We start from the raw sequence: 56,123 nt of genomic DNA on the forward strand, positions 1-56,123 counted from the left end.
TAGGTACGCTCCACACCGTTGGAAAAGCGCAATTTCAGTTCTTCCACACAGAACAGGCGGCTGGTAGCGACGATCCGGCGATCGAGTATGGTGGGTTTCTGGCGCATAAACGGCTCCCTGGGCGATAGCAGGCTACTATACCCGGCCTATTCTGATTGTTTGTGTCGGATATCCGATTACCGCTGGAGAAGTTTTATGGCCTTGCTGCCCTGGCATGAGATCGATACGGTTCTGCTGGACATGGACGGCACCCTGCTGGACCTGCATTACGACAACCATTTCTGGCTCGAACACCTGCCCCAGCGCTACGCCGAACTGCATGGCGTGAGCCGGGCGATGGCCGAGATGGAGCTGCAACCCCTGTTCGAGCGCAACGCCGGCCAGTTGCAGTGGTACTGCCTGGATTTCTGGAGCACTGAGCTGAAGTTGCCAGTGCGCGAACTGAAGTTGGAAACCGCCCACTTGATCGCCTTGCGCCCGGACGCCGATACGTTCCTGGCGGCAGTCCAGCGGGCCGGTAAACGCGTGGTGATGATCACCAATGCCCACCGCGATTCGTTGTCCTTGAAGCTGGAACGCATCGAACTGGCCCCCTACTTCGAACGCTTGATCAGTTCCCACGACTACGGCTTCCCCAAGGAAAACCCACAGTTCTGGGACGCACTGCAAGCCGACCTGAATTTCGACCCGGCCCGCAGCCTGTTCATCGACGACACCCTGCCGGTGCTGCGCAGCGCCCGGGATTTCGGCGTGGCGCACCTGTTGGCGGTCAGCGAGCCGGACAGTCGCAAGGGGCCGAAGGATACGGGGGAGTTCGAGGCGCTGGGGGATTATCGGGACTTGATTGCCGGGCTTTGAACCGCGCCGTATTCATCGCGAGCAAGCTCGCTCCCACATTGGTTTCGCGACGAACCAAGCCCCCTGTGGGAGCGAGCTTGCTCGCGATGAAGGCGACACAGGCCTGCAAGTTACTCAGGGATACGCAACACCTGCCCCGGGTAGATCTTGTTCGGGTCTTTGAGCATCGGTTTGTTGGCCTCGAAGATCTTGTTGTACTTGTTCGCATCGCCGTATTCGGCCTTGGAAATGGCGCTGAGGGTGTCGCCTTTCTTCACCGTCACGAAACGCGCCGCCTTGGCCACCGGGCCGGTCACGGTGATCTGGTCGTCGACACTGCCGACGCCTTCGATGTTGCCCACCGCCAACAGGATCTTTTCCTTCTCTTCCTGGCTCGCGACTTCACCGGTGACGATGACTTTGTCGCCCTCGACGGTGGCCTGAACGTTCGGATTGCCCAGGCCGACCTTTTCAATGTGCTCTTTCAGTTGCTCGCTGGCATTGGCATTGCCGGGGGTCAGCAGGTCGATCAGCTTTTCACCGGCTTCCTTCACAAAACTAAAGATACTCATGGCACACGCTCCTTGATTTAAGTGTTCAGACGCAAAGACTAGACCAGGCGGGACGCACCCGGCTCCCAGCCGACCAATGACCCCGCCACGCGCAAGCGCTAGAATCCGGATCTTCCCGCGCCCTGGAGCGAAGATGGACATCAAGCAGCTGAAATTTCTCATCGCGCTGGACGAAACCCGTCACTTCGGCCAGGCCGCCGCACGCTGCCATATCACCCAGCCGACGCTGTCGATGCGCCTGCGTAGCCTGGAAGAAGAACTCGACCTGCCGCTGGTCAACCGCGGCCAGCGCTTTGAAGGCTTCACCGCGCCGGGAGAACGGGTGCTGGCCTGGGCGCGCACGGTGCTGGCGGCCTATGACGGGCTGCAGGCCGAAGCGGCGGCCTGTCGGGGCAACCTGGTGGGCACGCTGCGCCTGGGCGTGGTGCCGTTGTCGGACTTCGACCCGCTGGCGATGATGCAGCGCTTGCACACCGAGCACCCCAGCCTGCGTTTCGAATTGTCGTCCCTGAGCTCCGAACGCATCCTCGAACAGTTGGCGAACAACCGCATCGACCTGGGCGTTTCCTACCTGGAACGCCTGGACAACGAACGTTTCGAGGCCCTGCCCTTCAGCCCCACCCGCATGGGCCTGCTTTACGACCAGCGTTATTTCTTTTTCGGTGAACAACCGCTGAGTTGGGAAGCCCTGATCGAACTGCCCCTGGGCATGCTCACCAGCGGCATGCATTTTCGCCAGTCCATCGACCACAACTTCCACAGTCGGGGCCTGACGCCCCAACCGCTGTTGCAAACCGACGCGGTGCACCAATTGTTACAAGCTGTGCACGGCGGGCTGTGTTGCGCGGTGATGCCCCTGGACAGCGGCCTGGACGTCCTGACCGAGGATTTGCGCATCCAACCCATTGAAAACGCCCAGACGCTAGTCCCGCTGGGCCTGATCATGCGGCGCGGTGCCCCCCGCTCGGCGTTGGCAGAGGCCTGTTTTGCCCTCTACCAGAAATCAGCGACGACTTCTTGATCGACGTCATCTATTGGAAGATCAGTAATAGCGATTAGACGTGGCAGATTGCCGCATTTAGTCTTAACACTATTCCTACTTTCAGTGATGCCCATGAACGACAAGCCTCCGGTCAGTCCAGCGCCAGTGATGGAAACATCCACGCCGGTCGCCAGCCAGAGCTATGGCTACTGCAATCTGGACCACTCCCAATCGGACAGCACCGCGCTGGCCGAGGAAGTGGCGCTGGCGATTGCCTATAACGGCATCAGCCAGGCAGTCATGCTGGTCACTCCCACCGACCTGGAAGACTTCATCGTCGGTTTCAGCCTCGGCAGCGGCATCATCGAAGATTCATCGGACATCTATGACTTGCAACTGAGCGGCACGGGTGCCGCGCACTATGCCCAGGTGACCATCGCCAACCGCGCCTTCTGGAACCTCAAGCAGCAACGCCGGCAGTTGGCGGGCACCAGTGGCTGCGGATTGTGCGGCGTGGAAGCGGTGGAACAGGCTTTGCCAAACCTCAAGGTGCTGCCCGGCGCACCACTGCCCGCGGCGCAATGGCTCGATGGCCTGCGTGACCGTATCAGCCAGTTCCAGCCCCTGGGCCAACATTGCGGCGCGGTCCATGCGGCGTTGTTCATGAACGCCCAGGGTGAATTGCTGCTGGGCCGCGAAGACATTGGCCGGCACAACGCCCTCGACAAGCTGATCGGCGCGTTGATCCGGCAACAGATTCCGGTGGCCGGTGGCGTGGCGATCGTCACCAGCCGTTGCAGCCTCGAACTGATCCAGAAAGTACTGCGCGCCGGCATCCAGACGCTGGTCAGCCTGTCGTCGCCCACGGGCCTCGCCGTGCAGTGGGCCCGCCAACACAACCTCAACCTCATCCACCTGCCGCAAAAAAGTGCGCCGCGGGTCTACAGCCCCGCGATGGAGAAACAAGCGTGAGCAATCATCAACAAGCCGACCAGAAACCCGTACCGCGCTACAAGCCCTACAAGGGTCCGGCCGGTGGCTGGGGTGCGCTGATCAGTGTCGCTCAGGCCTGGTTGACCAGCGACAACGCGCTGAAAAACATCCGCATGATGCTCAAGACCAACCAGAATGGCGGTTTTGACTGCCCTGGCTGTGCCTGGGGCGACTCTCCCGAAAGCGGCATGGTCAAGTTCTGCGAGAACGGCGCCAAGGCCGTGAACTGGGAAGCCACCAAGCGCCGCGTCGACGGTGCTTTTTTCGCCAAGCACAGCGTGACCTCGCTGCTGGAGCAGAGCGACTACTGGCTCGAATACCAGGGCCGCCTGACCGAACCCATGCGCTACGACGCCGAAACCGACCGCTACAAGCCCATCAGTTGGGAAGCGGCGTTCGCCCTGGTCGGCAAGCACCTGCAAGGGCTGTCCAGCCCCAACCAGGCCGAGTTCTATACGTCGGGCCGGGCCAGCAACGAAGCGGCCTACCTGTATCAACTGTTCGTGCGCGCCTACGGCACCAACAACTTCCCCGACTGCTCGAACATGTGCCACGAAGCCAGCGGCGTAGCCCTGGCCCAGAGCGTGGGCGTGGGCAAGGGCACGGTGACGTTCGACGACTTCGAACACGCCGACGCGATTTTCGTCTGGGGCCAGAACCCTGGCACCAATCATCCGCGGATGCTCGAGCCACTGCGCGAGGCCGTGAAGCGCGGCGCCCAGGTGGTGTGCATCAACCCGCTCAAGGAGCGTGGCCTGGAGCGTTTCCAGCATCCGCAACATCCGCTCGAAATGCTCACCAACGGTGACAAGCCAACCAATACCGCGTATTTCCGCCCGGCCCTGGGTGGCGACATGGCGATCTTGCGCGGCATGGCCAAGTTCCTGCTGCAATGGGAGCGTGAGGCGCAGAACAGCGGCGCGGCGTCGGTGTTCGACCACGCGTTCATCAATGAACACAGCACCAACGTGCTGGATTACCTGGCGGCGGTCGACGATACGCCGTGGGAACAGATCGTCGAGCAATCGGGCTTGACCCTGGTCGAAATCGAGCAGGCGGCGCGCATGTACGCCAAAAGCGAGAACGTGATCATGTGCTGGGCGATGGGCATCACCCAGCACCGTCATTCGGTGGCGACCATCCAGGAAATCGCCAACGTGATGATGCTGCGCGGCAACATTGGCCGGCCGGGCGCAGGCCTGTGCCCGGTTCGCGGCCACAGCAACGTGCAGGGCGACCGGACCATGGGCATCAACGAACGCCCACCGGCGGCATTCCTCGACGCGCTGGAGCGGCGCTTCCAGTTCAAGGTACCGCGGGAAAATGGCCACAACGTGGTCGAGGCGATCCACGCCATGGCCGACGGCCAGGCGAAGGTGTTCATCGCCCTGGGCGGCAACTTCGCCCAAGCCACGCCGGATAGCCAGCGGACCTTCCAGGCCTTGGCCAATTGCGACCTGACGGTGCAGATCAGTACCAAGCTCAACCGCAGCCACCTGGCTCACGGCAAGGACGCGTTGATTTTGCCGTGCCTGGGCCGCACCGACATCGACCTGCAAACCGAAGGTGCGCAAGCGGTGACGGTGGAAGACTCCTTCAGCATGGTGCATGCCTCATTCGGCCAGTTGCAGCCGCTGTCGAACCAGATGCGCTCCGAACCGTGGATCATCGCCGGTATTGCCGCCGCCACGCTGGGTAGCCGTCCGGTGGACTGGAACTGGCTGGTGGCCGACTACAGTCGCATCCGCGACCTGATCGCCGATACCATACCCGGCTTCAAGGACTTCAACGAAAAGCTGAAAAACCCTGGTGGATTCTATCTGGGCAACAGCGCTGGTGCGCGTCGCTGGAACACCCCGTCGGGCCGCGCCAACTTCAAGCCCAACCTGTTGCCGAGCGACCTGGTGCATGAACGCACCCGTGCCACCGGCCAGTTGCCCGACCTGATCATGCAGTCCATGCGCTCCCACGATCAGTACAACACCACCATCTATGGCCTCGATGACCGCTATCGCGGCGTCAAGGGCCAGCGTGACGTGTTGTTCGCCAACGAAGCGGACATCATTCGCCTGGGCTTCAAGCCGGGCCAGAAAGCCGACATCGTCTCGCTCTGGGATGACGGTCGCGAACGTCGGGTCAAGGGTTTTACCCTGCTGGCGTTCGACATTCCGGCCGGGCAGGCTGCGGCCTACTACCCTGAAGTGAACCCGCTGGTGCCCCTGGAAAGCACGGGCGACGGCAGCCACACGCCGACGTCGAAATTCGTTGCGATCCGCCTGGAAAAGGCGAGCGAGAGTGGACTGATCCTGGCCAAGTCGGCCTGACACACAGTTCATTGGCGAGGCGATTGGATTGTGTGGGAGCAAGCTTTGCTCCCACACAGCTCGCTCCCATGAGCGTACTTTTCGAGCGCCCACAAAAAAGGCCGTTTTCCCTGGAAAACGGCCTGTCCGAAGTAGCTAAAGACCGGCCAATTTGCGTTAAGTTCCGACCGTAAAACAATAACTTAGAGAATTGTGCACAAGTCGTGTTACTCGTCGGATTTCGATTGTAAGCAAGCGAAGCGAGCCTCAGGATCGCGCCGTCATCCCTTTGAGGCTCCTCTATGAAGTTCTCCTCCATTCTCTTGTTGTCCCTTAGCCTGGCCAGTGGCATCGCTTGCGCCGGTGGTACTGCCGAAGCAGGTGTGGGCGGCGCATTGGGCGGGGTTTTGGGTTCGGTCGTCGGCCAGTCCCTGGGCGGCAACACCGGTTCCACTATCGGCGCGGCGCTGGGCGGTGCGGGCGGTAGTGCGGTCGGCGCAGACAAACACAGCCGCGGCGAAGCGGCGATCGGCGGCGCGCTGGGCGCGGCCGGCGGCAACGTGGTCGGCCGTAGCGTCGGTGGCAGCACCGGCAGCCTGATCGGTGCGGCGGCGGGCGGTGGCGCGGGTGGCGCCCTGGGTAACTACATGGGCAAGGACGATGACGATGACCGCCGTTATGACGATCGCCGTGGTGATCGTCGCTACTACCGTGACGGCCACCCAGGTCGCGGCCATGCCTATGGGCACCGCAAAAAACATCATCGCCACTACCGCGACTAACGGCTGATCGATACCAGCCGTTGAAGATCGCAGCCTCCGACAGCGCCCAGCGCTGACAGGAGGCTGCGATTTTTTGTTTCAGACCACCAACCGCTCCAACGCCCCACGTAGCCGATCCGGAATCGCCACCGGCCGGTTTGACGCCCGATCCACGAATACGTGAACAAAACGCCCCGCCGCACAAGCCTCCTCCTCGCCTGCCTTGAACACCGCCAGCTCGTACTGCACCGAACTGCTGCCCAACTTGCCAACCCGCAGGCCGATTTCAATCCGGTCTGGAAAGGCGATCGAGGCGAAGTAGTCGCAGGCCGAACTCACCACGAACCCCACCACGTCTCCATCATGGATATCCAGGCCGCCGACTTCGATCAGGTAGGTATTCACAGCGGTATCGAAAAAGCTGTAGTAGGTGACGTTGTTGACGTGACCGTACACATCGTTGTCGTGCCAGCGCGTGGTGATGAGCTGCAAGTGTGGGTATTCGTTGCGTTGGGGCATCAGCTGTCCTTTACGGTTGTTCGATGGTCTTGACGTGGCACGGGGCTCAGGCCTGCGCGAAACCCTTGCCCTGCGCCGCCAGCTCGCCGATCAGGCGCGCGGGCTTCCACTGGTCGCCCTGCTTCGTTTCGAGCTCCAGCAGGCGTGCGTGGATGGCTTCCAGCCCCTGCCCGTCAGCCCAGGCCATCGGCCCGCCCTTGTCCGCAGGGAAGCCGTAGCCGTTGAGGTAGACCAGGTCGATCGCGTGGGCCGACTCGGCAATGCCTTCCTGCAGAATCTTCGCCCCCTCGTTGACCAGCGCCAGCAAGCAGCGCTCGAGGATTTCCTCCGGGCCGATCTCGCGACGCTGGAAGCCCAGCGCCTCACTGACCCGCAACACCAGCGCATCGACCTCGACATCATGCTCGGCCTGTCGACTGCCCGGCTCGTAGTGATAATACCCATTGCCGCTTTTCTGGCCGAACCGTCCCAGCTCGCACAGACGATTGTCCACCTGCACTTCGGGCGCATCCTGGCCCTTGCCCGCCAGCTCACGGGCACGCCACTCCAGGTCGATGCCAACGACGTCGTACATGCGAAACGGCCCCATGGCGAAACCGAAGCCTTGCAACGCCGCATCCACCTGATGGGGGAACGCCCCCTCCAGCAACATCTTGCGCGCTTCCAGCACATACGGATGAAGCATCCGGTTGCCAATGAAGCCATGGCAGTTGCCTGATATCACGCTGACCTTGCCCATGCGCTGGCCCAGCACCAGGGCCGCATCCAGCACCGCTTTGGAGGTTTGTGCGCCGCGAACGATCTCCAGCAGCTTCATGATGTGCGCCGGACTGAAGAAATGCAGGCCCAGGACCTGGGCTGGCCTGCGGGTGACGGCGGCGATGGCATCGATGTCCAGCGCCGACGTGTTGCTCGCCAGGATGGCCTCGGGCTTGAGCAGGCCGTCCAGCTCGCGAAAGATGGTCTGTTTGAGTTCCAGGTTTTCGTAGACCGCTTCGATCACCAGGTCCACCTCACGGATCGCCGCGTAATCATCCGCCCGTGTCACCCGGGCGATCCGCGCATCTGCCTCACCCTGGTCGATACGGCCCTGGCGCACACCATGGGCATAGGTCTCGGCCACGGCAACCAGTGCCTGCTCGAGCATCTGCGGATTGTTGTCGACCCACTGCACCGCCACGCCGGCGTTGGCCAGGCACATCACGATGCCCCGCCCCATGGTGCCTGCACCGACCACCGCGGCGCGCTGAATATCGAAAGGTGTCTGGCTCATGTTGGCTCTCTTGTTGGCGATCCGAAGACAGCCTTCACCTTAGTCAGCCGCCGAACGTTTTTGAAATTTATTCGTGTGATGAAGGGCATTCAGCGGATGGATGCAGCTCACAGGTGCGCTTGAGTCCACTGGCGAACTTCCGCGTATGGATACGCTTCCAGCGCGGCATACCCAGGGATCTTCCGCGCCTTCAATCGGGTGAACAGCGGCACACTGATCCCGCACAGGAAGCGGGTGAGGCGCTCGGCAGACGGCACGCTGCCGCTGTGCTGCTCATGCTTGTGGATAAAATCGCCACACAACGCCCCGAAGCTTTTATCCACAAGCGCCGGCAGCGCAGGCGGCTCCGGCAGGCGAGCGACCTGCCCATGGCACACCGAACAATGACCACACAGGTGTGGCGCACTGTCGTCGCCGAAATACTGCGCCAAGCGATGACCCAGGCAACGGTCGGTGGCGAACAATTCGAGCATGGCGTGGATCCGCTCGATTTCACCGTGTTCGTGCCGGGTGAAATAGGCATGCAGCTCGGCACTCAAGGCCTGCACATCCAGATCCGCTTCCAGCACGCTGTACACCTCGGTCATCTGTTTGCTTTCCAGTTCGATCCAGCCCTTCTCCTGGAAATAATCCAGCGCCTTGACCACCCGATTACGCTCAGCGTGGTACTGCCGGTGCATCCCGTCGAAATCCACCGTGGCCCAGCTCCGGGCGCGACTGGAGGTCTGGATGATGGCCGCGACGAAGTCCCTGCGCTCACCTTCGAAGCGCTCCAGCAGCTCCTGGGGCTCGGTCAGGAACTTGAAGCGATACTCCGCGAAATAGGCATAGCGCGGCGCGATCAGCCGGCGCAGCTCCAACTGGACCAGCAACGTCTTGAGCGGCAGTTGCCGGATGTTGCTCTGGTCCGCCAGCGGGCCCAGCAAGAACTCCCATTGCCCATCGGGGGCGGCGGCTTTCAGTTCGTCGAGCACGCAACGAATGCCTGCGAGCTCCGGCGTATCGCCATACACAAAGTTCTCCAGCACGTTGAGGCTGTCGCGATTGGCCAGTACCAGGCAATCCGATGGCTGTCCGTCGCGTCCGGCCCGGCCGATTTCCTGGCTGTAGTTCTCGATGGACTTGGGCAGGTCGAAATGCACGACGTTGCGGATATCGCTCTTGTCGATGCCCATGCCGAAAGCGATGGTGGCGACGATGCAATTGGATTGCCCGCCCATGAATCGCCGCTGGATGGCTTCCCGTTGCTCATGGGGCAAACCGGCGTGATAGGCCTCGGCCTCGATACCGTGCCGGCCCAGGTGCTCGGCGATCTGCTCGGCGGTTCGCTGCAAGGTGACGTAGACGATGCTCGGCTGCCCGGCACGCTCGCTCAACCACTGCACCAGCCGTGCGCGCTTGTCGGCACCCGGCACGGGCTCGACCAACAGATTGAGGTTCGGTCGGTAGAAGCCGGTCGTCACCACATCGGCGGCGGCAATGGCGAATTTCGCCTGCATGTCGGCGATGACCTTGGGCGTGGCGGTGGCCGTCAGCAGCAATACCTGGGGAATATTGAACTGGTGCTGGTAATCGGGAAGCTTGAGGTAGTCAGGTCGGAAGTTATGCCCCCATTCCGAAATACAGTGGGCCTCGTCCACCACCAGCAACGAAATCGGCACCTGCTGCAGGAAATTGCGAAAGCGCTCGTTCTTCAGGCGCTCCACGGAGATCATCAGGATCTTCAACTCGCCCGAACGGGCCCGCGCCATGGCGTCGTTGGCTTCGTCACGGCTCTGTGCCGAATCGATACTGGCCGCCGCGATGCCGTGGCGCTTGAGGAACGTCAACTGGTCTTGCATCAATGCCAGCAGTGGCGAAACCACCAGGGTCAGGTGCGGCAGGAGCAGGGCCGGCAATTGATAACACAGGGACTTGCCCGAGCCGGTGGGGAAGATGGCCGCCGCCGACCGACCGGCCAGTACGGCGCCGATGGCCGCCTCCTGACCGGGACGAAACTGTGGATAACCGAAAACCTGTTCCAGGGTGCTGTGCATGCGCGGTCGCTCCTTTGACTGCTGCGAGCCCCAAAGACTAGCGGGACAACGCAGCGCGTCGAGAAAAGGTCGGGGGTAAAAACGATACTGGATGATACAGCGTCGAGCGCCTTTGCCTTGCCACGAGCAGATACAAATCCGGGCAATTTGATGTCTCGTCCCGACTTCGCCAGCACGGTAAGGTGCGCCGAAAACTCCTGCTGTACGTCAAGGCCAGGAAGCCTGACGCTCGATTTCAATTCTTCAAGGAACGAACCATGCCACACCCATTTTCCGCTCTACGCGCGCTGACGATCACGTCGGCCTCATTGCTCGCCGGTTGCTTGACCGTCCCCGAGCCACCCGGCGTGGATCCTGCCCGGTTCGAAACCCCGGAGTATCACGCTCAACAAGGCTTGGCTGTCGTCAAGGCATCAGCGCTCTACGCTCGTGGCGGGACTGGCCAGGATGTTGTCGTGGCGTTGATCGACTCGGGGCTCAACGCCAGCCTCGAGGAGTTCGAGGGCAGACTGGGTGATCCTGGATTCGACCATGTCGAAGACCGTCCCGGCACCGTTGACCGCATCGGTCATGGCACGCAGATGGCCGGTATTCTTGCCGCCAACAAGGACGACCGGGGCATGCACGGCATCGCGTTCAATGCGCGGTTGATCCCCTTTCGCTTTGGCGACGACAACGAGCCGTTTTTCTTCGACAGCGAAATCGCCCGGTCCTGGCAAAGTGGTTTTGACAAGGGTGCCCGGCTGTTCAACAACTCGTGGGCCAATGCCATTCCCGCCACCGAGATCAATGAGGCACGCTACAACCAGGTGATGCCCGACTCCCTGGCCGTCGCTCGAAAACTGGTCGCGGACGGCGCCGTGTTGGTCTTCCCCACCGGTAACGAACTCAAGCGCGAGCCCCTGGCCGAGCCAGGACTGCCGGTCGCATTGCCAGAACTGGAAAAAGGCTGGATCGCAGTGGTGGCGTTGAAGAACGACGGCAGCGCCATCAATGGCAAATCCAACTATTGCGGCGTCGCAGCCGCCTGGTGCATCGCCGTTCCCGGCGGCGACGCCGGTGCACAGGCCGGCCTGCTCACCGTTGGCAAGGACGGCCGCTACGTGCAGACCGCTGGCACATCTCCCGCCGCCGCGTTGGTCAGTGGCGCACTGGCGGCGCTACAAAGCCTTCACCCGCAACTCAGCCCGCAGCAGATACGCGAACATCTGCTGGCGACAGCCAACCGCACAGGTATCTATGCCAACAGCGACGCCTATGGCAGAGGATTGATGGACCTTGAGGCCGCCGCACTACGCATGCCTGAACAGATGGCTGACTGAACCCAAACCCTTATCGCTCGCGAGCCTGGCAGCAATCGACTTGCGATACCCATGAACATTTTGCACCTGCCCCACCAACGGCAGGACGCCCGCGGTTCGCAGCTTGAAAAAGGAAATGACCATGACGCACAAACTGAATCTACCTACCGTCCTGATGCTGTCCCTACTGCTGGGCGGATGCATGAAATTCCCTGACGACCCGCCAATCCTCGCGATGGTCAAAACCACAACCGCGACGCCTGCGATTTCTTGATTGCAGCGTCCTTCTTTTTCCAACGGGCAACGATTTCCCCCTAAACTTTCCACCGGTACAGACGCACCTCTTCTATTCTGGACATTTCATCATGCACCTTGCGCCAGACTTCCCCGATGACCATGCCATGCGCCAACTCATGGAACTGCTCCACGAAGAAATCGGCCTGCCTGAACGCAAGACGATTCGCCTGGGCACTGCGATCAATCTCGACTTGGGTTGCGATGGCGCGGACGCCCGACACCTGATGGAAGCACTGGAGGAGCGGTTCGCCATCGAGCTCATCGACTACGACGCCTACCGCTATTTTCAGCCGGAAGGGTTCGATGTGTTTCAAAAGCGCAGGGCCAAGGGACGGGGGAACAAGCTGCCACTGACCATCGGCATGCTTTACAAGGCGATCAAGGCACAGCGATGGGATACGCGGGAAGTGGAAGAGGCCTAGCTGATCGGCGCGCCTCAAATAGCCGTCCACAAAAAACCGCCCATGAAGGGCGGTTTTTTTCATTCACCAACCAAGTCTTACAACTGCGGACCTGCAGCCTTGATCGCGTCGCTCACGTCGAACTTCTTGAAGTTCTCGATGAACAGACCGGCCAATGCCTTGGCCGCTTCGTCGTAGGCGGCTTTGTCGGCCCAGGTGTTGCGCGGGTTCAACAGGCCGGTCTCGACGCCTGGCACAGCCAGCGGCACGTCCAGGTTGATGATGTCCAGGTGTTCGGTTTCAGCACCGATCAGCGCGCCGCTCTGGATCGCCGCGATCACCGCACGGGTGGTCGGGATATTGAAGCGCTTGCCGACGCCGTAGCCGCCACCGGTCCAGCCGGTGTTGACCAGGTAGACCTTGGAGCCAAAACCACGGATGCGCTTGATCAGCAGCTCAGCGTACTCACCGGCCGGACGCGGGAAGAACGGGGCGCCGAAGCACGTGGAGAAGGTCGACTTGATGCCACTGCCCGAACCCATTTCGGTCGAGCCCACCAGTGCGGTGTAGCCGGACAGGAAGTGGTAGGCGGCTTGTTCTTCGCTGAGGATCGACACCGGCGGCAGTACGCCGGTCAGGTCGCAGGTCAGGAAGATCACGGCGTTTGGCTCGCCACCAAGGTTTTTCGGTGCGCGTTTTTCGATCAGCTCACGGGGGTACGCAGCGCGGCTGTTCTGGGTCAGGCTGTCGTCGGCGTAGTCGGCTTTCTTGGTGACCGGGTCCAGGACGACGTTTTCCAGTACGGCGCCGTGCTGGATGGCTTTCCAGATCACCGGCTCGTTCTTCTCGGACAGGTCGATGCACTTGGCGTAGCAGCCGCCTTCGATGTTGAAGACCACGCCCACGCCCCAGCCGTGTTCGTCGTCACCGATCAGGTAACGGCTTTCGTCGGCGGACAGGGTGGTCTTGCCGGTGCCCGACAGGCCGAAGAACAGAGTCACATCGCCCTCTTCGCCCATGTTCGCGGCGCAGTGCATCGGCAGCACGTCAACGGCTGGCAGCAGGAAGTTCTGCACGGAGAACAGGGCTTTTTTCATTTCACCGGCGTAGCGCATGCCGGCGATCAGCACTTTCTTGGCCGCGAAATTGATGATCACGGTACCGTCGGAGTTGGTGCCGTCGCGCTCAGGCTCGCAGACGAAGTTCGGCGCGTTGAGGATCTGCCACTCGTCCTTGCCGCCGGCGTTGTATTGCTCGGGGTTGATGAACAGGCAACGGCCGAACAGGTTGTGCCACGCCGTCTCGGTGGTCATCTTGACCGGCAGGTAGTGCGCAGGATCGGAGCCTACATGCACATGGGAGACAAAACGCTCGCGCTCGCCCAGGTAGGCTTCAACGCGGTTCCACAGGGCATCGAACTTGTCGGCCGGGAACTTGCGGTTGATCGGGCCCCAGGCGATGGCGTCCTGGGTGGTTGGCTCTTCCACGATGAAACGGTCGACTGGCGAGCGACCGGTACGATGACCGGTACGGACAACCAGCGCGCCAGTATCGGCAAGCTCGCCTTCACCGCGATTCAGGGCTTCTTTGACCAGATCATCGACACTCAGATCGGTGTACACGGCGTTATTGGCTTGCGTCATGAGATTCCCCGTCGGCCCGTGGCCGAGTGCTCCAAACGTTTTGTAGTAGGAAGTCGCGCACTACTACCCGAAAAAAGTGGGCCGGATTATGCCAGAAAAGCCCAAAAAAAGTAGGGCCCTCCCGTCAGTACGGCGTAAATCCGGCGTTTGCCAGGAGATTTACCTGCGCTGAACCGTTTTAGTGTCGAGTATCTGACGGTGTGTCGACACCCGCACCGGCGAACAATTGAGCGATGTCCGCCGCGTCGAACAGGTAGCGCTCGTTGCAGAACTGGCAGTCGATCTCGATGGCGCCGCCATGCTCGATCACCAGTTGCTGCGCATCTTCCAGACCCAGACTGACCAGCGCATTGCCGGAACGTTCACGAGAGCAACTGCATTGGAAGCGCAACGGCTGGCCGTCGAACAAGCGTACCTGCTCCTCGTGGTAGAGGCGATGCAGCACGGTTTCGTTGTCCAGGCTCAGCAGCTCATCGGCGCTCAGGGTGCTGGCCAGAGCGGTGATGTGCTGCCAACTGGCGTCGCGCTCCTCCGGGTCGCGAAGGCGATCGGCAGGCAGTTGTTGCAGCAGCAGACCGCGCGCGCGCCGCCCGTCGGCGTAGAGCCAGAACCGTGTATTGGTCTGCTGGGACATGACGAAGTAGTTGGTGAAGCACTCGGCCAGGGTCGCGCCGTCGAGATCGACGATGCCCTGGTAGCGCTTGCCATGGGTGGGGTCCACCGTCAGGGCCAGCACGCCGTCGGGCATCATGTCGGCCAGGGTCGCGTCGGGCGCGATCTGCTCGGCGTGATAGCGGGCCAGGCCACGGATCTCGCGCTCGCTGGAGCACTCGATCATCAGCAGCGGGACCGGCCCCTCGGAACGCGCCTGGAGAATCAGCAAGCCATCGAACTTCAAGGTGCCCACTAGCAACGCCGCAGCCGCCATCAGCTCGCCGAGCAGTTGTGCGACCGGCTCCGGATAGGGGTGCTTGGCGAGGACTTCGGCGTAGCTACGCTCCAACGCCACCAGCTCGCCACGGGCGTCGCTGTCATCGAAGATGAAACGTTGGGTGTAGTCGGTATCCGGTAAATCAGTCATAGGATCTGGTATCTGCGGTGATGACAAATGATGGCGGGCATTTTATGGGCATTCAGGGTGGGTTCCAAGCAAGGCTTGGGTTTGCCTGACGGGAAGATCCGCATGACTTAACCCCATGGACAGATCCCACTGGAACCTGTGGCGAGGGGATTTATCCCCGCTGGCTGTGCAGCAGCCCTTTTAACGTGCACCCTCGCACCTGTGCGCCATATGTTTGGTTGGGGCTGCTACGCAGCCCAGCGGGGATAAATCCCCTCGCCACAATCGCCTGACTGACAGGCAGCCAGGCCTGCGCGCCTACTCGCTGTTGCTGCCGTGAAACTTGAACAGGTCCCGGCGCTGCTTCTTGCTCGGCTTGCCATCGGTGCTGACCCCCAGGGCACCGGCCTTGCGTTGCGCGGCGGCGGCTTCGCGCCTGGCGATGCTGGCTTCGGTTTCGCGGTACAACGCCTGCGCTTCAGGTGCGCCGCGACGCACGATCGACAGGGCCTCGACCACCACGGTCTTTTCATCGAACCCGGTGCGGATGACAAACTCATCGCCGATGCGGGGCTCCTTGCCCGGCTTGCAGCGCTCTCCCCGGTGATGGACCTTGCCGCTTTCGATGGCGGTCTTGGCCAGGGCCCGCGTCTTGTAGAAGCGCGCCGCCCACAACCATTTATCGAGACGGACCTTGTCGTCTTCTTCCTTTTTTTGTGCCACTGCAATTCCTCTTTCTGCCATTAGCCGGAACTGTACTACCGTTTTTGTCGAGCGCACGAATCAGGCCCGACGGATAGAATGCCCGCCAAACCGACGCCACACCCATCGCTTCGGCCGGAATCGGTTACAAGCACACACAAGTGCGTAGATAACTGTCGCCATTTTGTGATTATTCTGCGTGAATACCGCGATTCGCGGAGTCCACGATCCGATGTACTGATCGCAGGTTTTTTTTATTGAAGACTTTTGACCATTTGACCGTTGTCGGTCTGCGCGAGTGGGTGGCGCTCCCGGATCTGGGAGTCGTGGGCCTGCGGGCAAAAATCGACACCGGGGCCAGCACCTCCAGCCTGCATGCCACCGACATCGAGCCATTCGAGCGCGATGGCGAAAAGTGGGTGCGCTTCACGGCGCACCTTGGCACGGTGGTGCAGTTGCGCCATCGCCGCTGCGAAGCCCCGCTGGTGGCACGCAAGACCATAAAGAGTTCCAACGGCCACGCTCAGGTCCGCTACGTGATCAGCACCACGTTGGCACTGGGTGACCGGGTCTGGCGGGTCGAGTTCACCCTCGCCTGCCGAAAATCCATGCGATATCGCCTGTTACTGGGTTCCAAAGCCTTGATCGACGGCCAATTGGTAGTCAATCCGGGCACCAAATATGTTCAAGAAAAGCCGGCATTCCCGGTGTCCACTACCTCTGCCACAGGTGTTGCATGAAGATCGCTGTGCTGTCGCGTAATCCGCGTCTGTATTCCACTCGTCGCCTGGTTGAAGCCGGGACCGAACGTGGCCATGAAATGGTGGTGATCGATACCCTGCGCGCCTACATGAACATCGCCAGCCACAAGCCGCAGATCCACTACCGCGGCAAGCCGCTGGAAGGGTTCGACGCGGTGATCCCGCGCATCGGCGCATCGGTGACGTTCTATGGCTGCGCGGTGTTGCGCCAGTTCGAAATGATGGGGGTGTTTCCCCTCAACGAGTCGGTGGCCATCGCCCGTTCCCGGGACAAGCTGCGCTCGCTGCAATTGCTGTCGCGGCGCGGGATCGGCTTGCCGGTCACCGGTTTTGCCCACTCGCCCGACGACATTCCCGACCTGATCGCGATGGTCAACGGCGCACCGCTGGTGATCAAGGTGCTGGAAGGCACCCAGGGCATCGGCGTGGTCCTGTGTGAAACCGCGACGGCGGCGGAGTCGGTGATCGAGGCATTCATGGGCCTGAAGCAGAACATCATGGTCCAGGAATACATCAAGGAAGCCGGTGGCGCCGACATTCGCTGCTTCGTGGTCGGCGACAAAGTGATTGCCTCGATGAAACGCCAGGCCAAGCCCGGTGAGTTCCGCTCCAACCTGCATCGCGGTGGTAGCGCCAGCCTGATCAAAATCACCCCGGAAGAGCGCATGACCGCCCTGCGGGCCGCAAAAGTCATGGGCTTGGCCGTGGCGGGCGTGGACATCCTGCGCTCCAACCACGGGCCACTGGTGATGGAGGTCAACTCCTCGCCGGGCCTGGAAGGCATCGAGACCACCACCAGCAAGAACGTGGCGGGGATCATCATCGAGCATCTGGAAAAGAATGGCGGGCCGAACATGACCCGAACTAAAGGAAAAGGCTAAGTCAACATAAAACCCTGTGGGAGCGAGCTTGCTCGCGAAAGCGGTACATCAGTGCCGAATCGGTTGACTGACACACCGTCATCGCGAGCAAGCTCGCTCCCACAGGTTCCTGCAATCAGATCGATTACACCGCATCCCGGGGCAGCATCAACCCCAACGGCAATCGCACCCGAGCCTCCAGCCCGCCACCGGCGCGGTTGCGCAACTCGACATTGCCGCCGTGCATCGAGGCGATACGCTTGACGATGGCCAGGCCCAGCCCCGTGCCTTTCCCACCCCGGGCGCGATCGCCCCGGGTGAAGGGGTTGAAAATGGCTTCCAGCTCCGAGGGATCGATGCCGGCGCCACGGTCCATGACGCTCAGTACCACGTAAGGCGCGCTGGTGTCGCCGGAAACATAGGCCGCCACTTCGACGCCGGCGCCGGCATGGTTCAGGGCATTGCCGATCAGGTTGTTCAACAAACGCTTCATCGACACCCGGCGCAACGGGAACGGCTGAATCGGCTCCAGGCGCAGGTGCACTTTCTCGTCGTTCTGGTTATAGGGCGCGACCACTTCCCGCACCAACTCGCTGAGGTCCACCTCTTCCACGGACTCATCACGACCGTCGCGTATGAACGCCAGGAACTGGTCGAGAATCGCGTCCATGTCCTCGATGTCGCGGACCATCTCGTCGGTCAGGTCGGTGTGCTCGCCCATCAACTCCAGCGACAACCGCAGCCGGGTCAAGGGCGTGCGCAGGTCGTGGGAGACGCCCGCCAGCATCAGCTCGCGTTCGCGCCCGGCCTGTTCCACATCCTCGGCCATCTGGTTGAAGGCGCGGTAGACCTCGGTCATCTCGCTGGGCGTATCGCTGATGGGCAGCCGCACGCTGCGCCCCTGGCCCAGTTGGCGGGCGGCGTAGACCAGGCGTTTCAACGGTTGGTTGAGCTGGCTGACGAAGATCCACGCCGATGCCGTCGACAGCAGGCCGATGGCCAGGAACCAGCCGAGCACGTTCCAGATTTTCTGGCCGCGCAACGGATGCGGGTACAACGGCACTTTCAGCCAGCCATCCCCCAGGCTTGGAGCCCGTACCCAAAGCGCCGGCGGCGAATGCATGCGCAAGCGCACCTCGGTATCGGCGCCCAGTTCGGCTTGCATCTGGCGCTGATAGATCTCGCTGTAGGGCCAATGCTGCTCGCCCTCCGGCACGCCGGCACCGACGACACGGATCAGCGTCGCCGCCTCGGCAATCTTCGCCCGGTTGGTTTCGTCCGCCGCCCAATAGGCCCGCAGGGTCAAGGCAACGCCGTGGCTGTACTGTCGGTCCACGAGCACGTCTTCGTTCATCAGCAGGTACACCAACGTCAGTGCCTTGGAAAAGAGCACGACGATCAGCACCAGCCAGAGGGTGCGGGAGAAGAAACTCTGGGGGAACCAAACGGGGGTTTTCATGAATAACCGCTACACACTTGCAGGAGCGAGCGATGCTCGCACAATGGCAGACCGCGAGTCGCCTGGAAGAAGACATTTCAACCGGCCAGGCCACCCGCTCCTACAAATCGCCGATCACTTGCTGGCGGCGCCATCCGGCACGAACACGTAACCCACGCCCCAGACGGTCTGGATATACCGCGGCTTGGAAGGATCAGGCTCGATCATCCGGCGCAGGCGGGAAATCTGCACGTCGATGGAGCGCTCCAGCGCATCCCATTCACGACCACGGGCCAGGTTCATCAGCTTGTCGCGGGTCAGCGGCTGGCGGGCGTTCATCACCAGGGCCTTGAGCACGGCGAACTCACCGGTGGTGAGCATGTGGACCTCATCGCCGCGCTTGAGCTCACGGGTGGCCAGGGACAGTTCGTAGTCGCCGAAGGTCACGCTTTCATCTTCGCTGCCCGGCGCACCCGGCACCGGCGCCGACTGGCGGCGCAGCACCGCCTTGACGCGGGCCATCAACTCGTCGGGGTTGAACGGCTTGGCCAGGTAATCGTCGGCGCCCAGTTCCAGGCCCTTGATACGGCTCAACTCGTCACCCTTGGCGGTGAGCATGATGATCGGGATCTGGTTGTTGGCGCCGCGCAGGCGGCGGCAGGCGGTCAGGCCGTCTTCACCGGGCAGCATCAGGTCGAGTACGACCAGGTTGAATACTTCACGGGCCAGCAACCGATCCATTTGCTCGGTGTTCGGGACGGTGCGGGCGCGGTAGCCCTTGCTGACGAAAAAGCGTTCCAGCAGGCTGCTCAGCCCTGGATCGTCGTCAACAATAAGAATTTTTTCGCCTTCAGCAGTTTGTGCAGTGCTGCTCATAGGAAGCTCCTTTGATCTCGGCGCGCATTATGGCCTAGCTGCCGTTATACGCACCGTGTGCATTGTTAGCAGATTTTTCCTCTATCTCCACAAATCCGGGTATCGAGCCTACAGACCATGTCCCCCCCTCAGGACGGAACGCTGGTTATAATGCGCGGCCTTTTGTGCCAGGGAATGTCGGATCGTGATCCCGGCGTGCCATTTTTTTAGCCTTGGCAAGGCAACTTTTTGAATTTCGCGGGTCGACAGGCAGCCTTTTGACCCAGGCAGCGGCGCAGGCCAGGCCGCTCAACCAGTCTCGCCGAGCCCGGTTTCAGTGGTGGCGAGCCTGATTTCACAATTTGTCAGGTGGTTTTATGGACAGCATCAACAGCCGCATCGCCGAGGAACTCGGTGTACGCCCACAGCAGGTCGAGGCGGCCGTCGCGCTACTCGATGAAGGTTCCACGGTACCGTTCATCGCCCGTTACCGGAAAGAAGTGACCGGCAGCCTCGATGACACCCAATTGCGGCATCTGGAAGAGCGCCTGCGCTACCTGCGCGAACTCGACGAACGGCGCATCAGCATCCTGGCCAGTATCCAGGAGCAGGGCAAGCTGACCCCGCAACTCGAGCGCGACATCAAGCTGGCCGACACCAAGACTCGTCTCGAAGACTTGTACCTGCCCTACAAGCAAAAACGCCGCACCAAGGGCCAGATCGCCCTGGAAGCCGGCCTCGGCGAGCTGGCCGACGGCCTGTTCAACGACCCGACCCTGGCCCCGGAAACCGAAGCCGCGCGCTTCGTCGATGCCGAAAAAGGCGTGGCGGACGTGAAAGCGGCGCTGGAGGGTGCCAAGTACATCCTCATGGAGCGTTTCGCCGAAGACGCCAACCTGTTGGAAAAACTGCGCAACTTCCTCAAACAGGAAGCCATCCTCAGCGCCCGGGTGATCGCCGGCAAGGAAGAGGAAGGCGCGAAGTTCCGCGATTACTTCGAACACGACGAACCGCTCAAGAGCATGCCGTCCCACCGCGCGCTGGCGATTTTCCGGGGTCGCAACGAAGGCATCCTCAGCTCCGCCTTGAAGGTCGGTGAAGAGTTGCCGGGCACCATGCACCCGTGCGAAGGCATGATCGGCCAGCAGTTCGGCATCCAGAACCAGAACCGCGCCGCCGACAAATGGCTGGCCGAAGTGGTGCGCTGGACCTGGAAGGTCAAGCTCTACACCCACCTGGAAACCGATCTGCTGGGCGAGTTGCGCGACAACGCCGAGACCGAGGCGATCAACGTGTTCGCCCACAACCTGCACGACCTGCTGCTGGCCGCACCGGCCGGCCCCCGCGCCACCCTGGGCCTGGACCCGGGCCTGCGCACCGGTTGCAAGGTCGCGGTGGTGGACTCCACCGGCAAGCTGCTGGATCACGCCACGGTCTACCCGCACGTGCCGCACAACAAATGGGACCAGACCCTCGCGGTGCTCGCCGCCCTGTGCGCCAAGCATTCGGTGGACCTGATCGCCATCGGCAACGGCACCGCCAGCCGCGAGACCGACAAACTGGCCGCCGAGCTGATCAAGAAATACCCAGCCATGAAAATGACCAAGGTCATGGTCTCCGAGGCCGGCGCTTCGGTTTACTCGGCATCGGAACTGGCTTCCAAGGAATTCCCCGACCTGGATGTGTCGATCCGTGGTGCGGTGTCCATCGCCCGTCGCCTGCAGGATCCACTGGCGGAGCTGGTGAAGATCGACCCCAAATCCATCGGTGTCGGCCAGTACCAGCACGACGTTTCCCAACTGAAACTGGCCCGTGGCCTGGACGCGGTGGTGGAAGATTGCGTGAATGCCGTGGGCGTGGACGTGAACACCGCTTCGGTGGCGCTGCTGGCGCGGATCTCCGGCCTGAACGCCACGCTGGCGCAAAACATCGTCACCCACCGTGACGAACATGGCGCGTTCAAGACCCGCGCCGCGTTGAAGAAAGTCCCACGCCTGGGCGAAAAAACCTTCGAACAGGCCGCCGGCTTCCTGCGGGTCATGAACGGCGACAACCCGCTGGATTCGTCGGCCGTCCACCCCGAAGCCTACCCGCTGGTGCAACGCATTGCCGCCCAGACTGACCGCGACATTCGTTCGCTGATCGGTGATGCCGCGTTCCTCAAGCGCCTGGACCCGAAGAAATTCACCGACGAAACCTTCGGCCTGCCCACCGTCACCGACATCCTCCAGGAACTGGAAAAACCGGGCCGCGACCCGCGTCCCGAGTTCAAGACCGCCGAGTTCCAGGACGGTGTCGAGGACCTCAAGGACCTGCAACCGGGCATGATCCTCGAAGGCGTGGTGACCAACGTCACCAACTTCGGTGCTTTCGTCGACATCGGCGTGCACCAGGACGGCCTGGTGCACATTTCGGCGTTGTCCGAGAAGTTCATCAAGGACCCGCGCGAAGCGGTGAAGGCTGGCGATGTGGTGAAAGTGAAGGTCATGGAAGTCGACATCCCGCGCAAACGTGTCGGCCTGTCGATGCGCATGAGCGACACGCCCGGCGAGAAAGTCGATGGTGCCCGTGGTGCTCGCCCTGGCTCGACGCCGCGTCAGTCGCAGAACACCGCGCCGCGCAAGGAAACCGCCACCGCGGCCCCGGCGAACAACGCCATGGCTTCGCTGTTCGCCAACGCCAAGCAGTTGAAGAAGCGCTGATGGACGTGCCGGCCGGGTTGGTGGAAAGCGCCTTCTTCAAGCTGCTCGGCTGCCGCTTGCAAAGCCTGGGGGACGGGGTGGCGCAAGTCGCCCTGGGCCTTGAGCCGCCGTTGCGCAACCGCGGCGGCAAGCTGCACGGCGGCGCACTGTTCAGCCTGGTGGACATCGCCATGGGCCTGGCCTGCTCCAGTGTCCATGGCTTTGACCAGCAGAGCGCGACCATCGAATGCAAGATCAACTACATTCGCGCCGTGTCCGACGGCGAAGTGCTGTGCACCGCCCGGGTCATCCACCCGGGGCGGCGCACGCTGGTGGTCGAGGCCGAGGTGATGCAAGGCGACAAACTGGTCGCAAAAGCGCAAGGCACGTTCGCTGTCCTATAGCTCCCTGTCATCGATTTGAGTTAATTTCGACGCCATGAATGCAGTGTCGGGCTTTCCTGTGGGAGCGAGCTTGCTCGCGATAACGGAGGGTCAGTCCAGATCAACGTTGCTGATCCACCGCCATCGCGAGCAAGCTCGCTCCCACAGTGGGGTTGCGGTGGCTAGCTTTTGGCACGAAAACCAGGCGAAAACGCCAGTTTTAACTTCACCCTTGTAGACCGTCTTGCCCACCCCCATATTGGGGCGACCGACGCGTGAAGGAATTCAACTTGAGCGACCTTTTAAACCGCCGCCTGGCCCTGCTCGGCGAGCGCGCCAACCTCTCCCTGCTCGAACAGTGCCTGCACGGCATCGAGCGTGAATGCCTGCGTGTCACGGACGATGGGCGCCTGGCGCAGACTCCGCACCCCAAGGCCCTCGGTTCGGCGCTGACCAACGAACAGATCACTACCGACTATTCCGAGTCGCTGCTGGAGTTCATCACGCCGGCCCTGGCCAACCCGGCCGATACCTTGCGCAGCCTCGACAAGATCCACCGGTTTGCCTACAGCAAACTGGATGACGAGTACTTGTGGAGCCCGTCGATGCCGTGCCCACTGCCGGCCGAAGAAGACATTCCGATCGCCTACTACGGCACCTCGAATATCGGCCAGCTCAAGTACGTCTATCGCAAGGGCCTGGCCCTGCGCTACGGCAAGACCATGCAATGCATCGCCGGGATCCACTACAACTTTTCCCTGCCGGAAAAGCTCTGGCCGCTGTTGCGCCAGGACGAAGCCGCCGAGGTGAGCGACCGGGACTTCCAATCGTCGGCCTACATCGCGCTGATCCGTAATTTCCGCCGCTACAGCTGGTTGCTGATGTACCTGTTCGGGGCCTCGCCGGCCCTGGACGTCGGTTTCCTGCGGGGCCGCCCGCACCAGTTGGAACAACTGGATCCGGACACCTTGTACCTGCCCTACGCCACCAGCCTGCGCATGAGCGACCTGGGTTACCAGAGCAACGCCCAGGCCGGCCTCACGCCCTGCTACAACAACCTGGCGAGCTACACCGACAGCCTGCGCAAAGCGGTGGCGACGCCCTACGCGCCGTACGTCGAAGTCGGCACTCACCAGAACGGCGAGTGGGTGCAGCTCAATACCAACATCTTGCAGATCGAAAACGAGTACTACTCCAACATCCGTCCCAAGCGCGTGACCTACACCGGCGAGCGACCGATCCAGGCCTTGATGGCCCGGGGGATCCAGTACGTCGAAGTGCGCTGCCTGGACATCAACCCGTTCCTGCCGATGGGTATCGACCTCACCGAGGCGCGGTTCCTCGATGCGTTCCTGCTGTATTGCGGCCTCAATGACAGCCCGCAGTTGGAGAACAACGAATGCGGCAACGCCACGAGCAACTTCCTGACCGTGGTCAAGGAAGGTCGCAAGCCAGGCCTGCAATTGCAGCGCCAGGGTCAAGCGGTGGACATGCAGGCCTGGGCCGTGGAACTGCTGGAAAAAATCGCCCCGCTGGCCTCGCTGCTCGACCAGAGCCAGGGTGGCGATGCCCATCGCCAGGCACTGGACGCGCAATTGGCGAAAGTCCGCGATCCGTCCCTGACGCCTTCCGCCCAGGTGCTGGCCGCGATGGCCGAACACCAGGAAAGCTTCGCCCAGTTCTCCCTGCGCCAAAGCAAGGCCCACGCCGAATTCTTCCGCGCCGAGCCGTTGCCTGCCCAGGAGCAAGCGACATTCGAAGCGACCGCACGCGAGTCGCTGGTCCAGCAAGCCGAGCTGGAGCAGAACGAGGTGGGGGATTTCGATGTGTTCGTGGGTTCCTACCAGGCGAGCATCCTGGCGATCAGTAACTGACCAGCCCTCTTTGGCGGGGATACTCTTGTGGCGAGGGAGCTTGCTCCCGCTGGACTGCGCTGTAGGAGCTGCCGAAGGCTGCGATCTTTTGATCTTTCGCTTGAGACTCAAGCACCAGCGGAAAGATCGCAGCCTCGCTTCGCTCGACAGCTCCTACAGCCGAGCGGGAGCAAGCTCCCTCGTCACGGAGGCCTTAGTCGTTTCCGGATGTTCTTTCGCAAATAAGCTAATTCTAAAAAGTTATTTATTTTTGAATTCTTAGATCAATTAGTCTCCTCGAACGCCGAACGTCCGGTGGCCTGTTGAGGAGATTGTCCATGTCTTTGCGTTTCCCCCTTCGCCTTCTCGCGGCCGCCTCCCTGGCAGCAACGAGTCTTTTTGCCCAGGCAGCCGACCTGACCGTCGCCTACCAGACCACCGTCGACCCGGCCAAGGTCGCCCAGGCCGACGGCGCCTATGAAAAAGCCACCCAAGCCAAGATCGACTGGCGCAAGTTCGACAACGGTGCCGACGTCATCACCGCCATCGCCTCGGGCGATGTGCAGATCGGCTACCTCGGCTCCAGCCCGCTGACCGCCGCCATCACCCGCAAGGTCCCGGTGGAAACCTTCCTCATCGCCACTCAGATCGGCGCCGCCGAGGCCTTGGTGGTTCGTGACGGCTCCGGCATCAATTCCCCGCAAGACCTGATCGGCAAGAAAATCGCCGTGCCGTTCGTGTCCACCGGTCACTACAGCCTGCTCGCCGCGTTGAAACACTGGAACATCGACCCGTCGAAAGTCACCATCCTCAACCTGGCGCCACCGGCCATCATCGCCGCCTGGAAGCGTGGCGACATCGACGCCACCTACGTCTGGGACCCGGCCCTGGGTGTGGCCAAGGAAAACGGCAAGGTGCTGATCACCTCCGCGGAGCTGGCCAAGTTCGGCGCACCGACGTTCGACGCCTGGATCGTGCGCAAGGACTTCGCCCAGAAGCATCCTGAAATCGTCACCGCCTTCGCCAAAGTGACCCTGGACGCCTACGCCCACTACCGCAAGGACCCACAGGCCTGGCTGGCCGATGCGTCCAACGTCGACAAACTGGTGAAACTCTCCGGTGCCAAGGCCAGTGATATCCCGCTGCTGTTGCAAGGCAACGTCTTCCCCCTGGCGGCCGATCAGGTCGTAAGCCTCGGCGCTCCGACCACCCAAGCCATCACCGACACCGCCGCCTTCCTCAAGGAGCAAGGCAAGGTCGAAGCCGTGCTGCCGGACTACGCGCCTTTTGTCAGCGCCAAATACATCACCCAGTGATCGAATACTAAAAGGAGTCACGGCGATGGCCTTGCTACAGCTGGAGCGCATCAGCGCACAGTACCCCGGCGCGGCGGAACCCGTGCTGGCGGACATTTCACTGACCCTGGGGCCCCAGCAGTTGCTGGTCGCCCTCGGCCCGTCCGGCAGTGGCAAGACATCGCTGTTGAACCTGATCGCCGGGTTCGTCGAGCCCAGCGCCGGGCAGATCACCCTCGACGGCACGCCGGTGAAGGGCCCGAGCGCCGAACGCGGCGTGGTGTTCCAGGACGATGCGCTGCTGCCATGGCAGGACGTACTGGCAAACGTCGGGTTCGGCCTGGAACTGGCCGGCATTCCCAAGGAAAAACGCGAGGCTCGCGCCCGGGAAATGCTTGCCCTGGTGGACCTGGCCGGTTTCGAGCGACGCCGCGTCTGGCAGCTTTCCGGCGGCCAGAAACAACGCGTCGGCCTGGCCCGGGCGTTGGCGGCCGACCCGCGTGTGCTGTTGATGGATGAGCCATTCGGTGCGCTGGACGCCTTCACCCGCGAGCAGATGCAGGAACTGTTGCTGCAGGTCTGGCAGCGCACCGCCAAGCCGGTGTTCCTGATCACCCATGACATTGAAGAGGCCGTCTTCCTCGCCACGGACTTGATTCTGCTGGCACCGAACCCGGGGCAGATCGTCGAGCGCCTGAGCCTGGATTTCGGCCAGCGCTACGGAGCCGGGGAGTTGGCACGCTCGATCAAGTCCGACCCACGCTTCATCGAAACCCGCGAGCATGTGCTCGCCAAAGTGTTTTCCCAACGCAGCGCCACTCGCCCCCAGGAGCGCGCATGAGCAGCTACGAAATTCCAGCCGTGGTCCGTGACGCGACGACCCGGCCTACGGCCAGCGGTTTGAGACCCCACCTGAGTACACGTTGGATCAGTGGCTTGACCCTGATCGCGCTGCTGGCAGCCTGGTGGGCCGTCACCGCCAGCGGCCTGATCGAACCACTGTTCCTGCCGCCGCCGTCGGCCGTGCTGCAAAAAGGCTGGCTGCTGGCGACCCACGGCTACATGGACTCCACCCTCTGGCAACACTTGGCCGCCAGCCTTGAACGCATCGGCCTGGGCCTGTTGTTCGCGGTGCTGACGGCGGTGCCGGTGGGCATCGCCATCGGCGCCAACCGCATCGCGCGCGGCGTGCTCGATCCGTTGATCGAGTTCTACCGGCCGATTCCACCGTTGGCGTACCTGCCATTGATCGTGATCTGGTGCGGCATCGGCGAGTTGTCGAAGGTGCTGCTGATCTACCTGGCGATCTTCGCCCCGATTGCCATTGCCACCGCCACCGGCGTGCGCACCGTCGACCGGGCCAAGCTGCGCGCGGCGCAATCGTTGGGCGCCACGCGGGCACAGTTGATTCGCCATGTGATCGTGCCCAGTGCCCTGCCGGACATTCTCACCGGTATCCGCATCGGCCTGGGCGTGGGCTGGTCGACACTGGTGGCCGCCGAACTGATCGCCGCCACCAGCGGGCTGGGATTCATGGTGCAGTCAGCGGCGCAGTTCCTGGTCACCGATGTGGTGGTGCTGGGAATCCTGGTGATCGCGCTGATTGCCTTCGCCATGGAAATGGGCCTGCGCGCCCTGCAACGCAAACTGGTGCCGTGGCACGGCCAGATCCATTGACACCCAATGACCACGCCGACCATTCGGCGCCCAGACCGAGAACACTGCGATGAACCGCCCGACCATTACGCCCTTGAGCACCGCCCTCGGCGCGCAGATCGAAGGAATCGATATCCGCCAGCCGCTGAGCCAGGCCGACCGCGACACCCTCGAGCAGGCGCTGCTCGAACACCAGGTGCTGTTTTTCCGCGACCAGCCGATCGAACCGCCCCAGCAGGCGCGTTTCGCCGCGTATTTTGGCGACCTGCACATTCATCCGATCTACCCCAACGTACCGGAACAGCCTGAAGTACTGGTGCTCGACACCGCCGTCACCGATGTGCGCGACAACGCCGTGTGGCACACCGACGTGACCTTTCTGCCAACGCCAGCCCTCGGCGCGGTGCTCAGCGCCAAGCTGTTGCCGGCGGTGGGTGGCGACACGTTGTGGGCCAGTGGCATCGCCGCCTACGAAGCCTTGTCGACACCGTTGAAACGCTTGCTGGAAGGCCTGACGGCGACTCACGACTTTACCCGGTCCTTTCCCTTGGAGCGGTTTGGCAACACCGCCGAAGACTTGGCCCGCTGGGAAGAGGCACGGCGGAAAAACCCGCCGCTGTCCCATCCGGTGATCCGCACCCATCCGGTGAGCGGGCGTCGCTCACTGTTCGTCAACGAAGGCTTCACGACACGGATCAACGAGCTGTCGGAAAACGAAAGCGAGGCGATCCTGAAACTGCTGTTCGCCCACGCCACCCGCCCGGAGTTCACCCTGCGCTGGCGCTGGCAGGTCAACGACGTGGCGTTCTGGGATAACCGTGTGACCCAGCATTTCGCCGTGGACGACTACCGCCCGGCCCGGCGGGTGATGCACCGGGCGACGGTGTTGGGGGATGTGCCGTTTTTTCGCTGAACAGCGATGGAATCGCCTTTGTGGCGAGGGGATTTATCCCCGCTGGGTTGCGACGCAGCCCTAAAACCTGCACGCACGATCTGAAAGGCAGGCCGTGCTGAGCTGTTCCTGGGGCTGCTTCGCAGCCAGCGGGGATAAATCCCCTCGCCACAGGGGGTTTGGGTTACTCCGCCGACGAAGGCTTTTCCCAAAGATTGATCCCGCCTTCCTGGGCAAATCGGTCGATCTCGGCCAGTTCTTCAGCGCTGAAGTTCAGGTTCTGCAAGGCTCCGACGTTCTCGATGATCTGCTCCGGCCGGCTGGCGCCGATCAGGGCGGAGGTGACCCGGGGATCGCGCAAGGTCCAGGCCAGGGCCATTTGCGCCAGGCTCTGGCCACGACGTTGGGCGATCTCATTGAGGGCGCGTACGTGGGCGAGGTTCTCCTGCGACAAGTGCGAAGCCTGCAACGAGCCGCCCCCCGGACGATTCACCCGCGCATCGGCCGGAACGCCCTTGAGGTACTTGTCGGTCAGCAGGCCTTGGGCCAACGGGGTGAAGGCAATCACGCCGGTACCCAATTCGTCAGTGGCGTCCAGCAGGTCTTTTTCCACCCAGCGGTTGAGCAGGTTGTAGGCCGGCTGATGGATCAGCAGCGGGACTTTCCACTCTTTGAGCAGCGCCGCCATTTCCCGGGTCTTCACCCCGGAATACGAGGAAATGCCGATGTACAGCGCCTTGCCCTGCTGCACTGCAGTGGCCAGTGCACTGGCGGTTTCTTCCAGGGGCGTATCGGGGTCGAAGCGGTGGGAATAGAAGATATCCACATAGTCCAGCCCCAGGCGTTGCAGGCTCTGGTCGAGGCTGGCCAACACGTATTTGCGCGAGCCACCGCCCTGGCCGTAAGGTCCCGGCCACATGTCCCAACCGGCCTTGCTGGAGATGATCAGCTCATCGCGGTACTGCTGGAAATCTTCGCGCAGCAACCGGCCGAAATTGATCTCGGCGCTGCCATAGGGCGGGCCGTAGTTGTTGGCCAGGTCGAAGTGGTTGATACCCAGGTCGAACGCCGTGCGCAGCAAGGCACGCTGGGTATCGATGGGCGTACTGTCGCCGAAGTTGTGCCACAACCCCAGCGACAGCGCCGGCAGCACCAACCCGCTGCGACCGACGCGGCGGTAAGGAATGGACTCGTAGCGGTTTTGCGCAGCGGTGTAGGTCATCGAAAAGGCTCTCTGTTCGGACGGCGGGTGACAGACGCTAACATTTCACAGACGCCTCGGTCAGGCTGAAAGTTCGCGCAAGGCCGCCGCTGCCAGAAAACCCGAACGCGAGCTATAACGCTGGTCCCGTCGCACGGTTTGGTCGATGCGCTCAAGCAATTGCTCGGGCAACGTGGCGTTGAACCGCACTGACTTTCCGAAATAGGGCGTGACATCAAACTCGACCACCCCCCATATCCCCCCGGCGTATTGTGGATCGTCGAGATGATCGTCGATTTCATGGATCTGCGGCAGCGGTTCGCCGTCGGCTATCAAGCCTTCATAGTGCAACGAGAGCGCCTCTTTCACATTTTCGAATGCCTGGCTCACAGTACTGCCTGCGGAGAAACAACCCGGTACATCCGGGACCGTCACTCCGTAGTCGGAATCGGCATCCTTGTGCAGAACGACCGGAAATTTCATGTGGACGAATCCTTCCTTCAGATCCGGCAACCGCAGCAACCGGTCTGATAACAATGCATCCCCATCGGGGATTTCGTAATCGGTCATGGGCTTCATTTCAGGCCCGCCTGTTTCAATATGCTATTGATCGTGCCTCTGGGCAGATCGGTGTCAGGGTGCTTGATCGTCACCCTCCCAGCCTTGATGGAATGTTTGTACTGATGATGGCTACCCTTGACTGCCACCAGATACCAACCGTCCTCTTCGATCTTCCTGATCATTTCCCGACTTCGCATCACCTTTGCCTTATTCGACAACTCTGCCGGAAAACTCTAGCTGCGAATAAGCCCCCTGATACACACAATACACACCCAGAAAAATATTAGTTCAACTCTCCAACCCATGCACCGCCATCACCACTCGGTCATCGCGCCTGCGCAAACACCTCGGTCACCCAATCCACGAACACGCGAACCCGTGGCGACATGTGTCGGTTGTGGGGATAGAGCACCGACACCGGCATGGAGGGCGGCGGGTAGGCGGTGAGGACTTCCTGGATCATTCCCTGCCGGATCGGTTCTTCCATTCGGTAATGCGGGCATTGGATCAGGCCCAGGCCGGCGATGGCCGAGGCGGCGTAGATCTCGGCGCCGGACACCGACAACGAGCCCCCGATCGGCACCTCCTTGAGTTCGCCATCGACCATGAACTCGAACGGATAGAGTTTGGCGGTGGTCCGCGAGACGTAATTCACCGCCCGGTGATGTTTCAAGTCATCGAGGCTCTTCGGCTCGCCGTACTGGCGCAAATAACCGGGGCTGGCACAGGTGATCTGCCGAAGATTGGCGACACGCCGGCCAATCAATGACGAGTCCGCCAGCGTGCCGGAACGCAGCACGCAATCGACGCCCTCGGCAATCAGGTCGACGAAACGATCCGCCTCGCTGATGAACAGTTCTATTTCGGGGTAGCGCGCCATGAATTGCGGCAACGCCGGAATCACGAAGTACCGGGCCTGGGTACCATGCAGGTCCACCCTCAACTTGCCTTTGGGCGCCACACCGCGGAACGCCAGTTCGGCCTCTTCAAGCTCCGCCAGCAATTGCACGCAGCGTGGGTAGTAGGCTTCGCCGTCGAGGGTCGGGCGCACCTTGCGGGTGCTACGCTCCAGCAGACGAATGCCCAGCCAGGCTTCGAATTGATTGAGCGTATGGGTGAGCGTGGCCCGGGGCATATTCAAGTCTTCAGCGGCCAGGGTAAAGCTGCTGCGCTCGTATATGCGGACAAATACCCTCATCGCCTTGACTTGGTCCATCGGAATCCCGTGCACTGATTGTTGGAAAATATTGAACAGTCAAGGCAACTCTCGGGCATTTATCGCCAAGAGTAAACATGTGAATCTGGCTTCAACGAATCACGACACTTCAACCTCAAAGGAACCTCACATGACTGTTCAGAATTCGAAAGTTGCCATCGTGACCGGCGCCTCCCGCGGTATCGGAGCAGAGATTGCCAAGCAATTGGCCAGCGAAGGTTTTGCCGTCGTCATCAATTACGCCAACAGCGCCACCGAAGCCTCGAAACTGGTGGTTCAGCTGCGCCAGGCCGGCCACCAAGCCATAGCGATCAAGGCGGACGTGTCCTCTTCCGCCGATGTTCGGCGACTGTTCGACGAAACCGAAGCCCAACTGGGCAAGGTCGATGTGTTGATCAACAACGCCGGCATTCTTCAGGTAATGCCCCTGGCGCAACACAGCGACGAGCTGTTCGAGCAGACGTTCGCCATCAACACCCGTGGCACCTTCAACACCCTGCGCGAAGCCGCGACCCGCCTGAACGACGGTGGCCGGATCGTGAATTTTTCCAGCAGCACCGTAGGGCTGAACCTGCCCGGCTACTCGGTATACATCGCCAGCAAGGCGGCAGTGGAATCCCTGACCCAGGTGTTCGCCAAGGAACTGCGCGGGCGTCAGATCACGGTCAATGCCGTGGCCCCCGGCCCGGTCGCCACCGAACTGTTCATGCACGGCAAGAGCGAAGAACAGGTGCAGCACTACGCCAAGATGCCGCCCTTGGAACGCCTCGGCCAGCCGCAGGACATTGCCAGCATCATCGCGTTCCTGGTGAGCCCGACCGCTGGCTGGGTGAATGGGCAGGTCCTGCGGGCCAATGGCGGGCTTGTCTGAAGCTTAGCCCGGCGGCGTCCGCCAAATCCCTATCGCGAGCAGGCTCGCTCCCACAAGCGAATCGGCAGCCCTCCAAGAAGGACTCACTGCCCCTGTGGGAGCGAGCTTGCTCGCGATGAGGCCGGTAAAGATGGAAAACCTACGGCCTCGCTCAGCGCACCAAATGCAGGAACTGCAAGTGCCGCTCGTACTGGTCGAGGATGTCGTTGATGATTTGCTCCTTGGTGTAGCCCACCAGGTCGTAATCCTGGCTGCCTTCGCTCAAGTGCACCTCGGCACGGTAGTAGCGCCGGTTGTTGAGCTGCTTCGAGCCCATGCCGCCGCGGGCGAAGGACGGCGTGAAGTAGCCACGCATCTGCACCTGGTAAATGAACGGATGCTGCTCGCCGTGACCGATCTCCAGGCTGACGCTGTCGTTGGCCGGGTCGGGCTGGGTCACCACCGTCAGCCCCTTCTCGACGAACACCGCGGTCACTTCTTCAATGGCCGGGCGCACCGTGCTGTCGAGGAAACGGTACACCTCGTCACGGGACGGAAAATGCACCGCCTGGCTCAAGCGCTGACGCCAGCCACCCGTGCCCCGGCGCGATCCCGATACCGGCGCCAGGGAATGCAATTGTGCGATCTGTTTCTGGGACTCCAGGTAAAACGCCTTGTGCAGACCCCACATCATCAACAGCAGAATCAATGAGAACGGCAAGGACGTCAGCACCACCGCCGACTTCAAGGCATCGATGCTGCCGGAGAACAACAACGCACTGGTCACCAGGGCCGTCATCGCACCCCAGAACACCCGCAGCCATTTCGGCCCATCCTCATCTGGATTGCCGCCCTTGGCTGACAGCGTCGAAAGCACCACGGTGCCCGAGTCGGCGGACGTGACGAAGAACACGAAGCTGATGAACACGGTGACCGCGATGACGGTCTTGCTCCAGGGGTAGGTTTCCAGCAGCAGGTAAAGGCTCATCGACGGGTTGTCCAGGGCGGACATGCCCAGGGCGCTCATGCCGTGGTTCAGCACCTGGTCGATGGCGCTGTTGCCGAAGATCGACATCCACGCCAGGGTGAAGCCCAGGGGAATCAGCAGCACGCCGAACACGAACTCACGAATGGTCCGACCACGGGAAATCCGCGCGATGAACAGCCCCACGAACGGCGACCAGGCGATCCACCAGGCCCAGTAGAACACCGTCCAGCCGCCCAGCCATTCGCTGGGCTCGTTGTAGGCGTACAGGTCGAAACTCTTCATCGGCAGGGCACCGAGGTAATCGCCGATGTTCTGGATCAAGGTATTGAGCAAATGCTGGGTGGGCCCGGCGAACAGCACGAACAGCAGCAACGCACAGGCCAGCAGCATGTTGATGTCGGACATGACCCGCACACCCTTGTCGACACCGGCCACCGCGACGATGATCGCCGCGCCCATCATCAGCACGATCAGGCCGACCTGGATCCACTGGGTGTGGGCGATGCCGAACAGGTAGTCGAGCCCGGAATTGAGGTGCAGCACACCAAAACCCATGTCCGCGCCGAGGCCGAACACGGTCGCGATGATGCCGAAGCCGTCCACCGCATAGCCGATGGGGCCGTTGATGCGCTTGCCGATCAGCGGGTACAGCGCCGAACGCAAGGCCAGCGGCAGATTGTGCCGGTAGGCGAAATACGCCAGGGCCATGCCGACGAACGCAAAGACACCCCAGCCGTGCAGGCCCCAGTGCAAGAACAGAATCTGCATGGCCTGGCGCGCTGCCTCGGCGGTACCGGCCTCACCCTGGGGCGGCTGCACCAAATGGGTCAGCGGTTCGGAGACGCAGAAGAAAAACAGCGTGATGCTGATGCCGGCGGCAAACAGCATGCCGGCCCAGGACAGATAGCTGAATTCGGGCTCGTCGTGGTCGGCACCGAGCTTGATCTTGCCGTAGCCGGACAAGGCGGTGACCACCACGAAGACCAGATACAGCGTCATCGCGAGCATGTAGTACCAGCCGACCGTATTGGCCGCCCAGTTCTGCGCGGCCAGCAACCAGGCGCCGGCCTGGGCAGGCATGGCAATCACCACCAGGCCGAACAGCAGGATAAAGGTCGCGGCGAAGTAAAACACCGGCGGGTTCATGCGGACCAGGCCGCTGGGTGGCAGGGACGAAGCACTCATGGACGAGGGCCCCCGGGCAGCGAAACAGCGAGGGTCGAAAACGGACTCGGCAAAAGCAAGCCTCCTTATTGTGAGCGGGCAGCAAACCGACGGTTTAACTTGAATGAACGTTCAAGTTAAACATGAATAGGCAGCTAAGGACTAATCGCAGGGCTCAACGGCATGCTTCCTACGCTAGCCTACGGGAGGGTATGACGTTGCCTGGTGAACATTCGTTCAGTGACTAAGCCATATACACAGCCCCCTGTGGGAGCGAGCTTGCTCGCGATGGCGGTATCTCAGTAAATACAGAGGCCAACTGAACCACCGCTATCGCGAGCAAGCTCGCTCCCACAGGTTTTCGGCGCTCAGAAATCATTCGTATCCCCAATCCCGCGCCGGTTTACTTCCAAACAAATGATTGCCGGTTGCCCACGAATATCCGCGTGCCTATAGTCCAGACATCGCCTACAACCAGTACGGACCCATGATCAAAGAACAGTTGTCTCGCTTTAACCGTCTCGACCTGCTCAGCCATCCGACACCGCTGGAAAAACTCGACCGCCTCTCCACCTGGCTCGGCCGGGACATCTACATCAAGCGCGACGACCTGACGCCCCTGGCCTTGGGCGGCAACAAACTGCGCAAGCTCGAATACCTGGCCGCCGATGCCATCGCCCAAGGGGCCGATACCCTCATCACCGCCGGGGCAATCCAGTCCAACCACGTACGCCAGACCGCCGCCCTGGCCGCGAAGCTGGGCCTGGGTTGCGTGGCCTTGCTGGAAAACCCCATCGGCACCGAAGACAGCAATTACCTGGGCAACGGTAACCGGCTGCTGCTGGAACTGTTCGACGCCAAGGTCGAACTGGTGGAAAACCTGGACAACGCCGACGAGCAATTGCAAGCCCTCGCCGGGCGCCTGCGCAGCAATGGGAAAAAGCCCTACCTGGTGCCGATTGGCGGTTCGAACGCCTTGGGCGCGCTGGGGTACGTGCGCGCCGGCCTGGAACTGGCCGAGCAGATCAAGGACAGCGGAATCGAATTCGCCGCCGTGGTACTGGCCTCGGGCAGTGCCGGGACCCACAGCGGCCTGGCGCTGGCGTTGAGTGAAAGCCTGCCGGCGCTTCCGGTCATTGGCGTCACCGTTTCCCGCAGCGAGGAGGACCAGTTTCCGAAGGTCCAGGGCCTGGCCGAGCGCACGGCAGCGTTGCTCGAAGTCGCCCTCCCGGAAGCGTTCAAAGTGATCCTGTGGGACGAATATTTCGCCCCCCGCTACGGCGAACCGAACGCCGGGACACTGGCGGCGGTCAAGCTGCTGGCCAGCCAGGAAGGCCTGTTGCTCGATCCGGTCTACACCGGCAAGGCCATGGCCGGCCTGCTCGATGGCATTGGCCGCGACCGTTTCGACGAAGGCCCGATCATCTTCCTGCACACTGGCGGTGCGCCCGCGTTGTTTGCCTATAACGCAGTCTTCTGAAGATATGGACCTCAATGTGGGAGCGAGCTTGCTCGCGATGAGGGTGCGTCAGTTGATTCGAATTGGGCTGATCCACTGCTATCGCGAGCAAGCTCGCTCCCACAGGGTTTCATTCCAAACAGACATATATGGTTGATTTAATATTATTTTCCAATCTATAAAAGCCAACTTATAGTCTCGCCGCAGGCGCATTTGCCGCGAGACGCCCAGGTTGCTTTAAGGCAGGATGTGGCAACCTTTTCGAATCGCGGCTACGCCTTATCTCAGCCAAAATAACCTCTTCATAAGAAAACACAGGGGCTTGTCATGAATTTTTCCGCATTACGTCGCAACCTGTTGGTCGGTTCGCTGGGCCTGGCATTGAGCGCCGGGCTGCTGGGGCAAGCGGTTGCCGGTGAGCAACTGCAGAAAATCAAGGATGCGGGCGTTATCAACGTCGGTCTGGAAGGCACTTATCCTCCGTTCAGCTTCGTCGACGCCGACGGCAAGCTGGCCGGTTTCGAAGTGGAATTTTCCGAGGCACTGGCCAAGGAACTGGGCGTGAAGGTCAAGCTGCAGCCAACCAAATGGGACGGCATCCTCGCGGCGCTGGAATCCAAGCGTCTGGACGCGGTGATCAACCAAGTGACAATCTCCGAAGAGCGCAAGAAGAAGTATGACTTCTCCGAGCCCTATACCGTTTCCGGGATTCAGGCGCTGACCCTGACCAAGAATAAAGACTCCATCAAGACCGCCGCCGACCTGGCCGGCAAGAAAGTCGGCGTAGGCCTGGGCACCAACTACGAACAATGGGTAAAGGCCAACGTGCCCGGCGCTGATGTACGCACCTACGAAGATGATCCGACCAAGTTCCAGGATCTGCGCGTCGGCCGCATCGACGCCATCCTGATCGACCGCCTCGCCGCGCTCGAATATGCCAAGAAAGCCAAGGACACTGCCGCCGCCGGCGAAGCGTTCTCCCGCCAGGAAGCCGGTATCGCCCTGCGCAAAGGCGAGCCTGAGCTGTTGGCAGCGGTGAACAAGGCCATCGAGAAACTACGCGCCGACGGTACGCTGAAGAAGCTCTCTGAAAAATACTTCAGCGCTGACGTCACGAAATAATGGAAGCAGCTCTTCAACTCGCACTGGACTCCGCGCCCTTTCTGCTCAAGGGCGCGTACTACACGGTCATCCTCAGCCTGGGCGGCATGTTTTTCGGCCTGCTGCTGGGGTTCGGCCTGGCGCTGATGCGCCTGTCGCGCTTCAAACTGGTGAGCTGGATCGCCCGCATCTACGTGTCGTTCTTTCGTGGCACGCCGTTGCTGGTGCAGTTGTTCGTGATCTATTACGGGTTGCCGCAACTGGGCATCGAGCTGGATCCGCTGCCTGCGGCCCTGATCGGTTTCTCGCTGAACATGGCTGCCTATGCGTGTGAAATCCTGCGGGCCGCCATCAGCTCCATCGAGCGCGGCCAGTGGGAAGCGGCGGCGAGTATCGGTATGACCCGCGCCCAGACCCTGCGTCGGGCTATCCTGCCGCAAGCCGCACGCACGGCCCTGCCGCCGTTGGGCAACAGCTTCATTTCCCTGGTCAAGGACACCGCGCTGGCGGCGACCATCCAGGTGCCGGAGCTGTTCCGCCAGGCGCAGTTGATCACCGCGCGAACCTTCGAAATCTTCACCATGTACCTTGCCGCCGCGCTGATCTATTGGGTTCTTGCCACCGTGCTCTCGCACCTGCAGAACGTCCTGGAAGCCCGGGTCAATCGGCATGACCAGGAGTCCTGACCCATGATTGTCGTGGAAAAACTGACAAAGCAGTTCAAGGGTCAGGTGGTGCTCAACGGCATCGACCTGAAGATCGAAGAAGGCGAAGTGGTTGCGATCATCGGCCCCAGCGGCTCGGGCAAGACGACGTTCCTGCGTTGCCTGAACTTCCTCGAAGAGCCTACCAGTGGCCGGATCAAGGTCGGCGACATCGAGATCGATGGCAGTCGCCCGCTGAACCAGCAACAAGGCCTGGTGCGCCGTTTGCGCCAGCAGGTGGGCTTCGTGTTCCAGAACTTCAACCTATTTCCCCACCGCACCGCCTTGGAAAATGTCACCGAAGGCCCGCAAGTGGTGAAGAAGATGCCCCGCGCCGACGCCGAAGCCTTGGGACGCAAGCTGTTGGCCAAGGTCGGGCTGGCCGGCAAGGAAAACGCCTACCCACGGCGCCTTTCCGGCGGTCAGCAACAGCGCGTGGCGATTGCCCGGGCGTTGGCGATGGAACCGGCGGTGATCCTGTTCGACGAGCCGACCTCGGCCCTCGATCCGGAGCTGGTGGGCGAGGTCCTGGCGACCATTCGCGGCCTGGCTGAAGAAAAGCGCACCATGGTCATCGTGACCCACGAAATGGGCTTCGCCCGGGACGTGGCCAACCGTGTGGTGTTTTTCGACAAAGGCGTGATCGTCGAGCAAGGCGAAGCCAAGGCCTTGTTTGCAGCCCCCAAGGAAGAACGCACGCGACAGTTCCTCAGCAAGTTCCTCTCTGCCGGACACGGCGACCAGTAATTCGTATTATCACTTCCAGGGATGGAAGTGAGACCGCTGCACAACTTACACGGCATCGCCACCTTTTTATCCGAACGACACAACTTGCAATTACTCTTTGTTAGAAGTCTCCGATTTTATATAGGAAGTAACCTATATATAACTCTCGCAACACTTACCCTCCGCGCCCCTCACAAACTTAGTTGCCAGATGCAGTTTCCAACCCTTTTCGAAAAAACCGAATAACCTAGGAATTTGGCCTGCTGCGCCGCGTATTCTTAACATGCGCACGTAGGATGTTTCTGAAGCCTTTCACAATGAGTTATTAAGCAACCGGCTCTATTGACACTGAAACTGCAGAGCCCTTATCTAGTGCCCGACAGGCGACGCACCGTATTTTAGTTTGCGCAGTGACTAAGCGCAGACAGCCCCTATGGCTACACCCATAACACATATATCGCGATGGTCCACCGCCTTTTGATCTTCCCGAAACGGACTTAGTTTTCAAGCCTCAAGGAGAACACCATGACATGTAAGTCGAAGAGTCCTGAATTGGCCGCCCCCACCCTGGCCAATGCCCATCCTGTTGGCATCAATATCGCCAACGCCGCTCACTTGGAGGTAGCCATTGCACCTTATCCCGACATGGACGCCGGTGACCTGATCGAACTGTTCTGGGACAACTGCTACGTCGGCTCGCGCGTGCTGTCCCAGGCCGATGTACTGGGCGACATCACGATGCGGGTCCCGGAGAGCTTCATCGTCAACGGGACCTCGCGCATCCATTATCGGGTGATGCAGGTCGGACGCGGGCCGGCGCTGTCGGCCAAGCAACAGGTGCTGGTGAAGCTCGATTGTCCCGGCGGCCAACCGTTGGCCCTGAGCGGCGATGAAAACCAGGGCTTGGCGCCGGTGCGCATTCCCACCGCCATCCGGCGCCAAGGGGTGAACCCGAGCCAGATCAAGCGCGGCGTACCGCTGACCATCGAACCCTACCTGAACATGGCCGCCGGCGATGCCGTGACCCTGCGCTGGGGCGATGTGCGCATGGACCTGCCTGCGCTCACCGCCAGCGAAGTCGGCCAACCGATCAATATCTGGGTCCCGCCGCAGATCATCCTGGAGGCGGGAGAAGACCTGCGCCTGGAAGTGACCTACTGCATCCTCGACCGCGTGGGCAACAACTCCCACTGGGCACCGCCACGGACGTTGACGATCGGTTGCGCCAATCCGTACCTGAGCACTTCACCGAAACCGGCGCTCATGGCTGCCGAAACGCGCCGCCGAGAGCCTTGATGCAAACAGTTATGCGGCACGCCTGCTGTTGTGGCGAGGGCGCTTGCTCCCGTTGGGCCTGTAGGAGCTGTCGAGCGGAGCGAGGCTGCGATCTTTCCCCTCACGCTTGAGTCCCAAGCGAAAGATCAAAAGATCGCAACCTTCGGCAGCTCCTACAGCGCAGCCCAAGCGGGGGCAAGCGCCTTCGCCACAAAAAGCGGCTTCACCCACGTGAACCCACGGGCGTCAATTTAAAACCAACCTATCCATATTCCTAAAAGTTAGTTCAAAAATAATTTACACACGCTTAGGGTATATAAACCGGACCACCGGACATTCTTGATTTTTGCTAGCCGCCTTCATCGCGGCGTTTCTTGAGATGTGAGGTGGGTATGGAACGGAACACAATCGCCCCAGTGCAGTATGCCAAGGCACTGCCCGCAGCCACGGAGTGGCTGTAATGTCGGATCTGGCGCAAGCAAAGGTCCAGAGCGACCTGGACATCGCCCCCCTGCTGTTGCCCGCACAGGTGTTGCGCAACGATGCCGAGGCGATCAAAGCCGCCCATGAACTGGCACAGGTCGCCCGTCAGCAAGCCGCGCGTCGTGACCAGCAACGCAAGCTGCCTTGGGCGGAAATCGAGCAATTCACCCGCAGCGGACTGGGCAGCATCGCCGTTCCCCGGGCCTACGGCGGCCCGCAGGTTTCGTTCGTCACCCTGGCCGACGTGTTCGCAATCATTTCCGCCGCCGACCCGGCCCTGGGGCAGATTCCCCAGAACCAGTTCGGCGTGCTCCAGCTGATTCTCGGTACCGGTACCGAGCGGCAGAAAAAAATCCTGTTGCAGAGCGTGCTCGAAGGCTGGCGCATCGGCAATGCCGGGCCCGAACGTGGCACCCGCAACACCCTTGAACTCAAGGCGCGGATCACCGCCGACGATGACGGCTTCGTCATCAATGGCCAGAAGTTCTATTCCACTGGCGCACTGTTCGCCCACTGGGTCGCGGTCAAGGCGCTGAATGACGAGGGCCGGCAAGTGCTGGCGTTCGTGCGGCGCGGCACCCCTGGCCTGCGGATCGTCGACGATTGGTCGGGCTTCGGCCAACGCACCACGGCCAGCGGCACCGTGCTGCTGAACAATGTGCGGGTGGATGGCGAACTGGTACTGGAAAACTGGCGTATCAATGAAACGCCCGGCGTGCAAGGGGCGATTTCCCAACTGATCCAGGCCGCCATCGATGCGGGCATCGCCCGTGGCGCCATCGACGATGCCATCGCCTTCGTGCGCGAACGGGCCCGGCCCTGGATCGACGCCAAGGTCGACCGGGCCAGTGATGACCTCTACGTGATCGCCGACATCGGCAAGCTGAAAATCGAGTTGCACGCTGCCGAAGCGTTGCTGCGCAAGGCCGGACACGTATTGGACCAGGTCAGTGCCGCCCCTATCACCGCGCAATCGTCCGCCCGCGCCTCGATTGCCGTGGCCGAAGCCAAGGCACTCACCACCGAGATCGCCCTGCAAGCCAGCGAAAAACTGTTCGAGCTGGCCGGCAGCCGCGCCACCCTCGCCGAATTCAATCTCGATCGCCACTGGCGCAACGCACGGGTCCATACCCTGCACGACCCGGTGCGCTGGAAGTATCACGCGATAGGCGCCTACCACCTGAACGGCACCTTGCCGGCCCGGCATTCCTGGATCTGACGACCCGACCTCTGGAGCAGTACATGACGTTTTCTCAACACGTCGCGGTGATCACCAGCGATGAACAAGCCCTGATCGTGGCCAGTGACCTGGCCGATGACTTCCAGCGCGACAGTGCCCTGCGCGACCGCGAGCGGCGCCTGCCGTACCCGGAGCTGGAGGTCTTCTCCCGTTCTGGCCTGTGGGGCATCAGTGTACCCAAGGCCTATGGCGGCGCCGGTGTGTCCAACGTCACCCTGGCCAAAGTCATTGCGTTGATTTCCCAGGCCGACGGCTCGCTGGGGCAGATTCCGCAAAATCATTTCTACGCCCTGGAGGTGCTGCGGGTAAACGGCACTGAAGCGCAAAAACAACGCCTGTACGCCGAAGTGCTCGCCGGGCAGCGTTTTGGTAACGCCCTGGCCGAACTTGGCACCAAGACTGCCCATGACCGCACCACCCAACTGCGCCGCGACGGCGAGGGTTATCGCATCGACGGCCGCAAGTTCTACGCCACGGGGGCGATCTACGCCCAGCGTATCCCCACCTCGGTGGTGGATGAAAACGGCGTGCAACAACTGGCGTTCGTCCCTCGCGACAGCAAAGGCCTGACGGTGATCGACGACTGGAGCGGTTTCGGCCAGCGCACCACGGGCAGTGGTTCGGTGGTGTTTGAAAACGTGTATGTCGCCGCCGACGACATCTTGCCCTTCCAAAGTGCGTTCGAACGTCCCACACCGGTGGGGCCGCTGGCGCAGATTCTTCACGCGGCCATCGACACCGGCATCGCCCGCGCCGCCTATGAAGACGCCTTGCATTTTGTCCGCACTAAAACCCGTCCCTGGATCGATGCCACCAGCGACGTCGCCACCGAAGACCCGCACACCCTCAAGAGTTTCGGCCAATTGAGCATCCGCCTGCATGCCGCCGAAGCCCTGTTGGAACGCGCCGGTGAATTCCTCGACCGGGCCCAGGCCGACACCGGGGCCGACACGGTCGCCGCCGCCTCGATTGCCGTGGCCGAAGCCCGTGCCATCAGCACCGAAATATCCCTGGCCGCCAGCAGCACGCTGTTCGAATTGGCCGGCAGCCAGGCGACCCTGGCCGAACATGGCCTCGACCGTCACTGGCGCAACGCCCGGGTGCACACCCTGCATGACCCGGTGCGCTGGAAATACCACGCCGTGGGCAACTTCTACCTCAACGACGAAAAACCGCCGCTGCGGGGGACCATCTGATGGCGGCCGGCAAGAAAAAGATCCTGCTCAACGCGTTCAACATGAACTGCATCGGGCACATCAACCATGGCCTGTGGACTCATCCCCAGGACACGTCGACTCAGTTCAACACCCTCGAATACTGGACCGCCCTGGCGCAATTGCTCGAGCGCGGGTTGTTCGACGGGCTGTTCATCGCCGACATCGTCGGGGTCTATGACGTGTATCAACAGTCGGTGGACGTCACGCTCAAGGAGTCGATCCAACTGCCGGTCAATGACCCATTGCTGCTGGTCTCCGCGATGGCCGCCGTGACGAAAAACCTGGGCTTCGGCCTCACCGCCAACCTGACCTACGAACCGCCCTACCTGTTTGCCCGACGCATGAGCACCCTCGACCACCTGAGTCGCGGACGGGTCGGCTGGAACATCGTCACCGGCTACCTGGACAGCGCCGCCAAGGCCATGGGCCTGACGGCACAAGTGGAGCATGACCGCCGCTACGACCAGGCCGACGAATACCTGCAAGTGCTCTACAAACTGTGGGAGGGCAGCTGGGAAAACGACGCCGTGCTCAACGATCGCGAGCAGCGGATCTATGCCCAACCGGAGAAAGTGCACAAGGTTCGCCACCAAGGCGAGTTCTACCAGGTCGAGGGCTATCACCTGTGCGAACCGTCGCCCCAACGCACCCCGGTGCTGTTCCAGGCCGGCAGTTCCGAGCGTGGCTTGCTGTTCGCCGGGCGGCACGCCGAGTGCGTGTTCATCAGCGGCCAGAACAAACCGGCGACCAAGGCCCAGGTGGACAAGGTCCGCGCCAGCGCCGTCGAGGCCGGACGCAACCCCGAGGACATCAAAGTGTTCATGGGCCTGAACGTGATTGTCGGCGAAACCGAGGCGGCCGCCTGGGCCAAGCATGCCGAGTACCTGGGTTACGCCAGCGCCGAGGCCGGGGTGGCGCATTTTTCCGCGTCGACGGGGATCGATTTTTCCCAGTACGAACTGGACGAGCCGATCCAGTACGTCAAGAGCAACGCCATCCAGTCCGCCACCAAGACCTTGCAGAACAACGACTGGACCCGCCGCAAGTTGCTGCAGCAACACGCCTTGGGCGGTCGCTACATCACGGTGGTGGGCTCGCCCGAACAGGTGGCCGATGAGCTGGAGTCTTGGATTGCCGAAACCGGCCTCGATGGCTTCAACCTGACTCGCATCGTGACGCCGCAAAGCTATGTGGACTTCATCGACCTGGTGATCCCCGAGTTGCAGCGACGCGGCTCGTACAAGACCGGATACGACAACGGCACCCTGCGGGAAAAGCTGTTCCGCGCAGAGGCCCATTTGCCCGAACAACACACCGGCTCAACTTATCGGCACTGACTCTGTTGGAACTTGCTCTTGCTCGGTCCTGTAGGAGCTGGCGAAGCCTGCGATCTTTTGATCTTTCGCTTGAGATTCAAGTGGCTGGGGAAAGATCGCAGCCTCGCTGCACTCGACAGCTCCTACACAGCTCCTACACAGCCGAGCGGGAGCAGGCTCCCTTGTTACAAAAGCGCATGACTCAATTAATCAATGACTGGAATAACTGACATGACCACGCAATTCCTGACCCTGCCAGTCAAAGCACTGGCCCTGGCCCTCGGCCTGTTCAGCTCGGCGCTGTTTGCCGCCGACGCACCGTTGAAGATCGGTACCACCGCCGCGTTCGCCATTCCCCTGGAAGCAGCGGCCGAAGAAGCCGGCAAGCAAGGCCTGAAGGTCGAACTGGTGGAGTTCAGCGACTGGATCGCGCCCAACGTCAGCCTGGCTTCCGGTGACATCGACGTGAATTACTTCCAGCACATCCCGTTCCTGGAAAACGCCAAGGCCGCCGCCGGGTTCGACCTGGTGCCGTTTGCGCCGGGAATCATCAACAACGTCGGCCTCTATTCGAAAAAATACAAAAGCTTCGACGAACTGCCCGAAGGCGCCAGCGTCGCCATTGCCAACGACCCGATCAACAGCGGTCGCGGCCTGCAACTGCTGGCCAAGGCCGGGTTGATCAGCCTCAAGCCGGGCGTCGGCTACAAGGCCACCGAAGACGACATCGTCGCCAACCCGAAGAAACTCAAGATCCTGCAAGTCGAAGCGGTGCAACTGGTGCGTGCCTATGAAGACGCCGACCTGGTGCAGGGTTATCCGGCCTACATCCGCCTGGCCAAGACCTTCGATGCCAGCTCGGCCTTGCTGTTCGACGGCCTCGACCACAAGGAATACGTGATTCAGTTCGTGATCCAGCCCAAGAGCCAGAACGATCCACGGCTGATCAAGTTCGTCGACATCTACCAGCACTCGCCAGTCGTGCGCGCCGCCCTGGACAAGGCCCACGGCAAGCTCTACCAAGCCGGTTGGGAAGGCTGACATGAACGCCGTCAACGCGCGACTCCGCGACGAAGCCCCCGCGCCGCAAAGCGCCGACCAGACTGAACTGCATCCAGAGCTGAACCGCGCCCACGTACGTTTCATCGGCCTGGGCAAGACCTACAAAGGCAGCCAGGGCCCGGTGGCGGCGCTACAAGGCATCGACCTGGCGATCCAGCGCGGCGAAGTGTTCGGCATCATCGGCCGCAGCGGTGCCGGCAAGTCTTCGCTGATCCGCACTATCAACCGGCTCGAACAACCCACCAGTGGCCGGGTGTTGATCGACCGGGTGGACATCGGCGAGTTCGATGAAGACCGCCTGGTGGAGCTGCGTCGGCGCATCGGCATGATCTTCCAGCACTTCAACCTGATGTCGGCCAAGACCGTGTGGCAGAACGTCGAGCTGCCGCTCAAGGTCGCCGGCGTGCCCAAGGAGCAGCGCCAGCGCAAAGTCCGCGAGCTGTTGGAGCTGGTGGGTCTGCACGGCAAGCACAAGGCCTACCCGGCGCAGCTTTCGGGCGGGCAGAAGCAGCGGGTCGGGATTGCCCGCGCCCTGGTGCATGACCCGCAGATCCTGCTGTGCGACGAAGCCACCTCGGCCCTGGACCCGGAGACCACCCAGTCGATCCTCGGCCTGCTGCGCGAGATCAACCAGCGGCTGGGCCTGACCATCGTCTTGATCACCCATGAAATGGCGGTGATTCGAGAAGTCTGCGACCGGGTGGTGGTGCTTGAGCAGGGACGGATCGTCGAGCAGGGACCGGTCTGGGAAGTCTTCGGCAACCCGCAACACGAGGTCAGCCGGACGCTACTGGCGCCGTTGCAACACGCCATCCCGCAAGAGCTGCAAAGTCGCTTGCAGGCGCTGCCGGCGTCGGCGGACGCGGCTACGGTGCTGCGCCTGCAATTCACCGGCATAGATCGCGAGGAACCGGATCTTGCCGCCTTGTTCAGCGCCCTCGGTGGGCGGGTGCGCTTGCTGCACGGCGGCATTGAACGGATTCAGGGCCACGGGCTGGGGCAATTGCTGCTGGCCGTGAGCGATTCGTCGTGGGGCGCCGAAGAACTGCGTCAACGGGCGGGCAATTGGGCACAACGGGTGGAGGTGCTGGGTTATGTGGTTTGATCGGTTGTTGCAAGGTTTCATCGACACCTTCCTGATGGTCGGCGTTTCATCGTTGATCGCGTTGCTGGCGGGCATACCGCTGGCGGTGATCCTGGTCACCAGCGGCAAGGGCGGGATCTATGAAGCGCCGGCCTTGAACCGGGCCCTGGGCGCGTTCGTGAACCTGTTCCGCTCGATACCGTTCCTGATTCTGATGGTGGCGCTGATTCCGTTCACCCGGCTGATCGTCGGCACCACCTATGGCGTGTGGGCCGCGGTCGTCCCGCTGACCATCGCCGCCACGCCGTTCTTCGCCCGTATCGCCGAAGTCAGCCTGCGGGAAGTCGACCATGGCCTGATCGAAGCGGCCCAGGCCATGGGTTGCCGCCGCTGGCACATCGTCTGGCATGTGCTGCTGCCCGAAGCCCTGCCGGGCATCGTCGGCGGTTTCACCATCACGCTGGTGACCATGATCAACTCCTCGGCCATGGCCGGGGCAATCGGTGCCGGTGGCCTAGGCGACATCGCCTACCGCTATGGCTACCAGCGTTTCGACAGCCAGATCATGCTCACGGTGATCGTGTTGCTGGTGGCGTTGGTGGCAGTGATCCAATTGGGTGGTGACCGCCTGGCGCGGGGCTTGAACAAGCGCTGACTGGAGGAAGCAGTTGACCTGTGGGAGCAAAGCTTGCTTCCACAGGTAGACCGATGATCTTGCGGTATAGTCGGCTGACGCTCCCCACCTAAGCCTCCAATCATGAAACACACCACCGACGACCTGCACGCCATCACCGCCACGACCCTGAGCCACTACAACGCCGTGGCAGAAAGCTTCCGCGAAGGCACCCGCGACCATGATGTCAGCCAGAACATCGACGCCTTGCTGCGTCATATCCAGGGCCAGGCACCGCTGCACATCCTGGATTTCGGCTGCGGCCCGGGGCGCGACCTGCGCACCTTCACGGCCATGGGCCATGTCGCGGTCGGCCTCGACGGTTCAGAGGAATTTGCCCGCATGGCACGCCAGGACAGCGGTTGTGAGGTGTGGCAGCAGGACTTCCTGGAACTCGACCTGCCGGCCGAACGCTTTGACGGGATATTCGCCAACGCGGTGCTGTTTCATGTCCCCGTCCAGGAACTGCCTCGGGTACTCAAGCAACTGCACGCCACGCTCAAGCCCGGTGGGGTGCTGTTCAGCTCGAACCCTCGGGGCGAAAACCAGGAAGGCTGGAACGGCCAGCGCTTCGGCGCTTATCACGACCTCGCGGCCTGGCGCACATTGCTCACGCAAGCGGGCTTTGTCGAGCTGGAGCATTATTACCGGCCGGCGGGGCTGCCGCGGGAGCAACAGCCTTGGTTGGCGAGTGTCTGGCGCAAGCCTGCTTAGGATTCGAGGACGCCATCGCGAGCAAGCTCGCTCCCACACTCGATCAGTTGTGAACTCAGTATCGGTGGGCAACACAGCTCCATTGTGGGAGCGAGCTTGCTCGCGATAGCGCTCCAACAGTCAATGAAGCTCGATGGCTTGCCTCATCGCCAGGAAGCTTTCATTCCTGTTTCTTCAGCCACTTCTGCGACAACTGCTCCAGCCTCCCGTCATCCCTGATACGCGTCAGGGCGTTATCCAGGCTGGCCTTGAACGCCGGGTTGCCCTTCTGGAACGGAATCACCAGGCTCGGCGGCGGGCCACTCTTCTCTTCCGGCTGGAACGACTGCGCCATGACCAACGGACGCTGCGGCTCCTCCTTGCTCGCCAGCAGTTGTGCATCCGGACGGCTGTAAGCGGCACTGAGGTCGAAACGTTCTGCCAGTTCCGGGGTCATTGCTATGTGGTTGATGGCAACGTCGTACTTGCCATTCTCCACACCGGACAGTAGATCCCCGGCATCGGTGACCACGAAATCGGGCCGTACATCGAGTTCCGCCGCGAGCATTTCACCCAGTTCCACTTCGAAGCCGGTGAGTTTGCCGTCTTCCTTGAAGTTGAAGGGCGCGGTGTTGGCCTCGAGGGCAATGCGCAGTTCGCCACGGTCATTGATGTCATCGATCAGTTCGGCATGAGCCAGGGGGCTCAAAAGGGGTAGCAGGCAAATCAGGCCAGGCAGAAAGCGCATGGTCACTCCTTTGTATTTATACAAGCGACGCTCGTTTCAGGCTCGCTTTGCTATGGTTGTTGCAGGCTTCGACAACGATTGGTCATGAAGTTGTGATGGCCAGGCGGATTTCATGGAAAAACTGGAGAAAAAAATGAAAAGCTTTATGTCTCGTGCCGCGTTGGCCGGTCTGTTATTGGGCGCTTCGATGCTGGCAAGCGCCGCGACACCGGCGCCTAAAGGTGCTGAAGTGTTCATCGTTTCCCCGGAAGACGGCGCGACGGTCACCCAGGAATTCAAGGTCAAGTTCGGCGTCAAGAACATCGCCCTGGCCCCCGCCGGCGATGTGACCAAGAACACGGGCCATCACCATTTGCTGATTGATGTCGACAAGCTGCCTGCCGCCGGCGCGCCGATTCCAACCGACGCCAATCACATGCACTTCGGCAAGGCACAGACCGAGGCCACCATCAAACTGCCCCCAGGCAAGCACACCTTGCAATTGATCCTGGGCGACAGCGGCCACATGCCATTCGAGCCGTCGATCGTGTCCAAGAAGATCACTGTCAACGTGAAATAACGCATGACTGGCTGACACAACACAAACCTGTGGGAGCGAGCTTGCTCGCGATAGCGGTGTGTCAGTGGATAGATCGGCCAACTGGACCGACGCTATCGCGAGCAAGCTCGCTCCCACAGGTTATGTGCTAGACAAAAAAAACGGGAGCCCCTTGCGAGGCTCCCGTTTTTTTTACTGCAAAGCCAGCCTGCTTAGAACAACACGCGGCAACGAATCGTGCCATTGATGTGCTGCAGCTTCTCTTGCGCCAGGTCCGAGTATTCGGCGTCGACGTCGATCACGACGTAGCCGACTTTCTCGTTGGTCTGCAGGAACTGACCGGAAATGTTGATGCCGTTTTCGGCGAAGACCTTGTTGATCTCGCTCATCACGCCCGGGATGTTCTCGTGGACGTGCAGCAGGCGATGCTTGCCAGGGTGGGCCGGCAGGGCCACTTCCGGGAAGTTCACCGACGATACCGACGTACCGTTGTCGCTGTACTTGACCAGCTTCTCCGCCACTTCCAGGCCGATGTTGGCTTGGGCTTCAGCGGTGGAACCACCGATGTGCGGGGTCAGGATCACGTTGTCCAGGCCACGCAGCGGGCTTTCGAAGATGTCGTCGTTGGAGCGCGGCTCCACCGGGAACACGTCGATGGCGGCGCCGATCAGGTGCTTGTCCTTGATCGCTTCGGCCAGGGCGTCGAGCTTGACCACGGTGCCACGCGCGGCGTTGATCAGGATCCCGCCCTTCTTGATGGCACGGATTTCCTTCTCGCCGATCATCCACTGGGTGGCGGCGGTTTCCGGCACGTGCAGGGTCACGATGTCGGACATGCCCAGCAGCTCGTGCAAGTCGTTGACCTGGGTGGCGTTGCCCAGGGGCAGCTTGGTCACGGTGTCGTAGAAGAACACTTGCATGCCCAGGCCTTCAGCCAGTACCGACAACTGCGTGCCGATCGAGCCGTAGCCGACGATACCCAGCTTCTTGCCGCGGATTTCGAAGGAGTTGGCCGCGCTCTTGATCCAACCACCACGGTGGCAGGAAGCATTCTTCTCAGGGATGCCGCGCAGCAGCAGGATCGCTTCGGCCAGTACCAGTTCGGCGACGGAACGGGTGTTGGAGTACGGCGCGTTGAACACCGCGATACCGCGCTCGCGAGCCGCGTTGAGATCAACCTGGTTGGTGCCGATGCAGAAGCAGCCGACCGCCACCAGTTTCTTGGCGTGGTCGAAGATCTCTTCGGTCAGTTGAGTACGGGAGCGAATGCCGATGAAGTGAGCATCGGCGATCTTTTCCTTGAGCTGGGCTTCCGGCAGAGAACTGGTGATGTACTCGATGCTGGTGTAGCCCGCCGACTTGAGGACGTCGACAGCCGATTGGTGGACGCCTTCGAGAAGAAGGAACTTGATCTTGCTCTTATCGAGAGAAGTCTTGCTCATCTGCGTAAACCTGTGTCCCGGAGAAAAATGGCAGGGAATCGGACAGCGCATGCTGGCCCGACCGGCGTGACAGCCGTCGCCGCAGAACAGCCGTTGGGCACTACGCTGCGGGGTCGGTATGCTAGCATACGCACCCCGCTAAACACTCATTCCTGCGACGTGAAGCGTTCTCAGGATGACCATGAATTGTTCGAGAGTTCTGTCGATGACCCATCCTGCCGTGATAGATGAGCTGAAGACCCTGGTTGAGCCTGGCAAGGTCTTGACCGATGCCGACTCCCTGAACGCTTACGGCAAGGATTGGACCAAGCATTTCGCCCCGGCGCCGACAGCCATCGTCTTTCCCAAGACCACCGAGCAGGTCCAGGCCATCGTGCGCTGGGCCAATGCGCACAAGGTCGCGCTGGTGCCATCGGGCGGGCGCACCGGGCTGTCCGCCGCGGCCGTGGCCGCCAACGGCGAAGTCGTGGTGTCGTTCGACTACATGAACCAGATTCTCGACGTGAACCTGACCGACCGCACTGCCGTGTGCCAGCCCGGCGTGGTCACCGAACAGCTGCAGAACAAGGCTGAGGAACATGGCCTGTACTACCCGGTGGACTTCGCCTCGGCAGGTTCCAGCCAGATTGGCGGCAATATCGGCACCAATGCCGGCGGTATCAAGGTCATTCGCTACGGCATGACCCGCAACTGGGTGGCGGGCATGAAGGTCGTCACCGGCAAGGGCGACCTGCTGGAGCTGAACAAGGACCTGATCAAGAACGCCACCGGCTACGACTTGCGACAGCTGTTCATCGGTGCCGAGGGCACCCTGGGCTTCGTGGTCGAGGCCACCATGCGCCTGGACCGCGCGCCGAAAAACCTCACCGCCATGGTGCTCGGCACCCCGGACTTCGACTCGATCATGCCGGTGCTGCACGCTTTCCAAGGCAAGCTGGACCTGACCGCCTTCGAATTCTTCTCCGACAAGGCGCTGGCCAAGGTCCTCGGTCGTGGCGACGTTCCGACGCCGTTCGAAACCGACTGCCCGTTCTACGCCCTGCTGGAATTCGAAGCCACCACCGAAGAGGTCGCCAACCATGCCCTGGAGACCTTCGAGCACTGCGTGGAGCAGGGCTGGGTACTGGATGGCGTGATGAGCCAGAGCGAAACCCAACTGCAGAACCTGTGGAAGCTGCGCGAGTACATCTCCGAAACCATTTCCCACTGGACGCCCTACAAGAACGACATTTCGGTGACTGTCTCGAAAGTCCCGGCCTTCTTGCGGGAAATCGACGCGATCGTCGGCGAGCACTACCCGGATTTCGAAATCGTCTGGTTCGGTCACATTGGCGACGGCAACCTGCACTTGAACATCCTCAAGCCGGAAAACCTCGGCAAGGATGAGTTCTTCGCCAAGTGCGCGACCGTGAACAAATGGGTCTTTGAAACCGTCGAGAAGTACAACGGCTCGATTTCCGCCGAACACGGCGTGGGCATGACCAAGCGCGATTACCTGACCTATAGTCGTTCGCCGGTAGAAATCGAATACATGAAAGCCGTGAAGACGGTCTTCGACCCGAACGGCATCATGAACCCGGGCAAGATTTTCGCGATTTGATACCTAAAACACCTGATGAACCCCAGAAGCAGGAGTCGGTAATGAGCTATCAGCACCAGTATGTCGACGGTACACGTATTCATTTCCCGGTGGGGAAAGTGGTGTGCATTGGCCGTAACTACGCCGAACATGCAAAGGAACTGGACAACCCGGTACCCACCGAACCCTTGCTGTTCATCAAGCCGGGCAGTTGTGTGGTGCCACTGGAAGGCGGCTTCAGCATTCCCGCCGACCGTGGCTCGGTGCACTACGAGGCGGAAATCGCCGTACTGATCGGCAAGCCGCTGTCCACCAAGCCCAGCGCTGAAGAAGTACTGGATGCGATCTCCGGCTTCGCCCCGGCCCTGGACCTGACCCTGCGGGACAAACAGGCCGAGCTCAAGGCCAAGGGCCTGCCTTGGGAGGTTGCCAAGTCCTTTGACGGCGCGGCGGTGATTGCCCCCTTTGTTTCGAACGCCACGTTTGCCGACCTGACCGACATTCCCGTGCGCCTGACCATCAACGGTGAAGTGCGCCAGGACGGCAACAGCAGCCTGATGCTCAACCCCATCGTGCCGATGATCCAATACATGGCCGGTTGCTTCTCGCTGCAGGCCGGCGACGTGATCCTCACCGGCACCCCGGCGGGCGTCGGGCCGCTGAACGCGGGCGATGAGCTGATCCTGGAACTGCCAGGGGCGTGCCGCTTCGAAAGCAGCGTTCGCTGACGGCCAACCTTTGCCCCCATGTGGGAGCGAGCTTGCTCGCGATAGCGGTGTGCCAGCCAACATCCCTGTTGAAGGTGATGGCTTCATCGCGAGCAAGCTCGCTCCCACTGGGATACATGACGCATCTGCGATCATTTACCGTTTTTTTCACATGCCATCCGGATAATCCCGGGGAATGCGGCATCTGAGCCAGCCACTCCCCTAGCCGAATTTTCTGGAACGCATTCCCCAATGGCCAAAACCCAAGCACTGCCTGTCGCCAAACCTGCCCGCCGCTCGCGCTTCGCCCTGCCCTGGTATGCCTGGTCGCTGCTGGCGGTGGCCGCAGCCTATGGCCTGGCGGTTGCGATGCATTGGGACGACCGCGGCCTGCTTTGGCTATCGGAACACTTCCAGAGCCCGGCCCAGCGCCAGGAAAGCATCTGGCTGCCGGATTACCGCGCCGTGATCGACGCCAAGCCGCTACCGGGCATGGAGAAGGACGAGGCGTCCGATGTGGCCTACAACCCACAGACCAAGACCCTGTTCGCGGTCATGGGCAAGAACCCGTTCCTAGTGGAACTGACCCTGCAGGGCGACGTGCTGCGCAAGATGCCTTTGGTGGGCTGGGACAACCCTGAAGGTGTGACCTGCATGACCAATGGCCTGCTGGCGATTACCGACGAGCGCAATCACATGTTGTCGATCGTCCAGGTGGATGCCAACACCCGCGAACTGAACAGCACTGACTTTCCTCACTATGACCTGGGCGCCTCACGGAACCAGAACAAAGGGTTCGAAGCCATCGCCTGGGACCCGCGCAACCAGCAACTGGTGCTCGGCGAAGAACGCCCCCCGGCCTTGTTCACCTGGAAAAGCGATGGCAGCCAACTGCTCAAGGGCGACAAGCAGATCCATGTCAGCAATGAACTGGACCTGCGCAACCTTTCGGCATTGGCGATCGACCCGCGCACCGGCCACACGCTGGTGCTTTCGGCCGACTCCCACCTGCTGCTGGAGCTGGACGAAAAAGGCGAGCAGGTCAGCTTCATGACCTTGCTGGGTGGCTTCAACGGCCTGAAAGACACAATCCCTCGCGCCGAAGGCGTCACCGTCGACGAAGCCGGCAACGTGTACGTGGTCAGCGAACCGAATCTGTTCTATCGTTTCGAAAAACAGCACTGACAGCACTAATTCTGTAGGACAAGTTCCCTTTCGTTGTAGGGTGTGGCACACAGCCATTAAGCTTCAGTTCAGGCAGCCGTGGTATTTCCACCCACCTGTTCTCATCCGAGCCCACCCCAACATGCGTCGACTCGCCCGTCCCAAACCCTTGATCCTGATATTGCTGACGCTGGCGCTGATCCTGCTGATCGCCGTCGGTCAACACCTGCGCCTGTTCGAGCGCGCCTGGTTCAACCTCAACACCTATTGGAAACCCACCAGCGAAGAGACCATCGCCCTGGACCAATACCGGGTCACGGTGGAGGCGCAGGTGATCGACGGCCTGGACGATGACGTTTCCGCGCTGACGTTCGATCCGGTCCGCAAGAGCCTGTTCTCCGTGACCAATAAAAATGCCGAGCTGATCGAACTGTCGCTGGACGGCAAGATTTTGCGGCGCATCGCCCTGATCGGCTTTGGCGATCCGGAGGCGGTGGAATTCATCAGCGAAGACACTTACGTCATCACTGACGAACGCCAGCAGCGCCTGATCAAGATTCACCTGGAGGACGACACCCAATTCCTCGACGCCGCCGACGCCGAGCAAATGACCCTCGGCGTGCACATGAGCGGCAACAAGGGGTTCGAAGGGCTGGCCTACGATTCGGTGGGCAAACGCCTGTTCGTGGCCAAGGAACGCGACCCGATGCTGATTTATGAAGTGCATGGGTTTCCCCACCACAATCCGGAAAAGTCCTACGCGGTCCATGTGATCAACAACCCCAAGCGCGATGCCGGGCTGTTCGTGCGCGACCTTTCAAGCCTGCAATACGATGAACGCAGCGGCCACTTGCTGGCGCTGTCCGATGAATCGCGACTGATTATCGAATTGGATATCGACGGCCGGCCGTTGAGCACGTTGTCGTTGAGCAAGGGGGGCCAGGGCCTGCAGAAAACCGTGCCCCAGGCCGAAGGCCTGGCCATGGACGACGACGGCAACCTGTATCTGGTGAGCGAGCCGAACCTGTTCTATGTGTTCAAGAAGCCACAGCCTTGATGCACCACAAAACCTAATGTGGGAGCGAGCTTGCTCGCGATGGCGGTGTGTCAGCCAACATCAATGTGTCGGATAGACCGCTATCGCGAGCAAGCTCGCTCCCACAGGGACTGCTTCACTCAAAAGAGCTATTTCGCCAACTTACTCAGCCCGCAGGGTCTTCACCCCTTCAGCGGTTCCCAGCAACAGCACATCCGCCGGACGCGCCGCGAACAAACCGTTGGTGACCACGCCAACGATGGCGTTGATCTGGCTTTCCAGCGCCACCGGGTTGGTGATCTGCAGGTTGTGCACATCCAAGATGATATTGCCGTTATCGGTGAGCACGCCTTCGCGGTACACCGGGTCGCCGCCCAGCTTCACCAGTTGCCGGGCCACGTGGCTGCGGGCCATGGGAATGACTTCCACCGGCAATGGGAACGCGCCCAGCACCGGCACCAGCTTGCTGGCATCGGCAATGCAGATGAAGGTCTTGGCCACCGCCGCGACGATCTTCTCGCGGGTCAAGGCCGCGCCGCCGCCCTTGATCAGGTTCAGGTGCGCGTCGCTTTCGTCGGCGCCATCGATGTAGAACTCCAGGTCGCTGACAGTGTTGAGCTCGTACACCGGGATCCCGTGGCCCTTGAGGCGCGCGGCAGTCGCTTCGGAGCTGGCGACCGCGCCATCGAACGCGCCCTTGTGTTGCGCCAGCGCATCGATGAAGCAATTGGCCGTGGAGCCGGTGCCGACCCCGACGACGCTCTTGTCATCCAGTTTCGGGAGGATGAGGTCGACGGCGGCCTGGGCCACGGCCTGTTTGAGTTGATCCTGGGTCATGCGGGCTCCGAAGGTGCCGAGAGGGAACGAAAGGCCGGCATTATAGGCGTCGCAAGGGCCTTGGTCATTGCTTGATTGAACGCAGATCCCTGTGGTCGCCCGGCCAAAAGCCGGGTTAGACTCCTTGGCCCTGCCCAACCCGCTCAGTGATGCTTTCCGATGCTTGAACAGTACGTCAAAAAGATCCTCACCTCGCGCGTTTACGACGTTGCCGTGGAAACCCCGCTGCAGACCGCTCGCCAGCTCTCCGAGCGGCTGGGCAACAGCATCTTGCTCAAGCGTGAAGACTTGCAGCCGGTGTTCTCGTTCAAGATTCGCGGGGCCTACAACAAGCTGACCCAGCTCAGCGACGAAGAACGCGCCCGCGGCGTGGTCACGGCTTCGGCGGGCAACCACGCCCAGGGCCTGGCCCTGGCGGCCAAGGTGCTGGGGGTCAAGGCCACCATCGTGATGCCCAAGACCACGCCGGAAATCAAGGTCGAAGGCGTGCGCTCCCGTGGCGGCAAAGTGGTGCTGCACGGCGATTCGTTCCCCGAAGCCCTGGCCTATTCGCTGAAACTGGTGGACGAAAAGGGCTACGTCTACATCCACCCGTATGACGACCCCCACACCATTGCCGGGCAGGGCACGGTGGCGATGGAAATCCTGCGCCAGCACCCTGGGCGCCTGGATGCGATTTTCGTCCCGGTGGGCGGTGGCGGGCTG

General features: G+C 61.5%; 54 protein-coding genes (2 of these 54 only partly in view). 36 read left to right on the forward strand and 18 right to left on the reverse strand.

What is annotated here, in order from left to right:
• A protein-coding gene (gene nudE / locus BLQ55_RS08015; RefSeq protein WP_060739656.1) for an ADP compounds hydrolase NudE crosses the window boundary here: on the reverse strand, positions 1-107 show its 5' portion. The gene continues 460 nt to the left of window position 1, outside the view; only the first 107 of its 567 coding nucleotides appear in the window; the start codon lies at positions 105-107; the stop codon falls past the left edge of the window.
• An 88-nt stretch (positions 108-195) separates the two neighbouring features.
• On the opposite strand from nudE, the gene yrfG reads away from it, so the two are divergent.
• Complete coding sequence (gene yrfG, locus BLQ55_RS08020; RefSeq protein ID WP_092201248.1) at positions 196-858, forward strand: GMP/IMP nucleotidase; 663 nt, start codon at positions 196-198, stop codon at positions 856-858.
• A 110-nt stretch (positions 859-968) separates the two neighbouring features.
• On the opposite strand, the gene lysM is transcribed toward yrfG, so the two are convergent.
• On the reverse strand, positions 969-1,409 hold the full coding sequence (gene lysM, locus BLQ55_RS08025; protein WP_092201250.1) for a peptidoglycan-binding protein LysM: 441 nt from the start codon (positions 1,407-1,409) through the stop codon (positions 969-971).
• Positions 1,410-1,542: 133 nt separating this feature from the next.
• Between lysM and BLQ55_RS08030 the strand changes: the two genes are divergently transcribed.
• The 4 genes from BLQ55_RS08030 (at position 1,543) to BLQ55_RS08045 (ending at position 6,469) form a co-directional block, all read left to right on the forward strand.
• On the forward strand, positions 1,543-2,430 hold the full coding sequence (locus BLQ55_RS08030; protein WP_060739659.1) for a LysR family transcriptional regulator: 888 nt from the start codon (positions 1,543-1,545) through the stop codon (positions 2,428-2,430).
• A 93-nt stretch (positions 2,431-2,523) separates the two neighbouring features.
• Positions 2,524-3,363: a formate dehydrogenase accessory sulfurtransferase FdhD gene (fdhD, locus tag BLQ55_RS08035; protein ID WP_092253273.1), complete on the forward strand. Its 840-nt coding sequence runs from the start codon at positions 2,524-2,526 to the stop codon at positions 3,361-3,363.
• Positions 3,360-5,708, forward strand: a complete 2,349-nt coding sequence (locus BLQ55_RS08040) for an FdhF/YdeP family oxidoreductase (protein ID WP_092253275.1) — start codon at positions 3,360-3,362, stop codon at positions 5,706-5,708. Before fdhD ends, BLQ55_RS08040 begins: the two co-directional genes overlap by 4 nt.
• Positions 5,709-5,989: 281 nt before the next feature.
• Entirely contained in the window at positions 5,990-6,469 is a 480-nt protein-coding gene (locus BLQ55_RS08045; protein WP_072409178.1) for a glycine zipper domain-containing protein, read from the forward strand.
• A gap of 78 nt (positions 6,470-6,547) precedes the next feature.
• Here BLQ55_RS08045 and BLQ55_RS08050 read toward each other — a convergent pair whose 3' ends face one another.
• The 3 genes from BLQ55_RS08050 to BLQ55_RS08060 form a co-directional block, all read right to left on the reverse strand.
• The gene (locus BLQ55_RS08050) at positions 6,548-6,967 is read right to left on the reverse strand and encodes an acyl-CoA thioesterase (protein WP_092253277.1); all 420 of its coding nucleotides are present in this window, start codon (positions 6,965-6,967) and stop codon (positions 6,548-6,550) included.
• Between the two features lie 46 nt (positions 6,968-7,013).
• Positions 7,014-8,240, reverse strand: a complete 1,227-nt coding sequence (locus BLQ55_RS08055) for a 3-hydroxyacyl-CoA dehydrogenase (RefSeq protein ID WP_092253280.1) — start codon at positions 8,238-8,240, stop codon at positions 7,014-7,016.
• Between the two features lie 107 nt (positions 8,241-8,347).
• Positions 8,348-10,276 carry a RecQ family ATP-dependent DNA helicase gene (locus tag BLQ55_RS08060; RefSeq protein ID WP_092253282.1) on the reverse strand — a complete coding sequence of 643 codons (1,929 nt, stop codon included), beginning with the start codon at positions 10,274-10,276 and terminating at the stop codon, positions 8,348-8,350.
• A 257-nt stretch (positions 10,277-10,533) separates the two neighbouring features.
• Between BLQ55_RS08060 and BLQ55_RS08065 the strand changes: the two genes are divergently transcribed.
• From BLQ55_RS08065 to BLQ55_RS08070, 3 genes are all read left to right on the forward strand, one after another.
• Positions 10,534-11,598 (forward strand): S8 family peptidase, encoded by a 1,065-nt coding sequence (locus tag BLQ55_RS08065; RefSeq protein WP_092253284.1) that lies wholly within the window; start codon positions 10,534-10,536, stop codon positions 11,596-11,598.
• A 121-nt stretch (positions 11,599-11,719) separates the two neighbouring features.
• A complete protein-coding gene (locus BLQ55_RS32440; protein WP_256326549.1) occupies positions 11,720-11,851 on the forward strand; it encodes a hypothetical protein in 132 nt (43 codons plus the stop codon).
• Positions 11,852-11,942: 91 nt separating this feature from the next.
• A complete protein-coding gene (locus BLQ55_RS08070; protein WP_060739667.1) occupies positions 11,943-12,296 on the forward strand; it encodes a DUF1493 family protein in 354 nt (117 codons plus the stop codon).
• 77 nt (positions 12,297-12,373) lie between these two features.
• On the opposite strand, the gene BLQ55_RS08075 is transcribed toward BLQ55_RS08070, so the two are convergent.
• The 3 genes from BLQ55_RS08075 to BLQ55_RS08090 form a co-directional block, all read right to left on the reverse strand.
• Positions 12,374-13,918, reverse strand: coding sequence for a phosphoenolpyruvate carboxykinase (locus BLQ55_RS08075; RefSeq protein ID WP_092253286.1), 1,545 nt, complete (start codon positions 13,916-13,918; stop codon positions 12,374-12,376).
• Between the two features lie 178 nt (positions 13,919-14,096).
• Positions 14,097-14,999 carry an Hsp33 family molecular chaperone HslO gene (gene hslO / locus BLQ55_RS08085; protein WP_092201266.1) on the reverse strand — a complete coding sequence of 301 codons (903 nt, stop codon included), beginning with the start codon at positions 14,997-14,999 and terminating at the stop codon, positions 14,097-14,099.
• Positions 15,000-15,296: 297 nt separating this feature from the next.
• A complete protein-coding gene (locus tag BLQ55_RS08090; RefSeq protein ID WP_092201268.1) occupies positions 15,297-15,701 on the reverse strand; it encodes an RNA-binding S4 domain-containing protein in 405 nt (134 codons plus the stop codon).
• Between the two features lie 254 nt (positions 15,702-15,955).
• On the opposite strand from BLQ55_RS08090, the gene BLQ55_RS08095 reads away from it, so the two are divergent.
• Both BLQ55_RS08095 and rimK read left to right on the forward strand, forming a co-directional pair.
• Positions 15,956-16,420: a retropepsin-like aspartic endopeptidase RimB gene (locus BLQ55_RS08095; RefSeq protein WP_170847591.1), complete on the forward strand. Its 465-nt coding sequence runs from the start codon at positions 15,956-15,958 to the stop codon at positions 16,418-16,420.
• The gene (rimK, locus tag BLQ55_RS08100) at positions 16,417-17,322 is read left to right on the forward strand and encodes a 30S ribosomal protein S6--L-glutamate ligase (RefSeq protein ID WP_003196697.1); all 906 of its coding nucleotides are present in this window, start codon (positions 16,417-16,419) and stop codon (positions 17,320-17,322) included. The genes BLQ55_RS08095 and rimK overlap by 4 nt, the downstream gene beginning before the upstream one ends.
• 124 nt (positions 17,323-17,446) lie before the next feature.
• Here rimK and BLQ55_RS08105 read toward each other — a convergent pair whose 3' ends face one another.
• Together BLQ55_RS08105 and ompR are read right to left on the reverse strand one after the other, a co-directional pair.
• Positions 17,447-18,760 carry an ATP-binding protein gene (locus tag BLQ55_RS08105; protein ID WP_060739672.1) on the reverse strand — a complete coding sequence of 438 codons (1,314 nt, stop codon included), beginning with the start codon at positions 18,758-18,760 and terminating at the stop codon, positions 17,447-17,449.
• A 114-nt stretch (positions 18,761-18,874) separates the two neighbouring features.
• On the reverse strand, positions 18,875-19,615 hold the full coding sequence (ompR, locus tag BLQ55_RS08110) for an osmolarity response regulator transcription factor OmpR (RefSeq protein ID WP_003196691.1): 741 nt from the start codon (positions 19,613-19,615) through the stop codon (positions 18,875-18,877).
• 356 nt (positions 19,616-19,971) lie between these two features.
• Between ompR and BLQ55_RS08115 the strand changes: the two genes are divergently transcribed.
• The 7 genes from BLQ55_RS08115 to tauD all read left to right on the forward strand — a co-directional run bounded on the left by BLQ55_RS08115 (position 19,972) and on the right by tauD (position 28,375).
• The gene (locus tag BLQ55_RS08115; RefSeq protein WP_072409192.1) at positions 19,972-22,296 is read left to right on the forward strand and encodes a Tex family protein; all 2,325 of its coding nucleotides are present in this window, start codon (positions 19,972-19,974) and stop codon (positions 22,294-22,296) included.
• Positions 22,296-22,679 (forward strand): PaaI family thioesterase, encoded by a 384-nt coding sequence (locus tag BLQ55_RS08120; RefSeq protein ID WP_060739674.1) that lies wholly within the window; start codon positions 22,296-22,298, stop codon positions 22,677-22,679. Before BLQ55_RS08115 ends, BLQ55_RS08120 begins: the two co-directional genes overlap by 1 nt.
• A gap of 269 nt (positions 22,680-22,948) precedes the next feature.
• Complete coding sequence (gene gshA, locus BLQ55_RS08125) at positions 22,949-24,532, forward strand: glutamate--cysteine ligase (RefSeq protein ID WP_092253288.1); 1,584 nt, start codon at positions 22,949-22,951, stop codon at positions 24,530-24,532.
• Positions 24,533-24,849: 317 nt separating this feature from the next.
• Positions 24,850-25,827: a taurine ABC transporter substrate-binding protein gene (gene tauA, locus BLQ55_RS08130; protein WP_092201274.1), complete on the forward strand. Its 978-nt coding sequence runs from the start codon at positions 24,850-24,852 to the stop codon at positions 25,825-25,827.
• 25 nt (positions 25,828-25,852) lie between these two features.
• Complete coding sequence (tauB, locus tag BLQ55_RS08135; protein ID WP_092253290.1) at positions 25,853-26,647, forward strand: taurine ABC transporter ATP-binding subunit; 795 nt, start codon at positions 25,853-25,855, stop codon at positions 26,645-26,647.
• A complete protein-coding gene (gene tauC / locus BLQ55_RS08140; RefSeq protein WP_092253292.1) occupies positions 26,644-27,483 on the forward strand; it encodes a taurine ABC transporter permease TauC in 840 nt (279 codons plus the stop codon). The genes tauB and tauC overlap by 4 nt, the downstream gene beginning before the upstream one ends.
• Positions 27,484-27,532: 49 nt before the next feature.
• Positions 27,533-28,375: a taurine dioxygenase gene (gene tauD, locus BLQ55_RS08145; protein ID WP_092253294.1), complete on the forward strand. Its 843-nt coding sequence runs from the start codon at positions 27,533-27,535 to the stop codon at positions 28,373-28,375.
• Between the two features lie 163 nt (positions 28,376-28,538).
• On the opposite strand, the gene mgrA is transcribed toward tauD, so the two are convergent.
• From mgrA to BLQ55_RS08165, 4 genes are all read right to left on the reverse strand, one after another.
• Complete coding sequence (gene mgrA, locus BLQ55_RS08150; RefSeq protein WP_092169235.1) at positions 28,539-29,576, reverse strand: L-glyceraldehyde 3-phosphate reductase; 1,038 nt, start codon at positions 29,574-29,576, stop codon at positions 28,539-28,541.
• 60 nt (positions 29,577-29,636) lie between these two features.
• Entirely contained in the window at positions 29,637-30,038 is a 402-nt protein-coding gene (locus tag BLQ55_RS08155) for a type II toxin-antitoxin system HicB family antitoxin (protein WP_063325186.1), read from the reverse strand.
• A 92-nt stretch (positions 30,039-30,130) separates the two neighbouring features.
• Positions 30,131-30,313: a type II toxin-antitoxin system HicA family toxin gene (locus BLQ55_RS08160; RefSeq protein WP_092201282.1), complete on the reverse strand. Its 183-nt coding sequence runs from the start codon at positions 30,311-30,313 to the stop codon at positions 30,131-30,133.
• Between the two features lie 128 nt (positions 30,314-30,441).
• Entirely contained in the window at positions 30,442-31,332 is an 891-nt protein-coding gene (locus BLQ55_RS08165) for a LysR family transcriptional regulator (protein ID WP_092253296.1), read from the reverse strand.
• A gap of 130 nt (positions 31,333-31,462) precedes the next feature.
• Here BLQ55_RS08165 and BLQ55_RS08170 point away from each other — a divergent pair, with 130 nt between their 5' ends.
• On the forward strand, positions 31,463-32,203 hold the full coding sequence (locus tag BLQ55_RS08170; RefSeq protein WP_092253298.1) for an SDR family oxidoreductase: 741 nt from the start codon (positions 31,463-31,465) through the stop codon (positions 32,201-32,203).
• 151 nt (positions 32,204-32,354) lie between these two features.
• Here the strand turns inward: BLQ55_RS08170 and betT are convergent, their stop codons facing one another.
• Positions 32,355-34,316, reverse strand: coding sequence for a choline transporter BetT (betT, locus tag BLQ55_RS08175; RefSeq protein WP_170847592.1), 1,962 nt, complete (start codon positions 34,314-34,316; stop codon positions 32,355-32,357).
• Between the two features lie 505 nt (positions 34,317-34,821).
• Here betT and BLQ55_RS08180 point away from each other — a divergent pair.
• From BLQ55_RS08180 to BLQ55_RS08235, 12 genes are all read left to right on the forward strand, one after another.
• On the forward strand, positions 34,822-35,814 hold the full coding sequence (locus BLQ55_RS08180; RefSeq protein ID WP_092201290.1) for a D-cysteine desulfhydrase: 993 nt from the start codon (positions 34,822-34,824) through the stop codon (positions 35,812-35,814).
• A gap of 306 nt (positions 35,815-36,120) precedes the next feature.
• On the forward strand, positions 36,121-36,915 hold the full coding sequence (gene tcyJ / locus BLQ55_RS08185) for a cystine ABC transporter substrate-binding protein (RefSeq protein ID WP_092201292.1): 795 nt from the start codon (positions 36,121-36,123) through the stop codon (positions 36,913-36,915).
• Positions 36,915-37,580, forward strand: coding sequence for a cystine ABC transporter permease (tcyL, locus tag BLQ55_RS08190; RefSeq protein ID WP_060739686.1), 666 nt, complete (start codon positions 36,915-36,917; stop codon positions 37,578-37,580). The genes tcyJ and tcyL overlap by 1 nt, the downstream gene beginning before the upstream one ends.
• Before the next feature lie 3 nt (positions 37,581-37,583).
• Entirely contained in the window at positions 37,584-38,345 is a 762-nt protein-coding gene (gene tcyN / locus BLQ55_RS08195) for an L-cystine ABC transporter ATP-binding protein TcyN (RefSeq protein WP_092201294.1), read from the forward strand.
• Between the two features lie 504 nt (positions 38,346-38,849).
• A complete protein-coding gene (locus tag BLQ55_RS08200) occupies positions 38,850-39,620 on the forward strand; it encodes a hypothetical protein (RefSeq protein WP_092253300.1) in 771 nt (256 codons plus the stop codon).
• Between the two features lie 439 nt (positions 39,621-40,059).
• Positions 40,060-41,301: an SfnB family sulfur acquisition oxidoreductase gene (locus tag BLQ55_RS08205; RefSeq protein ID WP_092253302.1), complete on the forward strand. Its 1,242-nt coding sequence runs from the start codon at positions 40,060-40,062 to the stop codon at positions 41,299-41,301.
• Positions 41,302-41,324: 23 nt separating this feature from the next.
• Entirely contained in the window at positions 41,325-42,518 is a 1,194-nt protein-coding gene (locus BLQ55_RS08210) for an SfnB family sulfur acquisition oxidoreductase (protein WP_092253304.1), read from the forward strand.
• Positions 42,518-43,876, forward strand: coding sequence for an LLM class flavin-dependent oxidoreductase (locus BLQ55_RS08215; RefSeq protein WP_092201303.1), 1,359 nt, complete (start codon positions 42,518-42,520; stop codon positions 43,874-43,876). The genes BLQ55_RS08210 and BLQ55_RS08215 overlap by 1 nt, the downstream gene beginning before the upstream one ends.
• Before the next feature lie 210 nt (positions 43,877-44,086).
• Positions 44,087-44,896, forward strand: a complete 810-nt coding sequence (locus BLQ55_RS08220; protein ID WP_092201307.1) for a MetQ/NlpA family ABC transporter substrate-binding protein — start codon at positions 44,087-44,089, stop codon at positions 44,894-44,896.
• A 1-nt stretch (position 44,897) separates the two neighbouring features.
• On the forward strand, positions 44,898-46,022 hold the full coding sequence (locus BLQ55_RS08225) for a methionine ABC transporter ATP-binding protein (RefSeq protein ID WP_092253306.1): 1,125 nt from the start codon (positions 44,898-44,900) through the stop codon (positions 46,020-46,022).
• On the forward strand, positions 46,012-46,656 hold the full coding sequence (locus BLQ55_RS08230; RefSeq protein WP_025211262.1) for a methionine ABC transporter permease: 645 nt from the start codon (positions 46,012-46,014) through the stop codon (positions 46,654-46,656). The genes BLQ55_RS08225 and BLQ55_RS08230 overlap by 11 nt, the downstream gene beginning before the upstream one ends.
• 102 nt (positions 46,657-46,758) lie before the next feature.
• Positions 46,759-47,388, forward strand: coding sequence for a class I SAM-dependent methyltransferase (locus BLQ55_RS08235; RefSeq protein WP_092253308.1), 630 nt, complete (start codon positions 46,759-46,761; stop codon positions 47,386-47,388).
• 160 nt (positions 47,389-47,548) lie between these two features.
• On the opposite strand, the gene BLQ55_RS08240 is transcribed toward BLQ55_RS08235, so the two are convergent.
• Positions 47,549-48,115, reverse strand: a complete 567-nt coding sequence (locus tag BLQ55_RS08240) for a transporter substrate-binding domain-containing protein (RefSeq protein ID WP_092201313.1) — start codon at positions 48,113-48,115, stop codon at positions 47,549-47,551.
• A 133-nt stretch (positions 48,116-48,248) separates the two neighbouring features.
• Between BLQ55_RS08240 and BLQ55_RS08245 the strand changes: the two genes are divergently transcribed.
• The gene (locus tag BLQ55_RS08245; protein ID WP_092201402.1) at positions 48,249-48,674 is read left to right on the forward strand and encodes a DUF4399 domain-containing protein; all 426 of its coding nucleotides are present in this window, start codon (positions 48,249-48,251) and stop codon (positions 48,672-48,674) included.
• Positions 48,675-48,865: 191 nt separating this feature from the next.
• Here BLQ55_RS08245 and serA read toward each other — a convergent pair whose 3' ends face one another.
• The gene (serA, locus tag BLQ55_RS08250; protein ID WP_092201314.1) at positions 48,866-50,095 is read right to left on the reverse strand and encodes a phosphoglycerate dehydrogenase; all 1,230 of its coding nucleotides are present in this window, start codon (positions 50,093-50,095) and stop codon (positions 48,866-48,868) included.
• 205 nt (positions 50,096-50,300) lie between these two features.
• Here serA and BLQ55_RS08260 point away from each other — a divergent pair, with 205 nt between their 5' ends.
• The 4 genes from BLQ55_RS08260 (at position 50,301) to BLQ55_RS08275 (ending at position 54,602) form a co-directional block, all read left to right on the forward strand.
• On the forward strand, positions 50,301-51,695 hold the full coding sequence (locus BLQ55_RS08260; RefSeq protein ID WP_092253310.1) for an FAD-binding oxidoreductase: 1,395 nt from the start codon (positions 50,301-50,303) through the stop codon (positions 51,693-51,695).
• Positions 51,696-51,736: 41 nt separating this feature from the next.
• Positions 51,737-52,402, forward strand: a complete 666-nt coding sequence (locus BLQ55_RS08265; protein WP_092253312.1) for a fumarylacetoacetate hydrolase family protein — start codon at positions 51,737-51,739, stop codon at positions 52,400-52,402.
• Between the two features lie 231 nt (positions 52,403-52,633).
• The gene (locus BLQ55_RS08270) at positions 52,634-53,566 is read left to right on the forward strand and encodes an SdiA-regulated domain-containing protein (protein ID WP_092253314.1); all 933 of its coding nucleotides are present in this window, start codon (positions 52,634-52,636) and stop codon (positions 53,564-53,566) included.
• 121 nt (positions 53,567-53,687) lie between these two features.
• Positions 53,688-54,602 (forward strand): SdiA-regulated domain-containing protein, encoded by a 915-nt coding sequence (locus BLQ55_RS08275; RefSeq protein ID WP_092201322.1) that lies wholly within the window; start codon positions 53,688-53,690, stop codon positions 54,600-54,602.
• A 141-nt stretch (positions 54,603-54,743) separates the two neighbouring features.
• Here the strand turns inward: BLQ55_RS08275 and rpiA are convergent, their stop codons facing one another.
• Positions 54,744-55,418, reverse strand: coding sequence for a ribose-5-phosphate isomerase RpiA (gene rpiA / locus BLQ55_RS08280; RefSeq protein ID WP_092201324.1), 675 nt, complete (start codon positions 55,416-55,418; stop codon positions 54,744-54,746).
• Between the two features lie 159 nt (positions 55,419-55,577).
• Between rpiA and ilvA the strand changes: the two genes are divergently transcribed.
• Positions 55,578-56,123 carry the 5' portion of a threonine ammonia-lyase, biosynthetic gene (ilvA, locus tag BLQ55_RS08285; protein ID WP_092201326.1) on the forward strand. 969 nt of this gene lie beyond the right edge of the window, so only the first 546 of its 1,515 coding nucleotides appear in the window; its start codon is at positions 55,578-55,580; the stop codon falls past the right edge of the window.

It is taken from the genome of Pseudomonas sp. NFACC13-1 (assembly GCF_900104425.1).
In the GTDB taxonomy this organism is placed as follows: Bacteria; Pseudomonadota; Gammaproteobacteria; order Pseudomonadales; family Pseudomonadaceae; genus Aquipseudomonas; species Aquipseudomonas fluorescens_AA.

What these genes read in the sequence shown, in the direction of transcription:
- yrfG (WP_092201248.1), top strand. Translation starts at nt 196, where the DNA reads ATGGCCTTGCTGCCCTGGCATGAGATCGATACGGTTCTGCTGGACATG.
- lysM (WP_092201250.1), bottom strand. Translation starts at nt 1,409, where the DNA reads ATGAGTATCTTTAGTTTTGTGAAGGAAGCCGGTGAAAAGCTGATCGAC.
- BLQ55_RS08030 (WP_060739659.1), top strand. Translation starts at nt 1,543, where the DNA reads ATGGACATCAAGCAGCTGAAATTTCTCATCGCGCTGGACGAAACCCGT.
- fdhD (WP_092253273.1), top strand. Translation starts at nt 2,524, where the DNA reads ATGAACGACAAGCCTCCGGTCAGTCCAGCGCCAGTGATGGAAACATCC.
- BLQ55_RS08045 (WP_072409178.1), top strand. Translation starts at nt 5,990, where the DNA reads ATGAAGTTCTCCTCCATTCTCTTGTTGTCCCTTAGCCTGGCCAGTGGC.
- BLQ55_RS08050 (WP_092253277.1), bottom strand. Translation starts at nt 6,967, where the DNA reads ATGCCCCAACGCAACGAATACCCACACTTGCAGCTCATCACCACGCGC.
- BLQ55_RS08055 (WP_092253280.1), bottom strand. Translation starts at nt 8,240, where the DNA reads ATGAGCCAGACACCTTTCGATATTCAGCGCGCCGCGGTGGTCGGTGCA.
- BLQ55_RS08060 (WP_092253282.1), bottom strand. Translation starts at nt 10,276, where the DNA reads ATGCACAGCACCCTGGAACAGGTTTTCGGTTATCCACAGTTTCGTCCC.
- BLQ55_RS08065 (WP_092253284.1), top strand. Translation starts at nt 10,534, where the DNA reads ATGCCACACCCATTTTCCGCTCTACGCGCGCTGACGATCACGTCGGCC.
- BLQ55_RS32440 (WP_256326549.1), top strand. Translation starts at nt 11,720, where the DNA reads ATGACGCACAAACTGAATCTACCTACCGTCCTGATGCTGTCCCTACTG.
- BLQ55_RS08070 (WP_060739667.1), top strand. Translation starts at nt 11,943, where the DNA reads ATGCACCTTGCGCCAGACTTCCCCGATGACCATGCCATGCGCCAACTC.
- BLQ55_RS08075 (WP_092253286.1), bottom strand. Translation starts at nt 13,918, where the DNA reads ATGACGCAAGCCAATAACGCCGTGTACACCGATCTGAGTGTCGATGAT.
- hslO (WP_092201266.1), bottom strand. Translation starts at nt 14,999, where the DNA reads ATGACTGATTTACCGGATACCGACTACACCCAACGTTTCATCTTCGAT.
- rimK (WP_003196697.1), top strand. Translation starts at nt 16,417, where the DNA reads ATGAAGATCGCTGTGCTGTCGCGTAATCCGCGTCTGTATTCCACTCGT.
- BLQ55_RS08105 (WP_060739672.1), bottom strand. Translation starts at nt 18,760, where the DNA reads ATGAAAACCCCCGTTTGGTTCCCCCAGAGTTTCTTCTCCCGCACCCTC.
- ompR (WP_003196691.1), bottom strand. Translation starts at nt 19,615, where the DNA reads ATGAGCAGCACTGCACAAACTGCTGAAGGCGAAAAAATTCTTATTGTT.
- BLQ55_RS08115 (WP_072409192.1), top strand. Translation starts at nt 19,972, where the DNA reads ATGGACAGCATCAACAGCCGCATCGCCGAGGAACTCGGTGTACGCCCA.
- BLQ55_RS08120 (WP_060739674.1), top strand. Translation starts at nt 22,296, where the DNA reads ATGGACGTGCCGGCCGGGTTGGTGGAAAGCGCCTTCTTCAAGCTGCTC.
- tauA (WP_092201274.1), top strand. Translation starts at nt 24,850, where the DNA reads ATGTCTTTGCGTTTCCCCCTTCGCCTTCTCGCGGCCGCCTCCCTGGCA.
- tauB (WP_092253290.1), top strand. Translation starts at nt 25,853, where the DNA reads ATGGCCTTGCTACAGCTGGAGCGCATCAGCGCACAGTACCCCGGCGCG.
- tauC (WP_092253292.1), top strand. Translation starts at nt 26,644, where the DNA reads ATGAGCAGCTACGAAATTCCAGCCGTGGTCCGTGACGCGACGACCCGG.
- tauD (WP_092253294.1), top strand. Translation starts at nt 27,533, where the DNA reads ATGAACCGCCCGACCATTACGCCCTTGAGCACCGCCCTCGGCGCGCAG.
- mgrA (WP_092169235.1), bottom strand. Translation starts at nt 29,576, where the DNA reads ATGACCTACACCGCTGCGCAAAACCGCTACGAGTCCATTCCTTACCGC.
- BLQ55_RS08155 (WP_063325186.1), bottom strand. Translation starts at nt 30,038, where the DNA reads ATGAAATTTCCGGTCGTTCTGCACAAGGATGCCGATTCCGACTACGGA.
- BLQ55_RS08160 (WP_092201282.1), bottom strand. Translation starts at nt 30,313, where the DNA reads ATGCGAAGTCGGGAAATGATCAGGAAGATCGAAGAGGACGGTTGGTAT.
- BLQ55_RS08165 (WP_092253296.1), bottom strand. Translation starts at nt 31,332, where the DNA reads ATGGACCAAGTCAAGGCGATGAGGGTATTTGTCCGCATATACGAGCGC.
- BLQ55_RS08170 (WP_092253298.1), top strand. Translation starts at nt 31,463, where the DNA reads ATGACTGTTCAGAATTCGAAAGTTGCCATCGTGACCGGCGCCTCCCGC.
- betT (WP_170847592.1), bottom strand. Translation starts at nt 34,316, where the DNA reads ATGAACCCGCCGGTGTTTTACTTCGCCGCGACCTTTATCCTGCTGTTC.
- BLQ55_RS08180 (WP_092201290.1), top strand. Translation starts at nt 34,822, where the DNA reads ATGATCAAAGAACAGTTGTCTCGCTTTAACCGTCTCGACCTGCTCAGC.
- tcyJ (WP_092201292.1), top strand. Translation starts at nt 36,121, where the DNA reads ATGAATTTTTCCGCATTACGTCGCAACCTGTTGGTCGGTTCGCTGGGC.
- tcyL (WP_060739686.1), top strand. Translation starts at nt 36,915, where the DNA reads ATGGAAGCAGCTCTTCAACTCGCACTGGACTCCGCGCCCTTTCTGCTC.
- tcyN (WP_092201294.1), top strand. Translation starts at nt 37,584, where the DNA reads ATGATTGTCGTGGAAAAACTGACAAAGCAGTTCAAGGGTCAGGTGGTG.
- BLQ55_RS08200 (WP_092253300.1), top strand. Translation starts at nt 38,850, where the DNA reads ATGACATGTAAGTCGAAGAGTCCTGAATTGGCCGCCCCCACCCTGGCC.
- BLQ55_RS08205 (WP_092253302.1), top strand. Translation starts at nt 40,060, where the DNA reads ATGTCGGATCTGGCGCAAGCAAAGGTCCAGAGCGACCTGGACATCGCC.
- BLQ55_RS08210 (WP_092253304.1), top strand. Translation starts at nt 41,325, where the DNA reads ATGACGTTTTCTCAACACGTCGCGGTGATCACCAGCGATGAACAAGCC.
- BLQ55_RS08215 (WP_092201303.1), top strand. Translation starts at nt 42,518, where the DNA reads ATGGCGGCCGGCAAGAAAAAGATCCTGCTCAACGCGTTCAACATGAAC.
- BLQ55_RS08220 (WP_092201307.1), top strand. Translation starts at nt 44,087, where the DNA reads ATGACCACGCAATTCCTGACCCTGCCAGTCAAAGCACTGGCCCTGGCC.
- BLQ55_RS08225 (WP_092253306.1), top strand. Translation starts at nt 44,898, where the DNA reads ATGAACGCCGTCAACGCGCGACTCCGCGACGAAGCCCCCGCGCCGCAA.
- BLQ55_RS08230 (WP_025211262.1), top strand. Translation starts at nt 46,012, where the DNA reads ATGTGGTTTGATCGGTTGTTGCAAGGTTTCATCGACACCTTCCTGATG.
- BLQ55_RS08235 (WP_092253308.1), top strand. Translation starts at nt 46,759, where the DNA reads ATGAAACACACCACCGACGACCTGCACGCCATCACCGCCACGACCCTG.
- BLQ55_RS08240 (WP_092201313.1), bottom strand. Translation starts at nt 48,115, where the DNA reads ATGCGCTTTCTGCCTGGCCTGATTTGCCTGCTACCCCTTTTGAGCCCC.
- BLQ55_RS08245 (WP_092201402.1), top strand. Translation starts at nt 48,249, where the DNA reads ATGAAAAGCTTTATGTCTCGTGCCGCGTTGGCCGGTCTGTTATTGGGC.
- serA (WP_092201314.1), bottom strand. Translation starts at nt 50,095, where the DNA reads ATGAGCAAGACTTCTCTCGATAAGAGCAAGATCAAGTTCCTTCTTCTC.
- BLQ55_RS08260 (WP_092253310.1), top strand. Translation starts at nt 50,301, where the DNA reads ATGACCCATCCTGCCGTGATAGATGAGCTGAAGACCCTGGTTGAGCCT.
- BLQ55_RS08265 (WP_092253312.1), top strand. Translation starts at nt 51,737, where the DNA reads ATGAGCTATCAGCACCAGTATGTCGACGGTACACGTATTCATTTCCCG.
- BLQ55_RS08270 (WP_092253314.1), top strand. Translation starts at nt 52,634, where the DNA reads ATGGCCAAAACCCAAGCACTGCCTGTCGCCAAACCTGCCCGCCGCTCG.
- BLQ55_RS08275 (WP_092201322.1), top strand. Translation starts at nt 53,688, where the DNA reads ATGCGTCGACTCGCCCGTCCCAAACCCTTGATCCTGATATTGCTGACG.
- rpiA (WP_092201324.1), bottom strand. Translation starts at nt 55,418, where the DNA reads ATGACCCAGGATCAACTCAAACAGGCCGTGGCCCAGGCCGCCGTCGAC.